Here is a 57,671-nt window from a genome sequence, read left to right as displayed (position 1 = left end):
CTTGAAAAGTTTCCACTATGAAAACCAGCAAAAAATAAAGCCCCTGCCGTTAAACCAGGAATAATTAATTTAACAATCGTAATAAATGAGTTTGCTTTAGCAAAGAGATTTACCGTCCAATAGTTCACAAAAAAGTAAACGAATAATAACAAAGACGCAACTGCCAACCCCTTGGACGTTAAAATGCCATTGTCTACTAATTCATGAGTCCAGCGAGCCCATTTCCACGGCCAAGTACTCATATATTGCACAGATGCAATAGCCTCCACTGTTATCGTTGAAGCGATTGAAATCCAGTTAGCCCAAGCAGCCAAAAAACCAATAAATGATCCGTGTGAATACTGAGGATATTTGACCATCCCCCCTGCTTGTGGAAACATCGCGCCCAGTTCAGCATATGATAGAGCAATGGTCAAAATAACCACCATTCCAATGACCCATGAAAAAATAGCCGCGGGTCCCGCAATTTGAGCTGCTTTCCATGCTCCAAACAGCCATCCTGAACCGATAATCGAACCTATGCCTGTCATGGTTAAAGCAAATGTTCCCATCTTCCTTTGCATATTGCTCATCCAAATCTACTCCTCTTCCCTAGGAAAATAAAAAAACACTTGCGAAATTTTCTCAAGTGTTTGCCCAGGCGCGCGGCTTATACGCTATATGCTCCCCCATGGTCATCCATGTTGCGCCAGTCACATATAGGAATATATTTTTTATCAGTATATAACATTCATTACTATTACTCAATACACAAAATGTTTACATTACTTTTCTAAAAATAATAAATTATTCGTAAAATTCCAAATTAATCTTCTAAAAATCTCTTTTTAATTATAAAAAGAACTAAAATCCTAACTTTTTCTATTATTTGATTCTTTTACTCCACGAGCAGATTACCTTCTAAAAATTATACCAATATACATTATTCGTTTACAAAATAAGAATTAACAGCTATATATCCATAGAATTCTTGCACTAGACCCTTTACTTATATACAATATGAAGAAAAGATACTAAAGTGAACTGCCCACCACTTAGCTACGCTTGAAGTGGGAGACTTCTTTTAGGAAAACGTTAAAACCTACATATCATGCACTTCGCAACAAATGAAGTACTTCGAGCAAACTTCTCTGTTTACGCAAGCAAAAAACAGGGAAAATTACGAAAAAAGATTGTTAGAGGGATGCTTATGAATTATGCAAATGTAAAAGTTCTTTATTTTGATGACGACGGAACCATTCCAAATCACCCTCGTCTTCCAGTTTTGTTGTATGAACACGTATTTATTAGTAAGAAAGAGAAAGTGGAGAGCATTTTTAATTCTCACGACTGGAAAAATAGCTGGGTAGGCGGCATATATGATTTTCACCATTACCACAGCAATTCTCATGAAGCACTAGGTGTAATTAACGGATCTGCACGTTTAAAACTAGGTGGACATATGGGGGAAAATATAGTGGTGCATGCTGGCGATGTGCTCGTACTTCCTGCAGGCACAGGGCATATGCGTCTGCAGTCAACTGCTGATTTTAAAGTGGTTGGAGCTTATCCAGAGGGTATGGATTACAATTTACGAACAGGAAAACAAACTGATCGCCCTCACGTATTTGATGAAATTGCACAAGTACCTATTCCTACAACAGATCCTGTTTATGGCGACAAAGGACCATTGACAGAGTGGTGGAACTAGACAAGCACTTATTGTCTAGTTTTTTTATTTGCTCTGTTTTATTCTTTCCATGAATCTCTATTTGAACATACAAATTCTTTTCTTATGATGCAATAGCAATATACTTTATCTCAGCGAAATAACAAAAACTTCCCGGTCAAAACTAAATTTCTTCTTTTCCGTTGTCCTTTTTGCTTCAAGAGCAACTTCGCTTAGATTATCCCCCTTTTTTCTTTCATAATCATTTCAAATATACTCTCATCATAAGCTCTTTTTTGTTTTTCTAAAAAAATTTCCATAGATTATAACGAAATTTTCAAAAAACTTATTGCTTTACCATGTCAGACTTGCTATCATAGTGAACATTGTTAGATAAATTTTTAGTAGGAGGAGTAAAATTGAACAGAAAATTCATAATTTTTATTTTATTCATCATTCCATTTATTGCTCAATTCGCTTTTTTACCTTTTGTAAATAACATTCATCCAATTATTTTTGGATTACCTCTTTTGCATTTATGGTTATTTTTATGGGTCTTCTTAACGCCTGTGTGTACATTTATTATTTATCGTTTACAAAAATCTTGGGGGGACATTGAATAATGCAAGGAAATTTAACCGCACTTTTAATCACATCAGCAATTGTTCTTGTCGTTATCGCAATTGGCTTTATAGCGGGACGTGACAAATCATCTAGAAGCTCAGTTGAAGAGTGGGCTGTAGGTGGAAGACGTTTTGGAAGCCTGCTCGTCTGGCTTTTAGTAGGAGCAGATTTATATACCGCTTATACATTCCTAGGTCTTACGAGTACAGCTTATCAGGGAGGAAGCATCGCATTTTTTGCCATTCCTTACTCTGTTTTAGCCTTTTTAATTTCATACTTCTTTCTTCCAAAGCTTTGGACTGTTGCTAAAAAGCACAAACTTACTACGCTTGCTGATTATGCCAGAGAACGTTTTAGCAGTAAATTTCTCTCCTCTTTAATTGCCATAGTAGGTGTATTGATGCTCATTCCATATATTGATCTTCAGCTTAGCGGTATTCAAGATACTCTTCGCGTTGCAGGAACTGGCTACATTAACGTAAAAGCTGTCGTTATTCTTTCATTCTTTCTTGTGGCTCTTTATACCTTTTTCAGCGGAATTAAAGGTCCCACATATACGGCAATTATTAAAGATATTTTAGTATGGGCGATTATGTTATTTATGGTTGTTTCTCTGCCAATTATGCATTTTGGAAGCTGGGGTAACATGATCGACAATGTTGCAAAGGATGCACCTCAGCTATTAACGATCCCAACACAAGGACCTAAAGGCATTCCATGGTTTATTACAGCATCACTCGTATCTGCTTTAGCTTTATTCATGTGGGCCCACGCTGCTACAGGTGTTTTCACTGCTAAAAGTGCAGATTCGCTTCGTAAAAATGCTATTTTCTTACCGCTTTATAATATCGTTTTAATTCTAGTCATCTTCTTAGGATTTATTGCTTATCAAGTATTACCTCAAGATACGACGGATCCTAGATTAGCATTATTAACCTTAATTCAATATTCATATGGCGGCATTGGCCAAGGGTTAGCTTATGCAACGATTGCTCTTGCTTCATTAATTCCATGTTCTATCATGGCTATTGGAGCGTCTAACTTATTTGCAAATAATATATTTAGAGATTTAATTAATCCAAATGTACAGGGTAAAACATTAACAATGGTTACTCGTTCTATGGTTTTCGTTGTTATTGGACTGGCACTTTTATTCGGTTTATTATTCCCTCAAGCACTTGTTTCCCTACAGTTACTAGGGGTATCCGGTATGGTACAAATCTTCCCGGCTATCGTTATCAGCCTGTTTTGGAGAAATCAATCGAAAGAAAGTACGATTGCTGGATTAGTAGTAGGGCTGGTTGTAACGTTTACCGTTCATGCCACAGGATATTCATTTGGTCTTTATGAAGGGTTTTGGGGATTATTATCTAACTTACTCGTAGTTGTTATTTTAAATCCAATCTTTGCGGCAAAAACGAAAGCAGCAACTAACGGTGTGAAAGAAACATTATTTTCTAAAGACACTGCGCAATCTGAATTAAAGAAAAACGCATAAAAAAAGTTCAGCCAATTGGCTGAACTTTTTTTAAATAATATTCTCTTTTTCAGAAGAGGATGGAGTAGATTCTCTTTCCCAACATTCAATATTTTGATTGCTTTCTAACGCATCTCTATAAAAGACTGGATTTTTCCCTTCCTTTTTCTGCTGAGTATAGTCATGCAAGGCAGAAAATGCCACTTTCGATAATAGAAAAATAGCAATCAAGTTCACGACTACCATCATCCCCATAAATAAGTCTGCCAAATTCCATACAAGCTGAAGCTGAGCGACCGATCCAAAAATAACCATCGCTAAAACACCTACACGATAAGACCAAAGCCACACCTTATTTGAATTTAAAAATTCAATATTCGTTTCTCCATAATAATAATTCCCAATTAACGTACTAAAAGCAAATAGAAATACCATGATAGCTAAAAAACCTGATGCCCAAGAGCCGATATGGGTACTAAGAGAAGCCTGCGTTAATTCAATACCGCTTAGTCCCTGCTTATAGGCGGGGGATAAGAGAACGATAAATGCTGTGCTTGTACAAATCACGAGTGTATCCGTCAAGACACCAAATGCTTGGATAAGACCTTGTTTAACTGGATGACTCGTCACTGCAGTTGCCGCGGCGTTGGGAGCACTTCCCATTCCTGCTTCATTGGAAAACAGTCCGCGCTTTACTCCGTTGATTAACGTTGCACCAATTGATCCCCCAAGCGCCTGTTCAAACCCAAATGCATTTTTCACAATTAGAGATAGAACCGCAGGCATTTGATCAATATTTTTAAAGATAATGAACAGAGCCATTCCAATGTATAAAACGGCTAATACGACCACGATGTATTCCGATATCTTGGCGATGCGTTTGATTCCGCCAAAAATAATTATCGCAAATATAACTGTCATAATGATCCCAATCAACAAGCGGCTCGTTCCAAAAGAGTTCTCAAATGCTAGGGTAATCGTATTAGACTGCACAGCGTTAAACACCAGGCCAAATGATAGTGTAATGAGTACAGCAAATAGCCCGCCCATCCACCTTTTATTTAACCCTTTTTCCATATAATAAGCGGGTCCTCCTCGAAACCCGTTTGATCCTTTTACTTTATAAATTTGAGCGAGTGTACTTTCTACAAAACTTGATACTGAACCGATAATGGCAATAATCCACATCCAAAATACAGCACCCGGGCCACCAAGTGCAATAGCAATCGCTATCCCTGTAATATTTCCCGTTCCTACTCGAGCTGCCATGCTTATGCAAAAAGCTTGAAACGGGGAGACTCCTCCACCTTTAGCCGCTCGTCCTTCTTTCAAAACAAGTACCATTTCTTTCAACATGCGAAACTGCAAAAAACGAGAGCGAATCGTAAAATAAATACCAATTGATACAAGTAAAATAATTAATAAATTCGACCAAAAAAAATCATTGATGACGCTAATCACACTTTCGACTGCTTGTTGCATGCCTATCACCTCATTAAAAAATTTGGTAGAACAAATGCAAAACATGAAAGTTTTTTCTCTTGGTGTTTATATTATTGAAGCGAATGAAGAGTACGTAAATAGACTAAAAAATACTCAAATCCCATTCTTTTGCGATTTTTTTTAGCAGCGTAACGCCTTTTACGCTATTCCCGTACTCATCAATAGCTGGACTGTATATTCCGATACCGCATCCCTCTGGAAATGGAGACTGCTTTTTCGTATTAGGTGGCACCAATGACATGATTCCTCCCGATACACCGCTTTTAGCTGGCATACCAACAAATGCCGCAAACTTTCCTGAAGCATTATACATACCGCATGTAAGCATGAGCGCTTTTGTTAATTTAGCTACTTCTTTTGGAATTACTTGTTTGTGAAACACTGGATGATATCCGTCTAATGACAGAATTAATCCAATCAGTGCAATATCTTCAGTCGTTACTTCAATTGAGCACTGCTTTAAGTAAACCTCTAGAACCTCTTCTACTTCTCCTTGTAAGTAGTTTGTTTCTTTTAAATAGTAGGCAAGCGCACGATTTCGATGAGACGTTTGCCATTCTGATTCAAAGACCGTTTCATTAATGAGTGGTGTTTTCCCGGTAAGCATTGTTATCACATCAAACAAATAGCTTAATTTTTCTTTTGCCGTCTCCCCAGATAAAAGAGATGAAACCGTTAAAGCACCGGCGTTAATCATAGGATTGAATGGCTTTCCTGGTTTATGCATTTCCAGTCTTATAATAGAATTAAATGCATCTCCAGTTGGTTCTACATCCACTCTCTCTAGCACATAAGGAATGCCGCAGCATAAGCAAGCTGCTATAAAGCTAATGACTTTAGAGATACTTTGAAGAGTAAATACCGATTCATAATCTCCAGACTGGATAACAGTGCCGTCAGCACCAATCAAACAAATACCTAATTGAGACGAGTCCATATCTTTCAGAGCTGGAATGTAATCAGCCGTCTTTCCTTCTGAAGAAAATTCTTTTATTTGCTCTACCCACTCATGTAACTGCTCTTTTGCAGTGACCTGTAAGTAAGACATTTCCTGTTCAATTTCTCTTTTCATTAAAATCACCTCATCACTTAATTAACTTTTTATTTTAAAGCGCTTTCATAAAGCGAGATTTCATTTTCATTTTTAATGTACAATGCAACCTACGAGAGCATACAAAAACCTACAAAACTTTTTGGAATTATATTTTTATCTTTGGCACTCTTCTCCATTGTGCTGGGCGCTGTCACAATGTATACTAATTCACGAATCACTTCAGGAGGTGAAATTATCTGAATTTTAAATCTTTCATTCGAAAAGATCCGTACATTTTATTGCTCATGCTCATTACTGTCCCGCTGGCGGGAGAGTTAAAATTTTATCCGTTAAATGAAACATTTCGAATTACATTTGGAGCTCCTACATTTTTCTTTTTCCTGTTGCTTTTAAAACGGAAAACCGTTTTAGCCGGGGGCTTGTTAACCGCTTTAAGCGTCGTTCTCTTTCGCATCATGCTCGATTGTATCATGCTCGATCATTTTCAATTTGCGGCTTCTGCACATACGCATTACCCTACGTTTTTCTTCTACTTTACGTATGCACTTTTATTTTTTGTTTTTAAGGTAAGCCGCATGAACTATAGTGCTATTGTAATTGGATTGATTGGACTCATCATTGAAATTGCTGCTGATATAGTGGAACTAACTGCGCAGTATATAGTTTTGCACACAACAATCCATGTCGATTCATTATCTGACATGGCCGTTATTGCTTTTGCTCACAGCTTCATTGTACTTAGTTTTTTTAATATGATGACGATTTATGAATCACAGTCACGAGAACGTCAAATTCGCAAACAAAATGAGCACATGCTAATGCTCATCACAAGCCTTTATGAAGAAACCGTTCATTTAAAAAAGACCCTTCATAATACAGAAGCGATTACAAAAGCTTCGTACGATTTATACCGTGTATTAAATCAGCAGGAAAAAGATCATTCTGTGCTAAACCAAACGCTCAGTAAAAAAGCGCTTCGGATTGCAGGAGATATTCACGAAGTAAAAAAAGACAACCAGCGTATTTTTGCGGGCTTATCTAAAACAATTTCAAATGAAAGTTTCCAAAATTATATGAAAGCAGAGGAATTAATCGAGCTGATCGTACGCATCAACAAAAAATATGCCGACTCTCTTCACAAACAAATTACCTTTTTTTCCTCTGTAAACGGGGAACATTTCAGCTACCACGTTTACACCATTTTATCGATCATTAATAACTTGGTAGCAAACGCAGTGGAAGCGATTAAAGATGAGGGAAGGATTGCTTTATCGGTACATAGACAAGCTGAACATGTAGAATTTCATATACAAGACAACGGTCCTGGAGTACCTTTAAAGTACGAAAAAGCTATTTTTGAACCTGGTTTCACCTCAAAATACGATCAATTTGGAAACCCCTCTACTGGCATTGGTCTTTCTTATGTAAAAGATATTGTTCAAGAACTTGAAGGTACGATTAAAGCTACACAAGAAGACAGCGGAATGACGTTTATCATTCAAATCCCCCTTCGTAATCTAATTCAGAAAGGATGAGTTTATGCGATTTTGTATTACAGATGACGATTCAGCTATTCGTTCAACGCTCAGTCAGCTGATTGAAGATGAGGATTTAGGAGAAGTTGTAGAAGAAGTCGTCGACGGAAGCTTTTTAGATGCCTCTACGTTAAATTTAAAACAAATTGATATTTTATTTATCGATTTACTTATGCCAGGACGAGACGGAATCGAAACAATCCGTCATTTAAAAGATTCATTTAACGGAAAAATGATTATGATTTCACAGGTAGAGTCCAAAGAATTGATAGGAGAAGCTTACTCATTAGGAATTGAATACTATATTACAAAACCAATTAATCGAATTGAAATTTTAACGGTTATTCGAAAAGTAATGGAACGAATCTCCCTTGAAAAATCAATCGATGATATTAAAACCTCCTTGAATAGTTTAGCGACAGCTCATCACCCCCTCTCTTCAAGTCAGCCGGTAACGAAACAAGCCCATCTATACGATGTAGGTAAATTCTTATTAGCCGAGTTAGGTATTGTAGGAGAAAATGGTGCAAAAGATTTACTGGATATTTTACAGTTTCTGTACACTTATGACCAAAGAGAAAGTGTCGAAAAACATTTCCCTTCTCTAAAAAATATTTTTGTGAATGTGGCTGAGAAAAAATTAGGAGCTCACGCGTCTTCCATTGAAATTAATCGCGAAACCAAAGCTTGTGAACAGCGAATAAGACGAGCAGTTACTCACTCACTAAATCACTTTGCTTCTATTGGATTAACAGACTTTTCAAATCCGAAATTTGAAAATTATGCTTCTAAGTTTTTTGACTTTACAGCCGTTCGTAAAAAAATGAAAGAATTGCAGGGAGATTCTAAAATTTTGCCGATTCGCATTAACACCAAAAAATTTATTCAAATATTCTTTTTTGAAGCAAAGCGCTTGTTAAGCAAGGAAAAAAGCTGGTATTGACAGAAAAGACGGAAAAGGTGCAAATGCCTCTTCCGTCTTTTATACTAATTGATTCAGTTTTACTAAGGAAGGTCCAAATACAGTACGCAGAAGCAGCATCTTTTCTCCCCTTGCATATTCTACCAGAGAAAATGCTCCTTTTTCTGTTTCTACCTGTACATCTACAGAAACTGGACACTCTTTTAAATGATTAACTATCAGTTGCGCTTTTTCCACCGACAAATAAGAAGAAAGTCGAATAAGTATATCCAAATCACTAGTTGTTGTAACAACTTCGGCACCGCTTGCAAATTCAAATCCCACACTGCCAGTTGGTCCCCACGCAAAATCTTTTAAAATAATAGCGACTTCTTTTAAAGCACCTGTGGCTGGCATATTTCTAAAGTGGCCGTTTTGAAAAATAGAAACGAGATCTTCCGGCCTAATTCTTTGTTTAACACCCTGCTCAGATACAAATGCTCCAAAACGCTGATTTCTTCTTTCTCCTCTTACTCCAACAGGTATCAGGCTATCTCGGTGAACAGCCCGCCTTACAACTACAAACGGAGCCTTCGCTAAAGAATGCTCCACCCACTCGGGGATAGGTGTATAACTGATAAGCTTTGCTTTCTCTGTTAACTGAAGCAAATCATGAGCTATATATTCCATTGTCTTTCCAACTCACCTCTTACTACTAAAGAAGCTTTACGCCCTTCCTTTCTTGCTTGCTCACTGTATAGCCGGCTGCTTAAATCGTACACACCTTCACGGCGTACATCTTCTACCGCTCCAGTCAAAATATCTTGAACCGTTTGAACATCACGATCTGTGGGCTGCTCTGCTTGAATACCGCTAACCAGCTCATATAAAGCGCCAAGTGAGGCAAATGATTCAATATCATAAGCCATGGACGGGACTTTCTTTGAAGCATCTTCAAGTTCTTTTATACTTCTTTTAGTAATGCGCGCTGCCGACTGTTTGGACATGGCGTGAACATTCACTCTTTCGTCTTTTAAAGCCACAATTCGATTTGATTGGTATCCATGAGCCAAAAATGCTCCTGAAATTGCTTTTCCGACAATTAACGTAATAACCGGATGACCTGCTAAGCGCGCTGCTGCATAAGCATCGGCCGCAGCACCGCAAGCATAGTGAATACCTAGAAGTTCTTCATGATAGCCATAAGCTTGACTCGGTACATCCACAATGGCAATTATAGGGCGCGGAGATTGATTTCGATCTTCTTTTATTACTTCACGAACGTGCTTGGCAATTGCCCATCCTTCATCTAGTCCTACTTCCCCTTTTCGTGCACGTAAGAAACGATTATAAGGATTAGGTACAACCGATATATATCGGACCTTTTCTCTTCCTAGCAATGCGTCTTTATAAAGAACGGAAGGAATTTCAAAATCTGCTTCTTCATCATTTATTAAGGCGTTTATCCACACGCGACCGCGGCTGTTGGGCATGTTACCTGGAACTTCATTCAGCGAGTAAGAGACTGTTGAAGGGATATGTTCATTTTTTGTTGCTTTATACAATTCTTGAAACTGATCAGGAGCCATTTTTTCTGAAGGATCAACCTTACTAAGCAAATGTCTGTAAAAATCTACTTGTTCTGTTTTACTAGTTACTTTTCCTTTCTTCTGAAACGTCTCTTGAACCGCTCGTTGAATAGCAGTGACATCATCCTGTGCTAAGGCATCTGCAAACCCGGTTTCATAGCGTTGAATACCGCCAATCGTTTTCCAGATTAAGCTTCGGTCTCTTGCATCAAACTCTTCAACCCCTGCTTCTTGTTCGATCACTTCAGGGCCGTTAAGGCCAAACCTTGCTTCTTTTGTCATAATGAGATAACTAAAGAGTGAAGCAGTGATGGACATTCCTCCAAAGCAGCCTACATTTCCTGAAATAACTCCGACAACAGGCGTATACTCACGCAAAGCAACCACAGCTGAGCCAATTTCAGATATCGATAAAAGTCCATAATTCGCTTCTTGGAGCCTTACCCCTCCTGTATCGAATAGAAAAACAGGTCTAACAGGAACACCTTTTTTGTGATTATTAAGGGCTAGTTCTAAAGCTCCTGCAATTTTAGCTCCCGATACTTCACCAATGCCTCCCCCTTGAAACCCTCCTTCTATTGAAATGACAACGGCTGGCTCTCCTGCTATCAGCCCACCTGCTATAATGACACCATCATCGCTTTGAGGAACAATATTTTGCTTAGGTAAATGAGGCGATTCAATTCCGTCAAAAGGCCCAAGCAGCTCACAGAATGTTCCTTGATCTAAGATTGCCTGCGCTCGTTCTCTTCCATTTAACTCAATAAAGCTTTGATTATTCACTCCCATTTTCACTCACCTCCAAAGCTTGTGCAAGACGCAAGGCGACTACACCAGGCGTAGCACCAAAATCATTAATTACAATTTTCGCTTGAATGGTATGAACACTAAAGAATCGGTCTAATACGGCTTTCCAGGTTTCGCTAAACCCTTCACTTCCTGTTCGTACTGATACGTGAGAATGTTCTTCATCAGAAGGAACCATTAAAATTTCTAAATCCCCTGAACCAACAACGCCTACATGTGCGCGCTGAGTTAACTTTCGATCGGCTTTGTATTTAAACACTAACGTTTCCATTAGCCACTCCTCCCTGCAGACGTTTACGATTCTTTAAAAAGAGATATTCGATCTAAAAATAATACAGCAGCCAGCAAATCTGCACTTCCGCCTGGAGAAGCGTTAGATGATAGAAGTATATGATCTAACGCTTCTAGCCGCTGTTTTCCCATTGATGTAGATACCCCTCCAGCTTCTAACACATTGGATGCCGCCATTTTAACCTCCTCTAACACAACCGGACCAGAACGATGCAAAATACACGTATCATCAAGGTTGGCGATTAGTGTTACTAAAGTATCAATCCTTGCTGATGTTTCATGTATGCCTAGCTTGCGAGCTTTATGTAAAGCAGGCAAGCCTATATGAATTACGTGAGGAAATCCTTGCTTCGCCTCTCCAGCCGCTCCTTTTGCGCCATACTGTTTTTTCACACGAAGTCCATTAGATGAATGCAGAGGACAAAAACGATCTGCATAACGAGCAATTTGTCCTGCAGCTTCTGTGATGGATGCAGGTGATGCTTGAATGCCGCAAACCGCTGTTGCAGACGCAAGTAGGCCTAATGCCCAAATGGCTCCTTTGTGTGTATTAACACCATCCGTAGCCGCGTACATAATTTGTTCGCCCTCGCGTCCAATTTGAGCAATTTCTTCCCTTAGCATCTGACTTGGCTGCTTTCCTTGACTATATAATGCAATCTGTAAAAAGGTCGGTTGTAAAGCATAAGCAGAAGTTAACAGCGTCTCAATATTCATATCTTGATGAGATCCAGTTGTTGCTGCATCCACAAGCCCAGGCTTAGGTGTAAGCACCGCTTCATCAACCAGAGCGGTAACTGCCATTTTAGCTATTAGACATGAGTAAAACACAGCTGGTCTTGGCTCTTCTTGAATACTTTGAATACGCATATTCCTTACCAGCTCCTAAATTTAGCAGGCGGATTATACAAGCCATCCGACCATTCTACTAAATCTTCGACACTTCTTGCTGCCAATAATGAACGCTTTGCTTCTGTACGTCGAATCTGTAAATCTTCCGGAAAAGCCACTAGGCCGTCTCTGCGCATCTTTTCCACTTTATTTTGGTTATGTCGCAGGCCTATAGGTGTTACCCCTGCTACTGCTTCAAGCGCTGCTTTTCTTTCGTCCAAGCTTTGTGCTTTATATAAATAAGCAATTCCTTCTTCCGTCACAACATGCGTCACATCATCCCCGTAAATCATGACAGGAGCAGTAGCTAAGCTTGCTTGTTTCGCTACCTTTATCGCATCCAAAGACTCCACAAAAACAGGCTCATTTCCTGATTGAAAGGTTTCAACCATTTGAACAACTAGCTTTCTGCCTCTAGCTAGTTCATGCTGCCCGTTTATCATATCCAGCCAAGAAGGCGTAGAATGTCGGCGGCCTCTAGGGTCATGCCCCATATTAGGCGCTCCGCCAAACCCTGACAAACGTCCAGATGTGACGGTAGAAGAATTTCCTTCTCCATCTATTTGCAAAGTTGATCCTACAAAAGCATCTACCGCATATTGACCAGCCACTTGACACATCGCACGGTTTGAGCGCAGGCTGCCGTCGCGTCCTGTAAAAAACACATCTGGACGCGCTGCTGTGTATTGTTCCATTCCTACTTCTCCGCCAAAGCAGTGCACGCTCTCAATCCATCCGCTTTCAATAGCCGGAATTAACGTAGGGTGAGGATTCAGAGCCCAGTGCTTGCATATTTTACCTTTCAGTCCTAACTTTTCTCCATAAGTAGGCAGCAAAAGCTCAATTGCAGCGGTATTAAAGCCAATGCCATGATTTAATGATTGTACGCTGTGGCGCTCATAGATACCTCGAATCGTCATCATAGCCATTAAAATTTGGAGTTCTGTAATATGACGAGGATCTCGCGTAAATAAAGCTTCCAATTGATAAGGCTGAGCCGCCACAACGATACAATCAATCCAAGAAGCCGGAATATCAACTCGCGGAAGTTCTTCAACAAGTTCATTTACCTGCACAATAACAATTCCATCCTTAAACGCGGTTGCTTCGATAATGGTTGGTGTTTCTTCCGTATTTGCTCCTGTATATAAATTACCTTGTGCATCCGCTTTGTCAGCAGCCACTAAGGCAATGTTCGGAATTAAATCAATGAAAAGGCGTCCGTAAAGCTCTAAATATGTATGAATTTCTCCCATTTTCAACGTCTCAGCTTCAATCATTTGAGACACCCGAAGGCTTTGAGCACCGGCGTACGAAAAATCAATTTTTTCAGCAATTCCTTTTTCAAATATGTCGAGATGTTCCGGACGTGAAATACTAGACATAATCATATGAAGGCCGTTTATTTTATCAGCGCTTACTTCATTCAGCGCCTTTGATAAAAAAGATGCTTGCTTTTGATTGTCTCCTTCAAGCACTACTTTATCTCCGGGTGATATAAGCAATTCTAACGCTTCAATAATGTGTTCATTACCCAATAACTTTCCTTTAAGAAGATGGTCTATTTTCGCAAGGCGCGCTGCTTTTTGATCTCGGCGAGTTGTCCATGATTTTGAAGTTTTTTTTATGCCACTCATGTTCTAGCTCCTTTCTGACACTTCTAAATTAATGCGCTTACATTTTTTCTTTTTCCATTAAAATTAGCAAAGTTTTCATCGTAGATTCGGCTGCCGAAATAGCCCTTGCTTCAGGGAAGCTCTTAGCAGCCAAATCCGTTAGCACTCTTCCTGGAGCCATTTCAATATATAACCTTGTGCCCATTTCATACATAACTTCCGTGGCATCATGCCAACGAACGGGCAGGGTAACACTCGCTGCCAAATCTTCTTTAATATCAGCAGCTTTCCATAATTTCCGAGCTTTACAATTACCTATAAAAGGAACGGCCGGGTCCTTTCCTTTCACTTCCGTTATGGTTTTTCGTAACTCACTCGAAACTCCTTCCATAAGAGGGCAGTGAGAAGGCACCGTTACATAAAGCATTTTAGTTTTTCTAGCCCCTTTTTTAGATGCTTTTTCAAGAACTTTCTCAATTGCTTTTAAGGTGCCAGAAATCGTTATTTGATCAGGAGAATTTAGATTCGCTACGTACACAGGAGCTGCATCAGTTGATAGTTCATGTACAATAGAGAGAAGCTGATGTTCACGCAGTCCCATCACAACCCCCATACCATAACCATCAGGATAAGCATTTTCCATCAGTTCCCCTCTTTTTTTCACAAGAAGAAGAGCTTCTTTAAAAGATAACACTTCAGATGCAACTGCTGCTCCAAACGCCCCTATAGAATGCCCTCCTACCACGTCTGGCGAGTATCCTTTGTTTTTAAACGCCCTAGCCGTAGCCACTCCTGCAATAAAAAGACATATCTGAACATTTTTATTATATTTCAATTTTTCTGACGAATCTAACGATAATACGTCTTGATTTAATGCCTCACTTGCTTCTTCAAACGTAGTCGCTAATCCCCATTTATTTTTTATATCATGAAGCATACCAGCATATTGTGCGCCTTGTCCTGGAAATAGAAATGCAACACTCATCGTGTTTCTCCTTTCGACTTTATATCATCCAAGGAGATAATGGATAATTTTATTATAAAGAATATAGGAGCAATAACTCTAATACATATTTCTTATATATCCTATAACTTGAAATCTATATAAAAAGAGATTGAGACATAACGAAATCAATGGAATCTAAAGACGAACTAATTGGATAAAGGAGCTCATATGGCTCGCTTGTTCCCTCACGGTTGATTTCCGTGCAAGACTTCGCTTTCCGCAGGCGGCCGGTGAGCCCCCAGGAGTCTTCGTCTTGTCCTCCAATCAACCGCTAGAAGCAACTACATACATAAATGCTACGTTCATCCTACCAATAAAAAAAGCCGAACGAGTTAGATTCTCCATTAAGAATCTCGATTCATCGTTCGGATTTCCCTTTAACTAAACTGCTTTTGTCCCAGCCTCTTTCTGCTACATATGAGACGGAAAATGCGGAAGCACTTCTTCACCAAGCCCATGTATGACTTCTTCAGCCGGACGCTTACTATCAAAAAGAGCAAAAAACAGATGATTAACTCCTATTTCTTTATAAATAGAAAGAAGCTCAACTAATGTATTACGCCTGCTCGAAATCCTAAACGAATCGGCGTTGGCATTTCATTTGGGTCTTCTGCCAAATCTAGATGCATAGGTTGTTTAAAAGGTTTAAAAACGCCTGGATGATAGATTTCAACCAGTTCTCTCCATCGTAGGCGTGGCATATTGATAATTTTCAAGCGGCATATGCAAACCTAACGTTAACTCATGCTCCTTGTATATACGACGATACGCCTTATGATGTTGAAATGTAGTCATTTGCTTCCTCTCCTTTTATAACTAAGAGATCATCGCAAAAAGCGATGATCTCTTGTTTCATTTTGCTTTTGCTTCTATTGAGCGGCTCCATGCTGTCAATAAGACCGCTCCTAAAACCATCACTCCCCCAATCCAAGGAGTATGAACAAGACCAATCGAATCAACAATCAGGCCGCCTACAAAAGAACCAATAGCAATTCCAACGTTAAATGCAGCAATATTAAGCGCAGAGGCTACGTTCACTGCTGAAGGAACATACTTTTCAGCTAAGTTCACGACCAGCACTTGCAGTCCAGGTACGTTCATAAATGCCAATAAGCCCATGGCAAAAATCGTAATTGTTCCCGCTACTTTAAACGATGCAGTAAACGATAAAATAACTAAGATAACTGCTTGAATTAAAAACATCCAAAATAATGCTTTTAACGGATTTTTATTCGCAGCTTTTCCTCCGATCGTATTTCCGATAGCTACTGCTACACCGTATACCAGTAGCAAGATACTAACCGCGCTTGGTGCGTATCCTGTTAGTTTTTCAAGAATAGGTGCTAAATACGTATAAGCTACAAACGTTCCGCCATATCCTAAGGCGGTAATAGCAAACGATAGTAAAAGCGGCCCGTTTTTCAAAATTTTCAATTGATCACTAAACTTTGCCGGCGGCGCTTCTTTTAAGTTTTTAGGCACTAAAAGAGCACTTGCAATAATGGCAATAACCCCAAGTAGCGCTACTCCCCAAAATGTTGCTCTCCAGCCGAAAGCTTGTCCGATAAATGTACCAAGCGGAACACCTGTAACAGTTGCAACTGTTAAACCTGTAAACATTAAAGCAATGGCACTTGCTCGCTTATCTTCCGGCACCAAATCAGCAGCGATAGTCGCACCGATAGAAAAGAAAATCCCGTGTGAAAATGCAGTAATAATTCGTGCTATAAGCAGCAGCCCAAAGCTTGTTGATAAAGCTGCTACTGAGTTTCCTACGATAAAAATAACCATTAATAGCATCAGCAATGATTTTCTGCTCATTTTACTTGTTAATGCTGTTAATACGGGAGCTCCAAATGCAACTCCCATTGCGTATCCTGAAATTAATAACCCTGCTAGTGTAATGGAAATATTTAAATCATCTGCAAGCGATGATAATAAACCTACTGGAACAAACTCTGTAGTCCCGATTCCAAAGGCGCTAATAGCTAGCGCTAATAGCGGCAAAGCACCGCTTTTTTTACTTTGTTGTGTTTGTGAAAGTGTGTTCACTTCTTAACGCCTCCTGTTCGTTATGATAACTTCTTCATAATAGCTTCTCTTACGGCTAATTAGCTTAGGTACCTTTCATATATTCGCTAACTCGCCATCAACAATTGTTATTATGAGCGATGTAAAACCAAAGAAAAAGTACGCACTTTCAAGTGATATAGGCACCTGGAGGTTACAATAAGCGTAAATACTAAAGTCATGAACTATTGGGTATTCTAAAAAAATGCTTACACCTAGAAAATTTTGCTCTATAGTGATATGATAAACATCAGAAAAAATGCGAAAACATGCATTTGACCGTTATCTCTAGAACAAGGAGAGTTGTTAACGTGAAAAAATATAATATTCCAGTGGAAGCGGCACTAGAAGTCATTGGAGGCAAGTGGAAAGTCGTTATTCTTTGCCACTTAATTAAAGGGACAAAGCGCCCTGGAGAATTAAAAAGAATTATGCCGCGCGTTACGCAAAAAGTATTAACGCAGCAGCTTCGCGAACTTGAAGCAGACGGCATCATTGTTAGAAAAATGTACAATGAAATGCCGCCTCGAGTAGAATACTCTTTAACAGATTACGGATGGTCTTTAAAAAGCATTCTTGATTCATTATGCTCTTGGGGAGAACATCATATTGAAAAAACGTATCCTGATAAAGAAGCTGTACTTATGCAGCCTGTAGAAGAAGTCACTGTTTCTAATTAAAAAAAGCTGACTATCTAGTCAGCTTTTTCATTCCCTTACTTTCTTTGTTTTTTCAGATGATGTATATATTCAGGAGGAACCCATATGACAGAACAACTTAAAAAGAAAATTAGTCTTCAAGATGCTATCAAACAGCAGCTTGCTAATAAGAAAAATCAATCTTCAAGTAAAGCTCAAAATAGCAGCACCAATCAAGCAACCAAAAAGCTGACGAGTCAACAAACAAAAAAAACGAATAATCAGCGAAAGAGAACAGGTGTATAATGAACGGACAAAATAGAAAAGACGTAGCTCCTGGAATTGAAGTCGACATTGTTTTAAAAGCAGATCAGCGTTCTGGAAAACTTACACACGGAACGGTCAAAGACATTCTGACCAATTCAAGCTTTCACCCACACGGCATCAAAGTCCGTTTAACAGATGGACAAGTCGGACGCATAAAAGAAATTTACCCAAATTAAAAAAGCATGTATTCTACATGCTTTTTTAATTTACACTTCAAATAAATCTACTTATCATTTCCTACTTTTGTTAAAATAAAGAAGCACTGTCGTCCCCTTTCTTTCCCTTGGGAATTCACGCAAGGAAGAAAAAGGTGGTGGATAGTCTGAGACGGATCCTCAAGTCATTTTTCCTAGATGCTGAGAATGTTCAGCTCCTAACGGCTTACGTAGAGCTTTTAGGAGCCGTAGTCGCTCTTATTTTGCTATTTTTCCAGTAGTAAAATAAGTAATCACCGATAAGTATCGTCTAAAAGGTTCTTCATCCATAAGGCTCGTGTGCTGATTGTCTTTAGGGAATCGTGTTTGGCGGCACTTCCCTATAGTAAAAAGACAGCTTCCTTGCAGAAATGGACAAGGTGTAATCAACTCCGGCCGATTATGGGTGCGGGACCTTTTTCTTTATTAGTCTATGTCTTTTTTAAAATTTCCATACACAAAAATAAAAAAACCTCCGAGTTGGCGGTCTCGAAGGTTTTTTCTAGTGAATCGTTTTCGACAAATCCTCATCCGGGCTAACAAGGTTCAGATCTAATAAGATTATGTGATGAATTTCTTCACCTTACAAGCTAAACTTGTCAAAGCTAAGAATTCATTCGCTTGTTAAGAATAACTGAACGTGCGCTCCAGATTGTCATTTTTCCTAGCCTCAGTATATCATACTTATTGAAAACAGGTAAAAAAAAGTGTTCGACAAAGCTTGTCAGCAGCTCTTCACCTATGTCATATTTTTCAAAACAAAAAACATTTTACAAATATGAAGGAATTTCATACTATTAGATAAAAGATAGAAGTATTCTGACTTGGAGAGGATTTCAATGAAGCAACCTCAGTTAGAAAAAGAAATTCGAGCCTTACAATCAGATATTTACCAATTAGCTAAAAAAACAAGCAGCTATTCTCACGGTGAGATTTTAAAATTAAGTCAAAAGCTAGATCAAAAAATTGTTAGTTACCAAAAGCTTTTTAACCATACCAAATAAGAGCCGCGTAAAACTTTCACTTACTATCCCTCAAGTACCATAAACCTACAAATAAAACAGATATGTTTTATTCGCAATAGGTACATCTCTGCTTCCCTAATTAATAGGGAAGTTTTTTATTTAGAAAATTAAAACCTTCTCCTTTCCTTTGGTTAGTTGTCATACAAATTGGGTATTCAATCAGTAGGCCTTAAAACCTATCTAAGAAACATAAAGGAGAGAATGCATGATGAGTAATGCTGATACTACCGAAACAAAAAAAGGCGCCGACTTACTAGTAGAAAGTTTGGCAGGTCAGAATGTGCCTTATATTTTTGGTATTCCAGGAGCCAAAATTGATGGCGTATTTGATGTTTTGAAAGAAAAAGGACCAGAAGTGATTGTTTGCCGCCATGAACAAAATGCTGCGTTTATGGCAGCTGCTATGGGAAGACTGACAGGTACGCCGGGCGTTTGCCTTGTCACATCAGGTCCAGGTGCCGCTAACTTAGCCACTGGCCTTGTCACTGCTACTTCTGAAGGTGATCCAGTGGTAGCCCTAGCAGGAGCCGTTCCAAGAGCAGATCGATTAAAAAAGACGCATCAATCAATGGATAATGAAGGACTATTTAAATCTATCGCCAAATTCAGCGTTGAGGTAGAAGACGCTACAAACGTTCCAGAAGTGATAACAGACGCCTTTCGCGAAGCTGTTTCTTCTCCTTCAGGAGCATCTTTTGTCAGCTTGCCGCAGGATGTAATGGATAGCGAAACATCAGCTTCCACTCTATCCGTTTTAAAAACTCCTACGATTGGCGCTGCCAATTTAGACGCTGTTGCCCAAGCTATACACACTATTCGCACAGCAAAACTACCTGTTTTACTTTTAGGTATGAGAGCAAGTAAATCTAAAGCAGTGGAATCAATCCGTCAGCTTATAGCAGAACATGACCTTCCTGTGGTGGAAACGTTCCAAGGTGCGGGAGCTGTTTCACGAGAGCTTGAAACTCACTTTTTTGGGCGAGTAGGTCTTTTTCGCAATCAGCCTGGAGACGTGTTATTGAAGCATGCTGACGTCGTCTTAACAATCGGATATGACCCAGTTGAATACCCTCCTTCTCTTTGGAACTCAGAAAGTCAAAGAAGCATTATTCATTTAGATGATTTACAAGCACAAGCTGACCACCATTATCAGCCGGAAATTGAGTTAGTAGGGGATATTCCAAGCACAATTGACATATTAGCTGATAAACTCCCACATTTAATACGTTCAAAAGAAAGTGCTTCTTTTTTAGAAACGCTAAAAAGCAAACTTGAACAACCTGACGATCAGTACGAGTTTTCTAATGACACTCACCTTCATCCCCTACAATTAATTGAAGCTCTGCAGAACTTTGTTGAAAATGATACTACCATCACATGTGACGTTGGTTCGCATTACATATGGATGGCTCGTTATTTTCGTTCCTATGAACCTCAGCATTTACTATTCAGCAACGGCATGCAGACACTAGGTGTTGCTTTGCCTTGGGCTATTTCAGCTGCACTCGTTCGCCCCCATAAAAAAATTTTGTCCATGTCTGGAGACGGCGGGTTTTTATTTTCAGCTATGGAGCTCGAGACAGCCGTTCGGTTAAACTTACCAATTGTTCACATTATCTGGAACGATCAAACCTACGATATGGTTGGCTTTCAACAGCAGATTAAATATGGCCGAAAATCTGCAGTAGAGTTTGGCAGTGTAGACTTTGTTACGCTTGCTGAAAGTTTTGGTGCCAAAGGATTTAGAGTTAACTCACCAGAAGAATTTTCGGACACTCTAGCAAGCGCTTTTCGTGAACAAGGCCCCGTTATCATCGATGTTCCTGTAGATTATAAAGATAATGAAAAATTAAATACACAGCTACTGCCAGATCAAATTAACTGAAAGGACTGAGTAAAGAATGAGCAATAAAGAAAAATTAACGATTCACCAAACTTCCACTATGATCGCTTTATTAGACGGAGTATTTGACGGTGTTGTCACATACAAGGATTTAGCTAAGAAAGGGGATTTCGGCATCGGTACGTTTAATCAATTGGATGGTGAAATGATTGCCTTTGACGGAGAATTTTATCATATTGCTGATGGGAAAGCCGCGCCTATTAGCGAAGATGCAAAAACACCTTTTGCCATTATGACAACCTTTTATGAAGATATCTCTTATCGTGTAGAAAAGGAAATGAATCGTGAACAACTAGAAACCTTAATGAACGAGCTTATTCCTAGCCCAAATTTATTCTATGCAGTTCGAATTGACGGGAAGTTTAAAGAAGTAAAAACTCGCACGGTTGCAAAGCAAGAAAAGCCCTATCCTTTTATGGTAGATGCGGCTGCTGATCAGCCTACATTTACATCTTCAGATGTAAATGGAACACTAGCAGGTTTTTACACGCCAGAATATTCTTCAGGCATCGGTGTTCCCGGCTACCACCTGCACTTTATTGATGAAGATAAAAAAGAAGGGGGACATGTTTTAGATGTCTCTGTTCAGGATGTTACAATTCAAATCTGCAAAAAAACGAAATTAAATCTCAATTTATCGGAAACAAGTGAATTTTTAAGTGCTAATTTAGAAGACCATGATGTAGAAGAAGAAATTGCCACAGCTGAATAAACAACCATACTTTTACTGATAAAAAAACGCTCATCGTCACGCATGACGATGAGCGTTTTTTATTTAATCGTGTTCAGGCTTAATTTCTAGCACAACACAGAAACCTTCCGCCTATACGTAAAAGGAGCCCGTGTCTTTTAAAACATAGAAAAATGGTATTTCAGTCTCTTTTAGACATCTAGCCATTCGATCCTTAAAGTTATCTAATTTAATTATATTTTTTGCTTCTTCTAACGTAAAATATCCCACATCCTGCGTTTCATTGGAGACAGAAATTTTTCCGCTAATCGCTTTTCCCTTTAATAAAATAACAGTAGTAGATCGTTTAACATCTTGTTCTACTCCTAGAAAGTTGGTCACTTCAATAACAATTCCAGATTCTTCTTTAACTTCTCGTATCCCCGCATCTTTTATTGATTCACCTGCTTCTACAAAACCGCCTGGAAATTCCCATCCCCGTCTATGGTTCTTGACTAGAAGCACGTGATGATCTTGATTTACCACCATAACTGCTACAGCTAATTTTTGATTCAACTTTTTCTCACTCTCCTTTTAAAGCTTTAAGATATTGTTCAAGAAGGTGAAGAAATCTTTCTATATCTCTATATGTGATATCACCAATATTTGCTATTCGAAACGTTTCTAATTTATGAATTTTACCAGGATAAATGGTGAATCCTTGTTTATAAAAAAAATCATGCATAATATCAAAATTATACTTTTTATTGGAAGGCTCGATGATAGAGGTAATAATTTTAGAATGATGTGTTTCAGGAACCAAATAGGTTAACCCAAGCCGAGTAATTCCATCCGTTAAAGTAGTCCATGATTTTGAGTAGCGTTCATATCGTTTCTCAATTCCTTCCCACTGAGTTTCTATAATTGCCTGCTTTAAGGCGTACATAGTCTGAACAGGAGGAGTAAAACGCATTTGTTTATTCACTTGGAAATATCGATACTGATCATATAAATGAAGATAAAGGTTACGAGGCTTTATTTGCTCCGTTTTTTCTAACCGGTCTTTATTTGCTATAACAAACGACACGCCTGCCATTCCTTGAAGGTTCTTATTTGCACTTGCGGCCAGATAGCTTATATTCATTTTTTGCATGTCAATTGGAACAGCTGCATACGAACTCATTGCATCCACAATCATTTCGATATTTTTCACTGCACAAAATTCCCCAACTTGTTCAATATCATTAAGAAGCCCCGTGGAAGTTTCACAGTGAACAAGCGCCAGATAAGAAACGTTCGTTGAAATCTTTTTTATAAAAATTTCTAAGTCGTTCATATCAATAGCCTGCTCGGCGGAGCTTTTATATTCTAAATAATTCAGTCCATAAATTTCAGCGATTTTACACATTCTTTCACCGTATGGACCATTATTGATAATAACAACCGTACCGTTATCAATTACTGAACTTAAAATCGATTCCACTGCCGCCGTTCCAGATCCGCCGAATAATACCGTAGTATACTTCTCTAGATTCCCAACAAATTTTGTTAGTTCAGCAGAGATAAATTCCATTGTCTCTCCAAATTCTTTTTCTCTCGGGCAAATGTCCTCCACTATTTGAGCATATTTGACGGTATCTGTTGTAGTTGCCGGTCCGGGGTTTAGGAGTATATTTCTCTTAACTGTATGCGGAATACCTTCTCGAGCTTTAATAATCGGATAAACAATAGTAGTTGCTCTTGCCCAGTGATCTTCATCATCCACTTCACACCATGCCAAATTATTCAGTTTATGAACATACACATTTGCTTTTTCGGAAATTTTAACGAGGCCATATTCATAATCGATCGTTTGATTAAACTGAAACAGCGTATTTGCTTCATCACAAAGTCTCTGAAATGTAGCATAAGAGAGTTTGGTTAAACCAACTAGTTCTGCATAGATACTATTCAACTCTTCTTTTTGTTTTGACATATTCTTAAGGTTATTATTTTCATCAGCTTCAATATAAACTTCATCGCCAGCACCGTTCAATTTACTCGCTAGTATGACATTTGATCTCGAATGGTTTACTAATGTTTCCAATGCATTCTTTTCATAAATTACATCTGATTCCAATAGTAAAAAATCTTCTTTAATATAATTTTTAAATTGATACAGCGTAAACAGACTTCCCGTTGTTTCGTATCTAGAATTATAAACACATTTTATTTGAGGATATCTAACCATTAGCTTTTCATATTCTTCTTTCATATAACCTGTTCCAATAAAAATCGTCTTAACTCCTGCTTCTATTAACTTCGAAATGGAATGTTCAATAATCGATTTTTCATCAATCATCAAAAAACCTTTAGGGCGGTTTCCAGCTCTTTTACGAATCCTGCTCCCCATCCCTGCAGCTAGAATAACAGCTGTTTTAATCATCTAAAAACACCTGCAGTCTTTCTCTGACTTCATAAGGCTTCATTTCAGGACGCCCCAGGTTCTTTTTAGATCCTTTCGCTATTTTAAGATATAAAAACGTTAATTTTTTATCACTTTTCCACTGTTTGATATACGTCTCTAACTGATTTAAGTTATGAACATGAATGGAATTTTGATACCCACAGGAAGAAGCAATATCTACAAAATTAATGTTATGAGAGACCGTATGTTGCCCCCCTGTAGAATCATGGGTTTGATTGTCTAAAAGAATGTGTAATAAATTTGCTGGACAGTAGTATCCGTTGGTTGCTAGATTTCCCATGCGCATAAGCAACGCTCCGTCTCCATCAATTGTAATGATGTTCTTTTCATTTCTGCTCAAAGCTAAGCCTAAACCAATGGAACTAACGCACCCCATAGATCCAACCATATAAAAATTATTTCTTGCGTCTTCTATTTCGTAAAGCTCTCTTCCTGTTTTTCCTGTAGCGGCCAATTGAATAGTATCGTTGTCTTTTAATGAATTAACTACTTGTAATGCCTCATACCTTGAAGGTAACTCGTCGGTTGTTATCTGTTCACTTTTCATTTTAGGAGTAACGTTTTTCATTGATTGCTCTAAAAGCTTGACTGGCTCAAACGTTCCTTTTTTTACAATAAAGAAGTAGCTTTCATTATTTTCAACAGCTTGATTAGCCCGCTGTAATTGTTTTTTAACTTCGGCAAAATCAAAAGATAAATATTCCCATTTTATTTTCATCGTATTTAGCAGGGCAGAAGTAATTTCTCCCATTAATTCATGCTGCGGTTCATCTGGACATCCAGGTTCTCCACGAAAACTGACAAATCCAAGGACAGGAATTTTAAACGGATGAATAAGAGAGGTTAAAGGGGAAACAGCATTTGCTAATCCGGAGTTCTGCATTAAAACAACCGCTTTGTTGCCAGCAATTGATGCCCCAGCAGCAATCGCTACCGCTTCTCCTTCGTTTGCTGCTGCAACATATTCACATTCGTTGATAGCGTAGTTAATAAGATGTTTAAGATAGGAACAAGGAACCCCGCTATAAAATTGAAAACCTAGTTTTTTTAATTGAGTTCCAAATACGGACGTACTAATCATTTTTCCCACCATCTTTTTGAATCTTTGTATACGTTTCGGTATCTATCCATGACCCCATCGTATATTTAACAGCAACCGGGTGAATTAGATTAATATAATTAAAGAAATCAGAAAACGTGAGCTGAGCAAAATCTTTTCTTTGTGCCAATTCTTCCAAAGCTTTTTTTACAACCTCAGTGCCTTTTCCGGAAACTTTCCATAGACCAATGAATTCACCATGAATGTTGTTAGAGATGGAATTACACGACATTTGAATCAAGTCTACTGTTTTGGAATACAGCTGCTTGGAATAGGGAAGTTTAGCAGTTACATAAGATGTTTGATTCCCTTTTAACTCATAATCAGCTCCTGCTACGATAGTGATATCGCCACTTTCATGAATTAACTCCTCAAAAACATATGTTTTATATACGATGTTACTATCGCTTATTAAAGTAGCCGTTCCTAGCTTATCTCTTGCAGCATAGAGATGATATAATTCTCCTTTATGAGGAAACGCCTTATCTTCCATAGCTTTGTTGGAACCTACTTTTATACTATTTGTCACGCCGACTTTTTTTAACTGATTTATCTGCTCAGTTATTAAAGCTTCATTTGCTGATTCTTTTACCAGAATCATAGCGTTCGTGCTATGATTGGCAGAGCTTAAATAAAGTTTCTCTGCCATATCGAGCTCTTCAGCTTTTTGAAGACGGAAAACTTCCTCAAGCGGAGAGACATTTTTTTCTACATTAATCAAACTTTTATCGCAATAAATCTGAGCGGACGTTTTTTGCATAGCTGTAATGGAAGATCTTAAGTTATGGTTGGCCCAAATGCTCAAGCTAATTCCTAAATCACTAAATTTATCAGTTGGAACCGAATAATATTTGGTTGGAACAATAATAACCGGAAGCCTGTTTCCCCACTCTTTCATAAAAGCTTCAATCTCTGTCATATCTGACCTTTTACTATGAATCAAAACGGCGTCGGTTCCCGCTTGGCGATAAGCTTCTGCACGCTTTAAAGCTTCCTTCAGCCCCCACCCTGCAATAAAAGCTTCTACACGCGATACCACTACAAAATCTTCGTCATTTTGGCTATCTTTCATTGCTTTAATTTTGCCGCAAAATTCATTAATATCTGCAAGCGGCTGTGCTTCACCTTTAATAAATGAGTTTGTTTTTGGAAACAATTTATCTTCAATACATACGCCTGGAATGTCTCGCTGCTCCAATTTCTTAACTAATCTTCTTGCATTATTAAAGTTCCCATAGCCTGTATCACCATCAAGAAGAATTGGAACGGACGTTGCGTCACTCATAAACTCTAAGATGTCTAATACCTGTGTCCATGAAGCCTCGTTATTATCTCTTACACCCAGTGCTGCAGATAATGACAGGCCGCTGGCCCATATCCCTTTGAACCCTGCTTCTTCTACAATCTTTGCAGATATTGCACTGTGAGCCTCCATAATAAACTCTAGCTGTTTACTTTCTATCAACTCTCTTAGCTGTTTAGTCTTCTTCATGTCTATCCTCCTTTTACTCTTCGTTGTCTGGAATAAGTTTATTTCTTAATTCTTTAAAAGTAGGTTTTTTCATAACGCGATGCGTTACTTTTAATAAAATTATTGTATTTTCATTTAAATATGGAGCTAGCACATTGTATACTTCATCACCAGTGTTACAAAAATACACTTTGTTAGGATCCATTCCACATTTTAAAGCTCCTGTCCCAATAGCTTTTGCTTCTTCTCCTACTACCACTAAAATATCAATCTTTGATTCCGCTGCTTTTTTTCCCATATCTTCATATTGTTTAATTGCATAAGGTCCTTCTCCTAGCTGAGGCATGTAACCTAATAAAGCGATAGACTGTTTCTCTTTTGACATATCACTAAGAACTCCGAGAGCTGTAGCCATCGATAAAGGTGAAGAGTTCCATGTGTCGTTAATTACCGTACATTCATTCATTCCTCTTTTAAATTCCAAATGTTCTTCTACTTGTTCAAATAAGCTAAGTCTTTGTATGGCAACGGAAATATCAACGCCAACATAAAATACAGCAGCAATGGCAGCCAGTGCATTATACACATTATGTTCACCATATCCAGGGATAAAAGCATCGTACTCTTTGTTTTGGTACTTTAAAGTAAAAGCCATTCCTCCATTAGTATATTTAATATCTTTTGCTTGAAATTGGGAATCATCACCTTTACCTATATATACAACACCTTGAAGATGACTAACATCAAGCACTCTCTTAATATTTTCATCATCTGCGTTTAAAATCAAAATGCCGCTATTTGGATCTAAGCCTTCTACAATTTCGGCTTTTGCTTTCATATATTCTTCAGGTGTTTCACAATCAGCGAGATGGTGCACGCCTATATTTAATAGAATTCGTATTTGTGGCTGAAAGTAGCGACACGCAACTTTTAAATATCCCGGATAAGCGACCGGCATTTCAAAAACAGCTACTTCTGTCGTATCATCAATACCTGTTAAATAACGTAGATTTACAGACATAGAATTCATACTCATCCACGTAGCTTTCACTTTATAATCTTCAATTAATATTTGTCGGATCATCTCTTTCGTGGTCGTTTTTCCACAAGTACCTGTAACACCAATAACAGGAAGATCAAAAAGCCCTCGGTAGTATTCGATAAATTTCCAATAAGCCTCTTCTAATTGATCTGTTTTAACAAGAATAATATTTTCCTCTAAGTTCGTGCACAGCTCAGGGTGATCTGTTATAACGACAATTGAATGATTTTCTTTCCAATACTCCCCTCTAATCGGTTCTCTATCTAAATGAAAGATGAGTGTATAATCCTCTATATCCTTTTTAGCGTAGTTTATAGCATGTTTAATAACAGGATTTCCTGATCCATAACAAAGGTCTCCCCCCGTTTGTTTAAGGATTTCATTTAATGTGAAGTGCTTCATGTTAAATCCTCCTTTTCTTCTTCGTAACCAGCCAGTGAAGACGCATAATTGAGCAGACGAATCCCCGCCAAAGTACGCAGCTTGTAGGCTCTAATTTGTGAGAATAGACTATCTGGTTTTGCATTTATTTCAAGTAACTTTATGGAACCGTACTGATCTATACATAAATCTACCGCCAGCTCCCCAAAAGGACCCACTTTCTCCTCTACTGTTGCAACAATATTTTTAGATATTTTAGCTAATTGGTTTATAATGAGCCTTCTGTCTGTTGGATCAGGATATAAACTGTTTAATATTTTACTGAGGCGCATATTCGTTTCAGAATCTTCCGTTAGCACATCTTCACCGGTGAGACGCGCAATCATACCCGTTCGAAGCCAAATTTGCTTTTCATTTTTTTGCATATAAACCCGTATTTCTAAATTTTTATCTTTATGCTGTTTTCTGCGAATTCCTTCTTGAACAAGATAAGGATTGTTTTTCATCAAAGGAGAGAGCAAAGTAAATAATTCTTCCATATTACTGAATTGATGCAGCTCTTTTTTATTAAGATCAAACCAAAAGATGCCTGTTGGTCGGCGAACGATACGCATGACTCCTTTACTTAAGGCCCCGCCAAGCGGTTTTAAATAGACTTCTCCGTAGCTATCAAGCATTTCTGCAATGTCAGCAGAATTTTGTACGAGACGTGACTCTGGAAGAAATTCTTCATATTCTTTCATAAGAAGTTCATATGTTGCCCACTTATCTCCCGTGAGCTGAAACAAATTTGAAGAATTAACAAAAGGAATTTTATAAATCGCCTGAAGTTTTGCCCTTACTTCATCTATTAAGATATTTTTTCTGCCATCTATGAAATAACGGTCATAAATAACAGCAGGAAAAGGAAAAAGCCCTTCACCGTTAATGGTTGTTCCTTTAACCAATTTTTTCTCCCAATCAATATCTTCGGGTTCAAACACATATACAAGCATTCGCTTTTCATTTGCTAAGCGACATAGATGATGGAAATAGGTTGTTTGTCTTTCAAAAGGACGGTTAGCAAGAATGCCAATGACAGGACCTAAAGTTATGATGCCTTCTGAAGCTGATAGCTTGGGGCACCAATCTTTCGGGAGAGATAGTTTATCACGGAGGGATTTAGAGAGTTGAACCATATTTGGATGGCGAAATGAAAAGGGATAAGAATGAACAGTTGCAGTTGATATTGCCTTTCCTGCACTAACAATCGTAGACTGCCCCTCTTTGAGGCCGTATTTTAAACGGAGCTTTTTGGGGATTTGAATAATATGTCCGCGGTCATAGATTTCTTTAGAAATCTTTACATTCCAATTCCGGCGAATATCATTTGATTCATCACAAGGAATTTCTTTTTCTATCATTTCAAATAGAAAAGATAGTTCATTTTGATAGTGTGGATAGCTGGATGTTTTCATAAGATTGGCTTTGATATCTTTCCACATTCGTTTAAGAAAGATTTTATTCCCTTGATAGTAGGCACGCTGCGTAAGTGGATGAAATAAAAATTCGCTTTTTAATTCATGATGATGGGTAGCAACTAGCTGAGCAAGAGCTAAAGTGGAGAGAGTAATTCTAGGGTCGATAATCCAAGAGCTTAAAGTTAAATACTCAAATCCATACGATTTCTCACGATAGCGTCCAAGACCTCCATGGTTCGTTTTCCGTCTGAGTTTAGCGGTCTTAGATTCTTCTATCAGCGCTACTGGAATAGCAAGGTAGTGGTCAAGAGCTCTTAATAAGGATAAAGAAAGCGGAATACCAAAATGAATATGTCCTCCACATTGATACCCTGAAAACGGCATGCTGCCTGCCCGAAAATGAATATTTTCATATGGTACCTGTACAGATGCTTTTTCTATTAACTTTTGGATATTCTCAAATAGTTCTGTTGATGAATTCGCTTTTTCAGGCCTAACTTCTACTAATGCATACTCACCGCTATCTTGCTCTATTTGTCTTTCATCACAGCCTACCGGACCTTCAACAGAAAAAAAAGTAGAAGCTGGTAGAAGCTCTCCATCACAACTTAACATAAACTCAACGTCAGCACCCATGCTAAAAGGAACACTAGGCTTTAATGGATTTTCTATCCATTCACTTTCTGATGAGTTAATATCTGTGACGATACACTCTCCATTTTCTAATACCCCCATTTTGACAAAGCCGCTTTTAGCTCCCGTTACGTAGAGCGCTCGAATGGCTACGTTCATCAGCATTTCCGGTACATCTATGCCGTTTACCTGTTCTAATTTCCAGCCGAAGGCTTGCGTTCGAATGGGTATTTCATTAAATACAACATGTTCACTGGTCACTACTTGTACTGTTTTTACGCTCAGTCCTTCTACTTCTAGACAATATTCTTTGTCTATTACATATATTTTCGTAAAATAATCATATCCTTCATATATTGCTTGGTCCTTTGTATTTACGATAACAATATCTCTTCCGCTATGGTGACCATACTTCCTCCCTATCACTGGATATGAACAGGTTTTGGGGTCAACTAATTCAACAGACGGTATATTATTCAGATTAAGAGTTTGCAACGTCATTTCTTTATCAGATAATATCCCTAACTCTTCTCTCATTGGATCCATTTTAAAGCCTCCTAATTAGAACTTTCTATCGTATTTTGCTACTTCAATGCCCTATAACAATAATCAGCTACTCATATAGTATGTAACTATACAAAATAATCCTGTACATTTATCTATTTATCTCCACCATCTCTAAAAACTTTTTATGTATGCATTTAACACGTGTAATAATTCACCGATTTTATTTTTACTGCATTTATTATAGAAAGGATAGATTTCAAACGATATAAAAGGAGAAATAGTTAATGACATTAAAATTCATTCATGAAAACTACTTAAAATACAACAAAGGAACTGGTTTTATAAGCTGTCATGTGGATGCACTTCATGCAGAACCACCTGCTGCTGATTTATTTACGGATAAAGTTGTAGAAAATTTAGTCAAGAAAACAGGATGTGCAGGAATCGTTAGTACGGTTTCCAGAACCATAGCAGATTTAAATAGAAATCTAAATGAAACAAACCATGAGGGGATACATGAATATAGAAGAACAATCCAAGAAATTGTTAAATATTTAAAAATAGTAGATAGTAATAATCGCCTTCTAACGCCCTATTTGCATTTATCTTTTCATGGAATGAAGGATACACATTACGGACCTTATGCAATTGAAGTGGGGACTTTATATGGACAATCTTGCTCAAAGGAAGTTAAAGATTGGTTTCAACAGGCGCTGACTAAAAAATCTGAAGATTCGTTCCCGAAAATCCATGTACTATTTGATAATAAATTTGTTGGAAACGAATCAATTGCCTTTCACAGACAAGGTGACAATAGCGGCTATCTAGGTTACAGTCATAATTTTAATACATTTCAAATTGAATTATCCCGGACCCTGCGCAGCAAACACAGAACTACTATAACAAATATATTTTCCGAGATTATTGATGACTTTCAACAAACATTCGTCGCTACTTAGTTTTTAGGAATCTTTTCCGTCTACTATTTCTTTTATATATTTAGGTAAAACAAATGATGCACGGAAAATTTCAGGATCAATATATTGAGTATCTGTATGCTGTAGCTTCGTCAAATCGGCCTGAAGAGGATCCATTTTTTTAGAAGCAATCGTAAAACTCCAAATGCCGCAAGGGAAAAGAGGTATAGTCACTAAATATGTGCGGACAATTGGAAATAGCTCCTTTAAATTTTTAATTGTGCCTTGTAATGTAGAAGTATTGTAGTAAGGGGATCCTGATTGAAAAACAACCACGCCCTCATCCTTAAGGCTGTTGTAGACATATTGATAAAAATCAGGTTGAAATAGTTTTTTTCCCGGTCCAACAGGGTCAGGCCGATCAATTATGAGAACATCATAAACTCCCTTTTGTTCTTGAATCCAATCTATTCCATCGCGATGTATCATATTGAGCCTGGTTTCACCATCATAACAAGAAGCCGGAGTTAGCCATGTGCGGCAGATTTCTGTCACTTTTGGATCGATTTCGACTACATCAATTTGTTGAATTCCGTCATACTTCATGGCCTCCCGTGCAGGACCGCAGTCTCCTCCGCCAATCATCGCAACTTTTTTGGGATTTGAATGCGTTATAATTGGCACATGGCTAATCATTTCATTATAAATAAACCCTTCTCCTGTTGAAATTTGTGGAGTACCATCTAGCACCAACATTTTCCCATACCATTTTGTATCCACAATACTGATTTGTTGATAGGAAGATTGCTCATAGTGAAGCAGACTTTTTACTTTATACCCCATTTTCACTCTAGCCTGTCCAACGTAACTCCATATCCAGAGAACTCCGTTATCATCCTTTTTATAACCTGAAAGAGGATGCTTTTCTGTCACTTTTTCCACCTTCTATTTCAAAAATTTGTGTTCTATATAAAATATGAATTATTTTTTATTTCGCTATAATTCGATAGCACAAATTTATAGATGCTTACTCTATTAACCTCTTCTAATTTCAATTTTTCTTCCATTCTTTCGACAATATTTCTACTTACTGTTCTTTCAAAGCTTTTTAGCCGTTTCTTCATCAGCACTTAGATAGAGTGTAAGTTATCTCTCCACCTTTATCTGCATCCGTTCCTCAGCAAAAGTACGGAAGAAAACCTAACATAGAATGATACATAAGAAAGAAAGCGTAGTATCATAATTACCATATTGCAACAGCTTTACGCTGCATATAAAAAAGGAGGTTTTTAAGCAATGTTTTCTAAACGGCCCTTATCTGTACTTCTTATCTCGACTTTATCTATGATTATTGCTTTTTCAGTATGGTCGGTCTTCGCGCCTATCGCTGCAGATATTCAAGTGATGTATTCATTAACCAATGCTGAAAAAAGTATCTTAATTGCCTCTCCCGTCTTATTAGGTTCCCTCATGCGAATTCCGATGGGGATTTTAACAGATCGCTTCGGGGGAAGAAAAGTCTATTCTTTGACTATGCTGGCTCTTTTACTCCCTACCATTTGTGCAGGCTTTACTCATTCTTATTCCATGCTGCTCTTTTGGGCATTTTTTATCGGCATGGCTGGAACAACATTTGCTATTTCCATTACGTATGTCTCTAAATGGTATTCACCTCAAAAGCAAGGTTTTATTTTAGGAATTGCCGGGATGGGCAACTTAGGATCGGCGGTAGCAAGCTTTAGTATTCCACTTATCTTTTCTTCTTTTGGCTTGCCTTGGGTATTTTGGATTTTAGCAATTGCGGTAGCCTTAATGGCTCTTTTATTATGGGTAGGAACTTCAGACCACCCTTCTGCTGCTTCCCCCAAAACGCTGCAGGAATCTTTATCGGTATTAAAATTTAAAGAAACGTGGTTTTTATCCATTTTCTATTTTTTAACATTTGGGGGATTTGTAACGTTCAGCATCTATCTCCCTACCATTTTGCATGATCAATTTAATGCTTCAACTGTAGACAGTGGGCTGAAAACAGCTGGATTTGTCGTACTAGCAACGTTTGTACGGCCTCTTGGAGGATATTTATCGGATGTCTTCGGAGCAAAAAAAGTACTCACCTTCGTCTTTACCGGAATGCTACTAATAGGGTTATTTATTGCATTTACCATCACTGCCTTCTCCTTATTTAGCGTAGGTTGTTTACTTGCAGCCATTACTCTTGGTATCGGAAATGGAGCTGTTTTTAAAATGGTTCCATCTGTTTCAATAGGAAATATTGGAGCTGTTACCGGGATCGTAGGCGCATTCGGAGGAGTAGGCGGATTCTTTCCCCCTATTGTGTTAGGCTTTATAAAAGATACAAGCGGAGATTACGTTGTCGGTTTTTCCTTACTAGCGCTTTTTGCCCTATTCTGTCTCTTACTGAATTATTCTGGATTCAAAAAACAAGATGTACGTATTAACCAAAAGCACCTTGCCTGATTCCATGTAAAAAGCCTCTTTTTTCAAGAGGCTTTTTGCATCAGCATTTTTAATAGCTACTCCTTTTTACAAAAGGGCTAATATTCACAGCACTTACTTTAAACCCTGGCATCTTACAGGCAGGATCTAATTTCTCAGAGACAAGGTTATTAACATTTTGAGAATCCGCCCAGTGAAAAGGAACAAATACGGTATCTGGCCGAATGCCCTCTGAAAATTTGCTTCTTACCACAATCCTTCCATATGAAGATTCAATTTGTACTAATTCTTGATTCGAAATTTCATATTTTTTCGCTGTTGAAGGGTGGATTTCCATAAAAGATTCGAAATTTCTAGCAGATAAAGACGCACTTTTTCGCGTTTGTACACCCGTTAAATAGTGCGACATCACTCTCCCCGTTGTTAAATAGAGAGGATATTTTTCGGTTATTTTTGCTTTAGGAACAATAGCTTGATTCGAGACAGGGACCATCATCGCTTTCCCATCACTATGAGCAAAACGCGTCTCAAACAGGCGCTCGGTTCCTTTATCTGTTAAGCTTCTGCATGGCCATAAAATTCCTTTTTCCTCTCGTAATCGTTCGTACGTAATACCGGAGTAATCGGCGATCCCTCCTTTACTTGCTATTCGCAGTTCATTAAATATTTCTTCAGCTGATGAAAACGAAAAATGTTCCTCTTTCCCTAAAGCTTTAGCAATTTCACATAGTATTTCCCAGTCGTGTTTGATTTCGCCACGGCATGGAAAGCTAGCTTCGCGTAATGTAACTCTTCCCTCTATATTTGTCATGGTTCCTTCATCTTCCAAGTAGGAAGATGCTGGTAAGATCAAGTTTGCTAATTTTGCTGTTTCTGATTCAAACATATCTGCTACTACTAGAAATTCAAGCTTTTCAAAAGCCTTCTTAACAAAATTAGCGTTTGGATTTGAAACTGTTGGATTTGAACACATCAAAAACAACCCTTTAATTTCACCGTCATGAATTTTTTCAATCATCTCATATGCAGAAACACCTTTTCTAGGAAGATCTTTCTCCTCTATGTTCCACACATCCGCTATATACATCCGGTGCTCATGATTTTCGATTGAACGGTAGCCTGGAAGCTGATCCGCTTTTTGACCATGCTCTCGGGCTCCTTGCCCATTTCCTTGACCGGTAATGGCCCCATATCCGCAGCGAGGTTTACCAATTTTCCCAACGGAAAGTAGAATATTCAAAAAATTTTGCACCGCAGCACTTCCGTCTGTTTGCTGCTCTACTCCTCTAGCAGTAAAAATCATTCCCGTTTTTCTTTGGCCAAACATACGGGCAGCTTGGTACATCTCTTCAAGTGGCACTCCCGTTATTTCTTCAATGATATTAAATTCTAGAGACGCCACATATTGAATTACTTCTTCAAATCCATTGACACGTTCTTGTAGAAATCGTTCATCTAGATAATTTTCTTCGATAAGGACCTTCAAGATTCCATTGGCTAATGCCGCGTCGCTACCCGGCTTAAGTTTCAAGTGTAAATCAGCTATTTTAGTTGTAGCTGTTTCCCTTGGATCAATTGCAATAATAAAAGCTCCGTTTTCTTTTGCTTTCTCAAAATAAGGCATAATCGTTGGCTGACATTCCGCAATATTTGTTCCAGCTAACATAATACATTCAGTAAACGGAATCTCTTGCAAGCTATTCGTAAATCCTCTGTCCATGCCAAATGTTTTACTAGCAGCAGAAGCAGCAGCCGACATACATAAGCGTCCATTGTAATCCATATACTTTGTTTTTAACGCAACTCGAGCAAATTTCCCTAATAAATAAGCTTCTTCATTTGTAATAGAGGCACTTCCATAAACACCTAGCGCATCTGTTCCATTCTTCTCTTGAATCTCTGTAACGTTTTCTTTAATATAGTGAAGAGCTTCTTTCCAAGAAATCTTTACAAACTCTCCGTTTACTTTTAATAAAGGATATTGAATCCGATCTTTATGCAAAGGATGCTGATGCGCATTCATTCCTTTGATACACAACCTTCCTTGAGAAGTAGGGTTGTCTGTTCCAATTGTTTTATACGTTTTCCTTTTCACATGTGTTTGTTCAACTAACTGCATTTTGCACTGCATGCTGCAGTAAGGACACTGAGTATTATAGATACGCTCGGTTTCAACTTGCTTTTGCTGCTCACGAAAATATTTCAATAGCATCTCAGTCATCGTAGGTCACCCTTCTTTCCTATAATAAATATGTGATTGCACGAGAGCGCTCTGAACTGAGCTGCTTCATTAAATACTCTCGATTGTCTATCTCAAACAAAACTTCTCTGACATGAACAATTCCTACTCGCTCGATCCAGCTCCCGACGGTTTCTAAATAGTTCCCCGTTTCACGGTAATATTGAATCAAAGAACAGCTGATTTCTACTGCTTCTTCGTTCGTTTCGGCCACATAAAACAGCTCCCCGCTTCTGGCTTCTGCGCTGCTTCCGCCAGCATATATTTCCCATCCTCTGTCTATTCTTCTTAATCCTATATCACTTGTTGTTACACTCTCTGCAATGTGAGAACACGAAGCAATACTGATTTTGATATCACATGGGGTCTTTACATATTCAAGCTGTTTATCTAATTCATTTGATAAAGCAAGAGCAGGTTCATACTGACAAATACACGTTCCTTTTCCTATATAAACAGATACATTTTTAACTGTACGTTCATATAGCTGCTGAAGTCCTCTATCTATTTCCTCACTTATCAACGGAAGATATTCTTTTTTCACTCCAATAAGTTGAATGCGCTGATCACTTGTTAAACGAATATTAGAGATGTTGTACCTTTCAGCTACATTTGCTATGTTCCTTAATTCCTGTACATTTGTCAGACCACCATGAATTTGCGGTACCACTGCATATGTCCCATCGTGAAGCAAAACGGCCTGTTCATTCTCCGTAGTAAATAAAGAATGTCGATTGTTTTCATAATGAGGATTCATCATATCTAAATAGTAATGAAGACCGCCTTCACATAACGAACAGCCTTTCATGTCTTTAAACTTTAATATTTCTCTTACTTGCTGAACCGTCTCAAATTGATATTGCTGCATTTCTCTTACCAGCTCATCTTCTGATAAATGTGTACATGTACAAAAGGTTTTTTGTTCAATGATTTCATCAAACTCATCGCTTTGAATATATGTTAAAAGATCTGTTACAAGAGGTTTGCATCCTCCGCATGAACCAGAAGCTTTCGTGCAATTTTTTATTTCATCTACTGTCGTTAAATCATTTTTCTGTACTGCTTCAATAATGGCTCCCTTTGTTACACCGTTACAGTTGCATACGATATTTGTAAGTGGCATAGAAGTTACTGCATTTTCTTTTTCATGTTGAGAAGGAAATAATTGTACTTTTTCCGCTTGCGACAAATCCTTTTTTTCATTAATCATTTGTGATAGCTTTATAGCCTCACTGGTATCTCCAAAAAGAACAGCTCCCACTATTTTCCCTTCGCGAAAAACGACTTTTTTGTATATACCATCTAACATATTCGAAATCGTAATGGCTTTTGCACCTTGATTTTCCTTGAACTCTCCGACTGAGTAAACGTCTATTCCTGATATTTTTAATTGAGTGGAAAGAACGGACCCGCGATAACCATCGTTTTTTATTTGGCAAAGATGTCGCGCTAAGACTTTTCCTTGTTCGTAAAGAGGAGCAACAAGGCCGTATGTCATCCCTCGATGTTCCGCGCATTCACCTACTGCATAGATATCCGGGATGCTCGTTTCTAAATAATCATTTACGATGATTGCTCTATTTGTTTCTATTCCGCTTTTTTTAGCTAGATTAACATTTGGCCTCACTCCTGTAGCCATTACAACTAAATCAGCTGCAATTTTGCTGCTATCATTAAATCGGACGCCTTCTGCTCGATTTTCCCCTATAATCTCATCCGTATGTTTATTTAATAGAAAACTCATGCCTTGCTTTTCTAATTCTTCTCTTAACATTGCAGATGCTGCTCTGTCTAACTGTCGCTCCATTAAGAAACTCGAATGATGAATGACTTGAACATCCATTCCCAAATTTAATAGTCCCCTAGCAGCTTCCAGCCCTAACAGACCTCCTCCAATAACCGCTGCTTTTTTATACTGTTTAGAAATTTTAATCATTTCCTGACAGTCTTCGATGGTACGAAAACCGAGTACACCTTCTTTGTCAGACCCTTTAACGGGGAGCATATACGGGCTCGAGCCAGTAGCAATAATAAGCTTGTCGTACCTCGTCTCTCTGTTTTTATCTGTTTTTATTATTTTTCTCTTGGTGTCTATGTGTGTAACGCTTTCTCCTTTAAATAAAGTGATATTATTTTCTTTATACCATGCCAAAGAATGAATATTGATATCTTCAAGCTTTGTACTGCCTTGTAAAACGGTTGATAATAAAATTCGATTATAGTTAACGTGAGGCTCACTTCCAAAAACAGTAATATCAAAATAACCTGGAGAATGAATAAGAATTTCTTCAATACAGCGCATTCCCGCCATTCCATTTCCGATTAATATCAGCTTTTGTTTTGTCATATAAAAACCTCCAACACATAGATTCAGACCGTAAAATATACAGTTTTTATTATTTCATAAACTTCTCTAAAAGAAATGAACCTTGTTATAACTTCTAACATTAAAATCTGTTTAAAGCGTATGAATACGCCGATACCATTCGTTGAAAGCAAGCTTTTATATAGAAGATTAATATACTTTAAAAAGGGGTAGAAAAAAGGATGCTATGCTTATATCACCTTTCCCTACGCCTTATAAGTAATCTATATAAAATTTTGTTATCTTCTTTTTGCCTACTATTTATTTATTTTGAAATCAATTATGATAAAAGAAAGAGTCTGAATTGGAGGTTTAAAACATGTCAATAACCGTTCACGCCACTCAGTGGATTCATTTTCAAATTAAATTGTATAACCTTCATTCCAAAACGAGATCGCTTAAAGATCAAAAACTAGAATTACCTCTGCCAGAATTCCATCAAAACCTAATCATATTTACATCAGCAGCTCATCATGGCCTTACGTTTGGATATCAAGCCATTCAATGGGATACACCCTATACTTCCTGTCCGATTTACATAGAGCATCAGTCTATTCCATGGTCCACTTTAGAACGACGTTCCCATAAGCACATAACTGAACATATTACAGCTATTTTCTTAGAGACAATGTTTTATAGACAAAGTCAATTCAAACAATGTCAATTTTGTTTTGAATTTATCATTCCTGAAAGTCTTTTTGACCATACAACCTGTCAAAACTGCGCATCACGACATTTTGGAGTGGTGTATTAATTAACAAACAAAAGCCTGAAGGAGTCAGAAAATCTCTGACTCCTTCAGGCTTTTGTTACATGACTAGCTGAACAAAAAGTGGAATAACGGCAACTGTGACGACGCCTACAATAACAACTGCAATACTTGCCATGGCTGCCTCTACTTCTCCCATTTCAATCCCTACGGCTACTCCTAGCGCATGTCCAGAAGTTCCAAGAGCTAATCCTTTTGAAATTGGATTCTTCACCTTGAATACTTTTAAAAATAAAGCGCCCAGCGCATATACGATGACTGCATTAAAAATAACAGCAAAGGAAGTAATAGCAGGAATCCCTCCAATATCTTGAGACAATGGCAGCGCAATCGCTGTTGTAGCTGCTTGTGGAAGCATTGATTTCATCACAACTTCATCCATATGAATACCTTTGGCAATCGCAAAAATAATCGCTACCGAACAAACTGACCCTACCGCAATAGAAGAAAGAATTTGCCACCAGTACTTTTTTAATTTATCGGCTTGCTTATATAAAGGGATGGCAAAAGCAATTGTTGCCGGTTCTAAAAAGAAGCTGATAATCTTCCCGCCGCTGCTATATTCCTCATAAGAAAAATGACCAATTTTCAAAAAAGCAATTCCGAGTACCATTGCCACAAATAAAGGAGTAAATAAGAAAAAACCTTTTGACTTTTTAAATAAATACGTTCCAATGCCGTACGCAGCTAAAGAAACCACGATTCCAAAATACGGATTCATCTTTCCAACCACCTTGTCTCTTTATAATTGATGTTAAGCAATACCTTGTTTTTTCGTTTTTTCACTCATATCTACATCTTTTATTTCTTCTTTTGCTTTATTATCTTTTGTCATGCCAAGTATAAGCTGTGAAAATAAGCCTGTAACGCCTAACAAAATAATCGTTGCCACGATGATAACTAAACAAATTTGAATGCCGTACTGCTGCATAACACCTAATGAATTCATAACAGAAATACCTGCTGGTACAAATAAAAATCCGATCAAAGAAGTTAAAGCCGTTCCCAGTGATTCAACTTGCTCTAGTTTAATAATCTTCAAGCAGAGTGCAAGAAATAACAGCACAAGTCCAATGACTGAAGCAGGCATTGGAAAAGGCAAATGCTCTGCAATAAAATCTGAAATCAACATAATTACGGAAAAAATAAATGCTTGTGTTAAAAAGCCATACACTTTTTTAGCACTCATTTCTTTCACCTCTCTCTGTTTGTTGACTTCATTATATAAAATGAAAATTAACAAGAAAGCGTTTTCAAATTAAAGAGTCAAATATTTGTGCTCACTTACAAAAATCGAGCCTTGAAATGCAAAAAACAGCTTGCCAAAATGCATACGCAAGCTGCTTTTTCCTTAAATTCCTAAACGTTTCTTCAATTCTTTAGCATATGTACGGCTGACAGGAACTCGCTCATCGTTTTTCATTACTAAATTATACGTAGAATTAAACCAAGGCTGTACTTCGGAAATATGATTTACGTTGACGATATACCCCCTGTGCACACGACTAAACGACTGAGAAGGGAGCTTTTTTTCTAGCATAGCAAGCGTATCAGCAGTATGGTAGGATTCTGTTATAGTCTGAATGGTGACTTCTCCTTCTATTAATCCTACAAACAAGATGTCCTTTATATTCACCAACACAATCGAATCGTCTACAGAAATCGCTAACTTTCCAGTTTGAGAAGAAGACTCTCCTATCGATTCTTCTTCTTTCACAGCGGGATGAGGAACACGCATTTTTTTATATTTATGAATGGCCTGCACCACTCTTTCTTCATCAAAAGGCTTCAAAATGTAATCAATTGCATCTACTTCAAAGGCTTGTAAAGCGTACTGATCGTACGCGGTTGCAAATATAATAGCTGGCGGATTTTTCATTTTTTTAAGCCTTTTAGCAATATCAAAACCGCTGTCATCCGACAGTTGTATATCTAAAAATAATAAATCCGGCTTTTCATCCATCATTTTATCCAACGCCTCTTCGATACTTTCAGCTTCTTCAATGAAGTCTACTTCTTTCGTTCGATGTAATAAATATTTTAATTCATCTCGCGCTAACATTTCATCATCTACTATTAGTACTCGCAGCATATTACATACCCTCGCTTTTTAATTCAATTGGTATAACAAACGAAACCGCTGTTCCTTCTGTTACGTCCAACTCCAGTGTTGTTTCTTTTCCAAACAATCCATGCAAACGTTGTTTAATATTGTAAAGAGCCGTCCCCGTTCCTTTTTCTGAAAAAACGGGCTGATTGCCAAGCATTTGCAATCGTTTTGTGTCTATACCTTGTCCATTGTCTTTTACCTTTACGTATACATATTTATCTTTTGTCTCAATATAAACTTCTACGCGACAGTGCTTTTGTTTACGCGGAAACGCGTGCCGAATGGTATTTTCCACCAGCACTTGAAGAATAAATGGCGGAAGCAAGACATCATCTAGCCCTTCTTCAATATACATGTCAATTTCGTATTTATTAGGGAATCTGGCTTGTTCAAGCGATAAGTACGCGTGGACATGATCAAGCTCTTTTGATAACGGAATCAACAGCTGCCTTGCACCTTGCAAATTGGAACGAAAATAAATGCTTAACTGCAAAAGCAGCTTTCTGGCTTTTTCTACGTCCTGTCTGCACAGCGCCGATATCGTATTAATAGCATTAAATAAAAAGTGAGGATTCACCTGTGCCTGTAAAGCTTTAATCTCCGCATCTTTTAGCAATTTACTTCGAAGCTCTGCTTCGCCGAGCTCTAGCTGAGTTGAAAAAAGTTTAGCCAATCCTTCTGCCAGCTCTTCCTCCACCCGGCTTAACCCGCTCGCATCTTTAAAGTACATTTTTAGTGTTCCAATGATAGTACCGTGAGAAGTAAGCGGCATCACAATAGCGGCATGAAGCGGGCAGTCTTTATGCTGACAATCAATTTGTTCTCTCGATTTTGCTTTCATAATTTTTCCTGTCTTCAGCACTTCGTGAGACAGCCCGGTAATTAAACTATGCGAAGGAACGTGATGATCAATTCCTTCCCCTACATGAGCTAAAATTTTGTGCGTATCAGTTAGCGAAACAGCATCCGTACCTGTGAAGCGATGAATAATATTTGCAACATTTTCACATGATTCACTAGTAAGACCCTGACGAAAATGTGGAAGAGTTTGATCCGCGATTAATAATACTTTGTGTGTCTGAAGCGCTCTCATTTGTTCCTCTTGCCGTAAAATGGACTGAATAATAGATAAGAAAATATAGCTTCCCGTGCCATTTACAATAATCATTGGAATAGCAATAATACTCACTAGCGTCCATGCCGAATCAAACGGTTTAGCAAATAATAAAATAATCAGCATCTGAAGCGTTTCCATCGCTATGCCTACAAGTGCAGCAAAGCGCGGTGTAATCGTTCGATGTTTTTTCCGGTAGGCATAGCCGATATATCCAGTTAACACCCCTGCTAAAACGGATGAGACTGCACAGCTAAACGCCGTACTCCCTCCTAATATAAAGCGATGAACGCCAGCAAGTAGTCCTACTCCTAAACCAACAAAAGGACCGCCAAGCAGACCGCCCATTTCCACCCCCATAATTCGCGTATTGGCAATCGAGCTTGATGGATCTACTTTTAATAATAAGTCTTCATTTCGAATAATTGTTCCTTGAATTTCAATTCCCGTGTAGTTACTAATAATGCTAAAAAGAGAAAAAATAAAAATAAGTACAGCTTTTCCTTTATAACCTTGCTGTTTGCGGAGAAATTGCCGAAAAACTTTTGTATGTGCCAGCAAAAAACCTAAGATGACAATAACTCCGACTCGTTCTACCATCATAATTAATAAATGAATCATTTCTAGCCACCCTTTGCTGTCTGGTTCTATTTTATATTGTTACATTGATGGTGGCAGAAATCTAGCTTTACAAATAGAAAAAAAGCTGTTCGAATACGTACTGTATTCGAACAGCTTGACTTTAAGCTTGAACAGGTTTAAAAAATTGAGGCAAGTAATCTTTATGAGCTTCTAACATCTCATCGACAATTTGCTTAGCTAGCTTATCAGAAGCTACAAGAGGATTAATGGTTAGTGCTAAAATAGCTTTGTCATAATCTCCTGTCACTGCTGCTTCAGCTGCAATCCGCTCAAATGACTTAATTGTTTGAACAAGACCGCGGACAGGTACAGGAAGGTCACCAACTGAAATTGGCTTTGGACCATCTTTTGTAATAATACAGCTTACTTCTACGGCGGAATCAGCAGGAATGCTTGCTATGGCACCATTATTGATAGTATTTACAGGCTGAATATCGCCTTTATCCGTATAAATGGATGTAATCAATCGAACGGCTGCATCACTATAATAGGCTCCGCCGCGCTGTTCTAATTGAGGCGGTTTAATGTCTAGATTAGGATCTTTATACAGTTCGAACAGCTCTTTTTCCAACTGTTTTACGACTTCTGCTCTCGTTTCACCTTTTTCATAATTAACAAGCTCTTTTTCTACCATTTCACGCGTTTTATAATAGTACATGTGATATGGACACGTTAACGCATTTAGGGCTTTTGTAAATTCTGGCTCCCATCCAAGTCCCGCTACATTTTTCACAAAGCTGCTGTTAGTTGGATCACTCAATAAATCAATAACTTGATCTTTAACGCTTACACCATCTACATATACATCTAATCCGTAGACCATGTGATTTAAACCAGCAAAATCAATTCGAATGCGAGAGTGATCTACATCAAGCAGCTTAGCAATCCCCATTTCCATTCCGATTGGTACATTACAAAGTCCTACAATCTTTTTAATGTTACTATAGCGGAGCACAGCTTCTGTTACCATGCCTGCAGGATTTGTGAAGTTAATCAGCCAAGCTTCTGGACATAACTCTTCAATGTCACGGCAGATATCTAAAATAACGGGAATCGTGCGAAGTCCTTTAAATAATCCGCCCGGTCCATTTGTTTCTTGACCAAGCACCCCGTATTTAAGCGGTATTCTTTCATCTTTCGCTCGTGCATCTAACAAACCAACGCGAAATTGAGTCGTTACAAAATCCGCATCTTTTAGTGCTTCTCTTCGATCTAACGTTAAATGAACATTAATTGGCAAACCTGATTTTTTCACCATTCGTTTCGCTAAATTACCAACAATCTCTAGCTTTTCTTTGCCTTCTTCAACGTCTACTAGCCACAATTCTCGAACTGGAAGTTCATCGTATCGTTTAATAAATCCTTCTATTAGTTCAGGCGTATAGCTTGAACCTCCGCCAATCGTTACAATCTTAATACCTTTTGTCATAGTGTAATCCCCCCAGAAATTTTGATTGCTTCATATAAATCTACAAATTCAGTAGCCATTTCTTTTACCGTCATCGCATTCATTAAATGATCTTGAGCATGAATCATGAGCAGAGAAATTTCTGTGCTTTCCCCTCTAATTTCACCTTGAATTAACGACGTTTGGATATGATGAGCAGCATTTAATTCTTCTGCAGCTTGTGTAAGCTTTTCACGTGCTTCTGAAAAATTTCCGCTTTTGGCAGCTGCTATCGCTTCCATTGCTGAACTTCTGCCGTTTCCACCGTGTAAGATTAATTTAAAAATATATTCTTGAATGCTTTCCATCCTTTATCCCTCCTCACACAATATCTTTCTTTGTATCACTTGGTACCCCTTCAGCTGCAGGCTGTATACCATTTTCTTCAGTGAATTTTTGTTTATCCCACATTCTAAAGAAAGGATAATAAATGCAAACAGAGATTCCGATATTAATAGCTTGCATAACTGCACCTGATAATTTTCCTCCTGTTGCCAAATAGCCAGAAATAATCGGAGGCATGGTCCAAGGAACCGCAATACCTGCTGGTTTTGCTACCAGTCCTGTCGACATGGCAATATAGGTTGCTACTACCGTCACAAGAGGGGTAATAATAAACGGAATAAGCATCATTGGATTCATCACCATCGGAAGTCCAAAGATGATTGGCTCATTGATATTAAAAAGAGCTGGTCCTATCCCTAACTTACCAAGCTGCTTCATTTGTTGACTGCGTGCTTTTAAAATCATAGCTACAACTAGAGCTAACGTTGCTCCGCTGCCTCCGATATTGATCCAAATATCAAAGAACTGCTGTGTGAAAATATTTGGTAATGCTTCATGATTAGCAAATGCAATTCGGTTTTCATCCATAGCTCCATACCAAATGGGAGCCATAATTCCACCGACAATATTCGCTCCATGAAGTCCACAAGACCACATGAGCATAATAACAAGCTCGGCAACTAGCGTACCGCCTAAACTGCCGCCTAACACACCTAAAGGCTTTCCAAGCAATTCTCCAACGATATTATGCAGACTTCCAAAATGCGTTTGTTCTACTAACAAACGTAAAATCCAAATAAATGCTATTACCGTAAAGCCAGGAATAAGAGCAGCAAACGATTTTCCAACAGCGGGAGGAACTCCATCAGGCATCTTGATGACAATGTCTTTTTGAATAAACCATCTGTAAATTTCCGTAGAGAGAATCGCGACAATCATTGCTACAAAGAGTCCTTTACTTCCCATTAAAGCGGTTGGAATTCCGCCGTCTACTAAAATAGCTTCTTTGGCTCCACTTGGGAGAAAGGACACTTTATACGGAGTAGCAAGTAAAAAAGCAGCAAGTGAAATAGCCCCTGCGGACAAAGCATCTACTCCGTATTTTTCAGCTAACCGATAGGCTATTCCGAAACAAGCAAGCAGCGCCATAATATCGAATGTAGCTCCAACTGGATAGGCCATTTTCGTTGCCCATTCTTTTCCGAAAATCCCTGCCATAAAGTCGTTGTAACCTGGTATCGGTAAATTCGACAGTATTAAAAATACTGAACCGATAATAATGAGCGGCATTGTCAGAACAATACCGTCTCGAAGTGCTTGTAAATGACGTTGACCCGCCATTTTCCCCGCGATAGGCATTACTTTGCTTTCAAGCATACTATTAAATTTGCTCATGTAGTCCACACTCCTATTTTGAAACTAGTTGAACTGCAAATTTTAACACTTGTTCTCCATTACACGTTCCGTAGTGAACAGGATTTATAACGTCAACTGGCACTCCTTTTTCTTCACCTAGCTTCTTAAGCTGCGGCAATAAGTAGCGCACTTGAGGTCCTAATAAAAGTACATCCGCTTGATCAATATGGTTGCGAACAGAGTCGCCAGGAACCGCCCAAATTTTATACTCCGTGCTTTGCTCCTGAGCGCTTTTTTCCATTTTAGTTACTAGTAAACTTGTGGACATTCCAGCTGCACAACATAATAGAATATTCATTTGCCATTCCCCCGTTTTTTATTTTGCTATCTGTTTTGTTGATAGTTTTATCTTAAAATAAAAGCGCTTACATTTATACACAACCTTTTTCCGCTACTAACGGAAAAATTATGTTTGAACATTCAGATAAAAAAAGAACCCCCTCTCTTAGACTTTTTTTTATCTAATATTTTTCATAAACACCTCTATAAATTCCTCATAATCCTTGCACTTTACTAAGCGCTGCACGACCTGCTTATCATCCACAACGCGGACTAACAAACTGTACATCTTCTGCAAATCGCCTTGATTATTCGCTTTTACACTTAAAAGGCAAATAAATTGTACGAGGTTTCCTTCCCACATAATCGGTTTTTTTAACGTACAAATGGCCCAAAACGTCGTATCCGTTTGAGGAACCATAGGATGAGGAATCGCAACGAGATTGCCAAAACTTGTTGGTGATGCAGCTTCTCTTTCAAAAACAGATTCTATAAATTGAGAAGGAACTAGTCCTAGATGAGTTAATTTCTCTCCTAAAAAATGAAGCACTTCTTCTCTCGTTTGAAATTCTTGCTGTAAATATACTAGTTCTTTTTTTGTGTATTCTAAGGAAGGCTGCTGTTTGTTCTTCATTAAACAATCAATTTTTTTAAAATCACTGTTTCCTAGAATCGTACTTACTTGTACTACAGGAACAGGAAGATGATCTGGAATTGGAATGGTACTAACAATAAAATCTAAAGAGTGCAGCGACATTTGGTGAAGCTTATAATACTGCGTTGTTCCTAAAATAGTCAGATTTAATCCAAAAGTAGCCTGCAGCTTATATGATAATAGCTTGGCACTCCCTACTCCCGATGCGCATACAATCAAACAGCGCTTAGGCTGATTGATAATTTTCCGACGTTCAATGGCCCCTCCAATATGTAAAGCTAAATAGCCAATTTCCGTTTCATGCATGTCGATTTCAAGGCGATTTTTCAAAACCTTCCCAGCTATAATCCCAGCTTCAAAAGCCAGAGGGTAATGACTCTTAATTCCTTCAAGCATCGGGTTTCGCAGATTCATTCCATATTTATAGCGATTGATAGCCGGTTTCAAATGCAAGCTCATGCCAAGGATCAGCTCTGAATCTTCACTAATTTCTAAATGAAGCTCTTTTTCAATTGCTTCTAATATAGCTGCTGTTAATTCATAGATATTTGTGTCAATAAACTGCTTCACTTCTTTTTCTTCATGATTGCTATTGTTGAGCATTTTTGTACCTAACAAATGAATGGCGATATATGCCGTTTCTGACTTCGGAAAACGAATCTTGAATGCATTTTCAATCTCTCGCACAATTTCAGCTGCCACTTCATATTCTTTATGCTCCATAATCTCAAGCAGATCTTCTGAATACAAAGAGATAAAATTTTCTTCTTGTATTCGCTTACAAGCTATAGCTAAATGAATGATTAAATTGTTTAATCCAATGTCTGAAACCATAATATTGTATCGTTTTATTTGATTTAAAATGTGGGCTTTAATCGTTAAGATTGATTCTTGGGGCAGGATAGATATTTTATTGTATACCATATCTATTTCTTTATCTTTTCGGTTGAATATGTACTCAGACATACAGAATCTCATTTTCATTTCGTCCCCTTTAGCTTTCAAGCCATAGTTAGGACGTTTTTCTAAAAGAATATCATACTTACACAGCTGTTTTTTAACATCCCTTAAATCGTTTTGAACCGTTGACTTGCTAATATACAACTCGTCTGCTAAATCTTCGAGCTTCAAATATTCGTCTGCTAGCAGCAATCTTTTGATTAAATAATGCACGCGGTCATCAGGAACGGTTGGAATAGAAGTTGCATCAAATAATTGATTAGCCGAAAGTTCTTTTAATAGGTGATGGAACTGTTTTTCATCTAAAACGCTAAGTTCATATCCTGTCCCACGAGCTGATTTAATTTTAGCTCCGTACTGAGACAAAATGTCATCTAGCTGTTTTATATCCGTTCGAATAGTTCGAGAAGATACTTGATTTACTGTTGCTAAATATTCACTCGTAACGGTTGATAATGTAGACTGTACGGACATTAGTTCTCTTAATATGACGATCATTCTTGAATTAAGCATGTTTGCTTCTCTCCATTCTCAGAAGATTTCTCCCTTATAAAACAAATGAAAAGGGCTGGTTATTTTAAACAAAAACAAAAAATACCTAAACAGCAACAAACAGAAACTACCTTTTTCTGTCCTTGCAGCTTAGGTTTTGCCTGCTTCATCAGTAACAACCCTAAAACAATAGGAATAAATGTCTTTATTTGTAATCTATCATTCTTTCTCTTTTTTTTCAATTTCAACTAAAGCATTAGGCTTAGTGGCATTAATGAAATTTATGTGGTCTGTTTATATCGGTGTAGCCCCAATGCAAACGTACGGATTAAAAAGTCTAGAGTCTCATCAGTGCTTAACGACATTCCAAATCCCCCTTTATGCTCCAAAGAAGAAAACCCATGTAAAATGCTGCGAAGACTTCTAACAGCATGAAGGGCTTCATTTTCCGGAAGCTGATACAGTTTTAACACATCTAGCACTAAAAACACAATGTTATCAGATGCTTTTTGTACTTCTTCATCTTTTATCCTTGGTGCTACCGTTGCCGTTGCTTCGTATATTCCCGGAGACTTTCTTACAAATGAAACGTACGCTTTACTTAGCTGATAAACAGCGTCTTCTCCAGAAGCATGTTCAACAGCACTTTTTAAAAGATGATATAGCTGCTGCAGTCCACTTAAAGCCAGTTCTTTGCGCAGCTCTTCTAACCCTTTTATATGGTTATATAAAGACGGTGGACGAACATTTAATTCTTTGGCTAATGAAGCAATTGTAACAGTATAAAACCCTTCACGATTGGCCAAATTTTCACCTGTTTGAATAACCTTTTTGAAATCTAGTCCTTGTCGTGGCGACATCCCTTCATCTCCTTTTTTCTATTTTTACTTTTGCTTGTTGTATTGCTTTTCCCATCAATTTTAGCGGCTGAGAAAGAATTCTTCCGTGTCCAACAGCAAGAAGTGACGGGTTTAGTTCATGTAGCTTTTCTGCACTTTTAAGCGCTAGCTCTTTGCTCCACGTTCCAAAGGCAGGAAACGGAAACAGCGGTTTTAACTGACCTGATACCGCAATTCCCCCTCGCACTTGGAAAGAATCTCCGGCAATTAATGCGTTCGTTCTCTGGTCTAAAAAAGACATAGACCCAGGTGTATGTCCAGGTGTAAAAATAGGAGCAAGTGAGCCTATATAAGACTCTTCTTCGATGAAATGATCAATTTCAGTTGAAATCTTTCCTAGTTTTGGTATTCCCCCACGGATTGGGTTTTGAGGTTCTTCAGAATCGAGTGTGAAATCTCCTGAAAATAATCGATAATCTCTTTGCGACATATAAACAGAAGCATTCGGCAAACTTTTCTTCAAATTATCAATCGCTCCGATGTGATCTTCATGAGTATGTGTAAAAACAATTCGAGTAATCGGTTTTCCAATTTGATCTGCAGCTTTCAGTATACCTGACGCGCTGTAAGGAAGAGCTGCATCAATTAACGTAAGACTGTCTTTTTCTTCGACTAAATAACAATTCACTGGAAAAAAGCGAGGCAAAAACGTCAGTTGATACAACATTTTCTCACGAACTATTCTCATTTCCTCATCCCCTATTATCAAAATAAAAACTAATGGTATTAGTTTTTATTTTAACTAATACCATTAGTTTTATCAATCATATATTGGAAAAAACAAAAAAAGTGTGAGACATAACGAAATCAATTGAATCTAAAGACGAACAAATGGGATAAAGAAGCTCGTATAGATCACTTGTTACACCGTCCCCACAAAAAGATCCGAACGCGTTTGATTCTCCATCAAGAATCAAACGCGTTCGGATCTTCCTTTAACTAAACTACTTTTTCCATAGCCTCTATTAAATTTAAACGTCTTTTCTTTCTCCTGTAGCAGCTACTACGATCACACTGCCTTTCTTTAACTCTTCTTCATATTTTTTTGTTTCGTCTTTTGATAAGCCTAGTGAAGCCATTTTTGTTCGAAGCTCATCTTCTCTTGTTAAAAATAAACTCGCTGCTGAATGTAAAGGACCTTCTTCAGACAGTCGAATAATATTTGTGTCCGTTACTTCTGTTAAATTTTTAGAATTTTCCTTGTCATACGTAAACACGTATACTTCATCTTTCTCAAAACCTTTGTCTGCAAATTGATTAACTGCTTCTTTAATGTTTGCTCCTTTTTCTACTACTTCAACATGTTTCATTATTTATAACCTCCTGTTTCTATCGCACATCTTTCTTTTATACTTAACAAAAGAATAAACTTCTTACTACTATATATACCCGCTTTCAGAAAGGAAAACCCGCATTTAGAGCTTTGCAGAGAGTTTGAAAATCATTCTATATTATCTTTTAATTGGATATATACCTCTTTTGATTAACGCATCTAAAACGATTATTCAGCTTATTTTCAGCTAACATTCATAAGAAATTCATCTGCATTGCTTATCATAATAAAGAAAAAAGACGCTAATCAGGTACTTTATACGCATAATGAATGTCTGTGTCAGAGTAAGCCGGGTATGAATGCAACCATTCATATCCGGTTTTTTACATGAAAGAACTTCTAACAATATCCTGTCCTTGCCCCTTATAACATACTATAATTCTTCATATTAACTAAAAATTCAGGTTATATAGGAGGTCACAAATGAACATCCATCCACAGCCACAGTTAAAAAAAGAGTTAAAGATCCGGCACATCACCATGATTTCTCTTGGAGGAATTATCGGGGCAGGATTGTTTATCGGAAGCGGATCACTTATTAACACCGCTGGACCCGGATCTATTTTTTCGTACGCATTTGCTGGTTTGCTCGTTATTTTAGTCATGCGAATGCTTGGCGAAATGTCTACTGCAAATCCTTCCAGCGGTTCTTTTTCCACTTATGCAAAAGAGACATTAGGCCCTTGGGCCGGCTACACGATTGGCTGGCTCTATTGGTTTTTCTGGGTTATCGTTATTGCTGTTGAAGCCATTGCAGGTGCAAATATTATTCAATACTGGTTCCCGTCTTTGCCGTCTTGGGGAGTAAGCCTGGCTCTTACTTTTTTATTAACGATGACCAATCTGTACTCTGTTAAATCTTTCGGAGAATTTGAATATTGGTTTTCCCTCATTAAAGTCGTCAGTATCGTTCTTTTTTTACTTTTAGGTATAGCTATTATTTGTGGATTCATTCCAGGAATTGATTCTCCCGGCACTTCCAACCTTTTGCACAAAGGCGGCTTTTTACCGAATGGAATTAGCTCTGTATTTTTAGGAATTGCCCTTGTCATGTTCTCCTTTATGGGAACAGAAATTGTCGCAACCGCAGCAGGTGAATCGTCTCAGCCTGAAAAAGCCATTACCATCGCGACCAATACCGTTATTTATCGCATTTTGTTTTTCTATTTAGGCTCTATTTTTATTTTAGTAACGGTTCTTCCGTGGAATTCGTCAAGCCTAATGAAAAGCCCATTTGTATCTATTCTTGAATTAGTGAATGTACCGGCCGCAGCTCAAATTATGAACTTTATTATTTTAACAGCCGTTCTTTCCTGTCTGAATTCTGGTCTGTATACAAGTTCTCGCATGCTGTTTTCCATGTCTCAAAACGGCGATGCGCCAAAAAGTTTTTCAAAATTAAATAAAAAAGGCGTGCCGGTTAGCGCGATATTAGCATGTACAGTTATCTCGTACATTAGCGTTATCTTTAACTACATTTCACCGGACAAAATCTTTTTGTTTTTAGTGAATGCATCAGGCGGCGTAGCGCTTCTTGTATATCTTGTTATTGCATTTTCACAGATTAAAATGAGAAAAAAATATGAAAAAGAAAATCCCGAAGCATTAAAAATTAAAATGTGGTTATTTCCTTACTTAACTTACGCTACAATCCTTGCCATCACTAGTATTTTTATTGCCATGGCATTTATTGATTCATTACGTTCTCAGTTTTTCTTAACTCTTTTAATTGCTGTACTCGTCGTAGGTTCTTTTTTCTTTCAGCGTACCAAAATGACGAGCGACTTAGCAGCAAAAGGAAATACATCAAAATAAAAGAGGTTGAGACATAACTAAATGAATCCAACCTAAAGATGAACAAATGAGATAGATGAGCTTGACTGCTTATTACACCGCAGTTGATTTCCGTGCAAGGCTTCGCTTTCCGCGGGCGGCCGCTGAGCCTCCTCGTCGCTTGTGCTCCTGCGGGGTCTCATCTGTTCCGCTGTTCCCGCAGGAGTCTTCGCCTTGCCCTCCAATCACCTGCTAGAAGGAACGAAACAGATGAAACTATATTCACCATCAAAAAAACGAACCACGAATCAAACATATTGATTAATGGTTCGTTTTTCACTTGGACTAAAATGCTTTTGTCCCAGCCTCTTTTTATTTAAGGAGATAAATCTCCTACAATTTTTGTTCCGTGTAATTCAGCTGCTTTTGTTTCTTTCATAACCCGCTCTGCGTTGCCTTCATGAATTCCTCCGCCGGGCAAAATAATAATACGTTCATTAGCATATGTGATCAATTCTCGGATCATATGAAGATTTTGCAAAGCAGATCCTTTCCCTCCTTTGGTCAAAATACGGTCTGCTCCCAATTCACTAAGTATATCGATGGCTTTGTATTTATCTTTAATCTCATCAAATGCCATATGAAACGTAACGCTTAAAGGATGAGCTTCTGCTATTAACTCTTTAGTGCGTCCATAATCGATTTCAGCTTCTTCTGTTAAAATGCCAAATACTACTCCGTTTACTCCAAGGTCTTTACATGCTTTAACGTCTTTTTTCATAATTTGAAATTCTGCTTCGGAATATATAAAATCACCGCTTCTTGGGCGAATAATCACGTTGATATCTGTATCAAGATGTTCGCTTGCATATTGAATGGTGCCGTAACTTGGCGTAGTGCCTCCTTGACTGAGATTGTCACACAATTCAATGCGGTCTGCTCCTAGCTTCTCTGCTTTTTTTGCCTGCTCATACCCTTCTGCACACGCTTCTTTTATGTACTTCATACTCTCAACTCCTTTATTGGCTGTATAAATAAAGCCCATCTTTAAAAAGATGGACTTCCTTCTGCTATTTAATCGCTTTATGAACTTTTAATTTCTTTCCTTTAATTGTTTTGTTCTTCATTGCTTGTAACACTTTGGTACCTTTTCCATTCAGAATCTCCACATAAGAAACGTTTTCTTGAATCGTAATAATTCCAATATCGTCCGCGGTTACTCCGTCTAATTTCGCAATTGTTCCTACAAAATCGACCGCTCGAATTTTCTTTTTCTTTCCTCCGTTAAAATACAGCTTCATAATGTCTTTATTTAATGACTCGCTTTTATCTTTTTTAACTTCTGGACGCTCATTAATTTTTTCAGTAAAAGCGGATGCTGCCTGCTGTACTTCTTCTTTAGAAGGAGGAGTAGATGTTGGAATTGAAAAGCCGATATATTCTTCAATTTCCGATAGCATTCTCTCTTCATAAGGCGTTACAAATGTGATAGCCTTTCCTTTTTTACCGGCACGTCCCGTTCTTCCTGTACGGTGAACGTAGCTTTCTTTTTCTAACGGAAGGTCGTAGTTAATAACGTGTGTGATATTATCAATATCAATTCCTCTCGCAGCTACATCTGTCGCCACTAAATAGCGGAATTTACCTTTTTTGAAATCATTCATAACCTCAAAACGGTCTTCTTGCACCATTGCCCCGTGAATTTTATCACAAGGATACCCAAGATCATCTAAATCATCTAACAGCGTATTTACCTGCTCTTGTGTGCGGCAAAAAATGATGCAGCTGTCTGGGTTTTCTACTGTGGTTACGTCTTTCAGCAGTTCAAATTTACGTTCGTTTTCTACTGATATAACAGAATGGTCAATCGTACTTGTCGTTAATCCATTTGCTTTGATTTCAACATCAACCGGCTTTTTCATATACTTGCGAGAAAGCTCTTCAATATCTTCAGGAAGCGTAGCGGAGAAAAGCATCGTTACACGCTCACTAGGAAGATGTTGAATAATTGCTTCTACTTGGTCAATAAAACCCATATTTAGCATTTCATCTGCTTCATCAATAACCAAATAACGAATTTTCTCTAATGCAAGCGTTTCTTTTTCTATATGATCAAGCACTCGTCCAGGCGTACCTACAACAATATGTGTTTTTTGCTTTAATTCTACTTTTTGCTTGGCAAATGGTGATTTTCCGTAGACAGCTGCTGCTTTAATTCGCTTAAAACGGCCGATATTTGTAATATCTTCTTTTACCTGCGCGGCCAGCTCTCGTGTAGGTGTTAACACTAAGGCCTGTGGCTTATTTTCTTCCCAGTTAACTAATTCACACAGTGGAATGCCAAAGGAAGCCGTTTTTCCACTTCCTGTTTGAGACTTCACGACAACATCTCTTTCTTCTAGCGCGATGGGAAGCACCTTGCTTTGTACTTCCGTGGGATGATTGTATTGCAGGCTAGAAAGCGCCTTAGCTACCTTGTCACTAAGATCATATTGACTAAAACTTCTTTGATTCATTTTGTACCCTCATTTATTTTAAATTAGTGATTATCTTTATCATGTCCTGATGCACTATGTTTCATTATACTTTAATTCTTCTATACGCGCTCAAGATTTAAAATCACATCAGCGGCTTTTGGATATACACTCATTTTGAAAGTCAAACTTACTTTCAGTTCATATACCTGCAATATAAAAAGTCAGTAAACTATCTAAGAAATAATAAGATAATAGCGGGCACTATGAATGGTTTGTTTTGGATATGTAGCATAACACGTGTAATCTATCCACTTGTATCTATCTAATTTCCTTTCTAACTTTTCACTGATTTCATCTTCAATTTCGTGCATTAAAGCAACCGTTTCGTAAATAGTCATCCCAAAACGATTAGCTGCTTGGTGATGGGGTGACTTTTCTTTAAGAAGCTTTAAAAATTGTTCTTTCGTCTCAGCCTGCTGTGCTAAATGATCTTCTACTCCCTCAATGAATTGATATAGCATGCGTTTGTTAATGGGAAGAGAAGCAATTATATCTCTTGCAAAAACCTCCATCATCTTTTCATTCACGGTCACTCCACCCTTCATCTTTACAACAAATCATCGTTTCATTTAGTTTAAACGTAATGATTACGATTTTCAACATAAATTTCTTCCTTTCATCTTGTACGCCGACGAAAGGAAGAGAAAAGCCGTTTTCTTATTAATAAGAAAACGGCTTTGGTATGAGCGATGAGGGATTCGAACCCCCGACCCCATCCCTGTCAAGGATGTATTCTCCCACTGAACTAATCGCTCGTGATATGTATTGACTATATTATAGAAAGAGTTATCCAATTTTGTCAACTATTTTTCCACAGTTCTGAAGTTGGAAGAATCATCTTTACTTTTGATAAAATAAAAACATGCCATAAAGGAGCGTGACGGGATGAAAGCGCATATTGAATTTTATTTTGATTTTGTCTGTCCACTATGTTTTCTAGCCACTAAGTCTTTAAGAGAAGTCATTAAAGAACAAAAAGCTGAGATTGAATGGAAGCCTTTTGAACTTTGTCCTGAGCCAGCTGAACAGATGGAGCAAATAGAAGATTTTTTAGAGAAACCTTGGAATCAATCGATAGCTCCCTTAGCACAACAGCTGCACGTGGAAATAAATATGCCGGACATGCCTCCAGTCCCGCGCACTCATTTAGCACATGAAGGCTTTCATTTTGCTAAAAAATATGGTCAAGAAATTGCCTATGTAGATGCTGTTTTTAAAGCTTATTGGGAAGAGGAAAAAGATATTAGCCAGATTGAAGTCTTAGCAGAAATCGCTGATTCCTTGCATTTAGATAAAGAAATATTTACACGTATCTTAAAAGACCGGACGTTCGAACAAGTTCATAAAGATAGCTTAGTTCATGCGTATGAAGATGCTCATGTAACGAAAGTACCAACTTTAAAAATTGGCAGCCGTGTACTTCAAGGATTCGCTTCCACAGAGACAATCGAAAAAGCGCTGTTCCATGAACATTCTGCTAAAGACAGAGAGAAATGATTTACTAAGAGGTGCATTTGATGAATATTAATTATTATTTTAGTCGGTTTTTAGCTAAGAAACCGGATAGCCCAACGTATGAAAGCTTAGCTGCTTTACAGAACAAACACATGCTTCATGTTCCTTTTGAGAACTTAGATGTTATGTCTCAAACCCCTATTATAATTGATTTAGAACGAATTTTTCAAAAAGTAATTGTAAATTTGCGTGGAGGATTTTGCTACGAATTAAATGGTCTATTTGGCTGGCTGTTAAAAGAAAGCGGATATGAAGTCTCTTACGTTTCAGCTACCGTCAAAAAACCCGATGGCACGTGGACCATTGAAGGAAGTCACGCTACAAACCTTGTGACAGTTGAAAATCAGTCTTACATCGTAGACGTTGGATTTGGAGATTCTGTGCGCAAACCAATGCCTCTAAATGGCGAAGTAGTAAGAGATGTAAGCGGCTCTTATCGTATGACAAACGTTGCTGAGCATATGTATGATTTGCAACGATGGGAAGATGATGTATGGAAAACGCTGTACCGTGTGTCTACGCTTCCTAAGAAACTGACTGACTTTACTCCCATGTGTGAGTTCAATCAAACGTCAGCCGATTCTCCGTTTGTACACAAACGTCTTGTTACGATCGCAACCCCTACAGGGCGCATTACC

53 protein-coding genes, 1 tRNA gene, 1 pseudogene and 1 riboswitch (2 of these 56 running past the window's edge) are annotated in these 57,671 nt (G+C 38.0%); of the genes and pseudogenes, 17 read left to right on the top strand and 38 right to left on the bottom strand.

All coding sequences use genetic code 11. The annotated features are described in order from the left end of the window. Positions 1–572 carry the 5' end (the start) of an APC family permease gene (locus ACN6NE_RS15060; RefSeq protein WP_129706377.1) on the bottom strand. The gene continues 1,024 nt to the left of window position 1, outside the view, so the window shows 572 of its 1,596 coding nt (coding positions 1–572); the start codon lies at positions 570–572; the stop codon falls past the left edge of the window. Positions 573–627: 55 nt separating this feature from the next. Further along, a riboswitch (ZMP/ZTP riboswitch) is annotated at positions 628–706 on the bottom strand. A gap of 384 nt (positions 707–1,090) precedes the next feature. Between ACN6NE_RS15060 and ACN6NE_RS15055 the strand changes: the two genes are divergently transcribed. The 3 genes from ACN6NE_RS15055 to ACN6NE_RS15045 all read left to right on the top strand — a co-directional run bounded on the left by ACN6NE_RS15055 (position 1,091) and on the right by ACN6NE_RS15045 (position 3,770). Then, positions 1,091–1,690, top strand: a complete 600-nt coding sequence (locus ACN6NE_RS15055; protein ID WP_474325805.1) for a cupin domain-containing protein — start codon at positions 1,091–1,093, stop codon at positions 1,688–1,690. Between the two features lie 377 nt (positions 1,691–2,067). Then, complete coding sequence (locus tag ACN6NE_RS15050) at positions 2,068–2,271, top strand: DUF3311 domain-containing protein (RefSeq protein WP_013055514.1); 204 nt, start codon at positions 2,068–2,070, stop codon at positions 2,269–2,271. Further along, complete coding sequence (locus tag ACN6NE_RS15045; protein ID WP_129706373.1) at positions 2,271–3,770, top strand: sodium:solute symporter family protein; 1,500 nt, start codon at positions 2,271–2,273, stop codon at positions 3,768–3,770. The genes ACN6NE_RS15050 and ACN6NE_RS15045 overlap by 1 nt, the downstream gene beginning before the upstream one ends. Positions 3,771–3,800: 30 nt before the next feature. On the opposite strand, the gene ACN6NE_RS15040 is transcribed toward ACN6NE_RS15045, so the two are convergent. Together ACN6NE_RS15040 and ACN6NE_RS15035 are read right to left on the bottom strand one after the other, a co-directional pair. Further along, positions 3,801–5,231: an alanine/glycine:cation symporter family protein gene (locus ACN6NE_RS15040; protein ID WP_474325803.1), complete on the bottom strand. Its 1,431-nt coding sequence runs from the start codon at positions 5,229–5,231 to the stop codon at positions 3,801–3,803. Between the two features lie 103 nt (positions 5,232–5,334). Continuing rightward, on the bottom strand, positions 5,335–6,324 hold the full coding sequence (locus tag ACN6NE_RS15035) for a glutaminase (RefSeq protein WP_129706371.1): 990 nt from the start codon (positions 6,322–6,324) through the stop codon (positions 5,335–5,337). A 266-nt stretch (positions 6,325–6,590) separates the two neighbouring features. Here ACN6NE_RS15035 and ACN6NE_RS15030 point away from each other — a divergent pair, with 266 nt between their 5' ends. Both ACN6NE_RS15030 and ACN6NE_RS15025 read left to right on the top strand, forming a co-directional pair. Continuing rightward, positions 6,591–7,841: an ATP-binding protein gene (locus ACN6NE_RS15030; protein WP_129706902.1), complete on the top strand. Its 1,251-nt coding sequence runs from the start codon at positions 6,591–6,593 to the stop codon at positions 7,839–7,841. Between the two features lie 4 nt (positions 7,842–7,845). Beyond that, positions 7,846–8,784, top strand: a complete 939-nt coding sequence (locus ACN6NE_RS15025; RefSeq protein WP_129706369.1) for a response regulator — start codon at positions 7,846–7,848, stop codon at positions 8,782–8,784. Between the two features lie 39 nt (positions 8,785–8,823). On the opposite strand, the gene ACN6NE_RS15020 is transcribed toward ACN6NE_RS15025, so the two are convergent. The 9 genes and pseudogenes from ACN6NE_RS15020 to ACN6NE_RS14980 form a co-directional block, all read right to left on the bottom strand. Beyond that, complete coding sequence (locus ACN6NE_RS15020; RefSeq protein WP_474325801.1) at positions 8,824–9,432, bottom strand: malonate decarboxylase holo-ACP synthase; 609 nt, start codon at positions 9,430–9,432, stop codon at positions 8,824–8,826. Continuing rightward, a complete protein-coding gene (mdcD, locus tag ACN6NE_RS15015; RefSeq protein ID WP_474325800.1) occupies positions 9,420–11,120 on the bottom strand; it encodes a biotin-independent malonate decarboxylase subunit beta in 1,701 nt (566 codons plus the stop codon). Before mdcD ends, ACN6NE_RS15020 begins: the two co-directional genes overlap by 13 nt. After that, positions 11,107–11,409, bottom strand: a complete 303-nt coding sequence (locus tag ACN6NE_RS15010; protein WP_129706363.1) for a malonate decarboxylase subunit delta — start codon at positions 11,407–11,409, stop codon at positions 11,107–11,109. Before ACN6NE_RS15010 ends, mdcD begins: the two co-directional genes overlap by 14 nt. Positions 11,410–11,432: 23 nt before the next feature. Continuing rightward, on the bottom strand, positions 11,433–12,299 hold the full coding sequence (locus ACN6NE_RS15005; RefSeq protein WP_129706360.1) for a triphosphoribosyl-dephospho-CoA synthase: 867 nt from the start codon (positions 12,297–12,299) through the stop codon (positions 11,433–11,435). Between the two features lie 5 nt (positions 12,300–12,304). Then, positions 12,305–13,957, bottom strand: coding sequence for a malonate decarboxylase subunit alpha (mdcA, locus tag ACN6NE_RS15000; RefSeq protein ID WP_474325797.1), 1,653 nt, complete (start codon positions 13,955–13,957; stop codon positions 12,305–12,307). Positions 13,958–13,994: 37 nt separating this feature from the next. Beyond that, positions 13,995–14,921, bottom strand: a complete 927-nt coding sequence (locus tag ACN6NE_RS14995) for an ACP S-malonyltransferase (RefSeq protein ID WP_474325796.1) — start codon at positions 14,919–14,921, stop codon at positions 13,995–13,997. Positions 14,922–15,353: 432 nt separating this feature from the next. After that, positions 15,354–15,631: pseudogene (locus tag ACN6NE_RS14990) on the bottom strand (LLM class flavin-dependent oxidoreductase); the annotation flags it as partial. Beyond that, positions 15,612–15,737, bottom strand: a complete 126-nt coding sequence (locus tag ACN6NE_RS14985; RefSeq protein ID WP_474325795.1) for a hypothetical protein — start codon at positions 15,735–15,737, stop codon at positions 15,612–15,614. The gene ACN6NE_RS14985 and the pseudogene ACN6NE_RS14990, both read right to left, overlap by 20 nt. 57 nt (positions 15,738–15,794) lie before the next feature. After that, positions 15,795–16,994 (bottom strand): MFS transporter, encoded by a 1,200-nt coding sequence (locus ACN6NE_RS14980; protein WP_014461498.1) that lies wholly within the window; start codon positions 16,992–16,994, stop codon positions 15,795–15,797. Positions 16,995–17,323: 329 nt separating this feature from the next. On the opposite strand from ACN6NE_RS14980, the gene ACN6NE_RS14975 reads away from it, so the two are divergent. The 6 genes from ACN6NE_RS14975 to budA all read left to right on the top strand — a co-directional run bounded on the left by ACN6NE_RS14975 (position 17,324) and on the right by budA (position 21,811). Further along, entirely contained in the window at positions 17,324–17,692 is a 369-nt protein-coding gene (locus tag ACN6NE_RS14975; protein ID WP_013055500.1) for a winged helix-turn-helix transcriptional regulator, read from the top strand. Between the two features lie 84 nt (positions 17,693–17,776). Further along, positions 17,777–17,956 carry a hypothetical protein gene (locus tag ACN6NE_RS14970; RefSeq protein WP_013055499.1) on the top strand — a complete coding sequence of 60 codons (180 nt, stop codon included), beginning with the start codon at positions 17,777–17,779 and terminating at the stop codon, positions 17,954–17,956. Further along, the gene (locus tag ACN6NE_RS14965; protein ID WP_013055498.1) at positions 17,956–18,153 is read left to right on the top strand and encodes a YwbE family protein; all 198 of its coding nucleotides are present in this window, start codon (positions 17,956–17,958) and stop codon (positions 18,151–18,153) included. The genes ACN6NE_RS14970 and ACN6NE_RS14965 overlap by 1 nt, the downstream gene beginning before the upstream one ends. An 857-nt stretch (positions 18,154–19,010) precedes the next feature. Next, positions 19,011–19,175, top strand: coding sequence for an aspartyl-phosphate phosphatase Spo0E family protein (locus tag ACN6NE_RS14960; RefSeq protein WP_014461503.1), 165 nt, complete (start codon positions 19,011–19,013; stop codon positions 19,173–19,175). A gap of 226 nt (positions 19,176–19,401) precedes the next feature. Next, complete coding sequence (gene alsS, locus ACN6NE_RS14955) at positions 19,402–21,081, top strand: acetolactate synthase AlsS (protein WP_474325793.1); 1,680 nt, start codon at positions 19,402–19,404, stop codon at positions 21,079–21,081. A 16-nt stretch (positions 21,082–21,097) separates the two neighbouring features. Beyond that, positions 21,098–21,811 (top strand): acetolactate decarboxylase, encoded by a 714-nt coding sequence (budA, locus tag ACN6NE_RS14950; protein WP_474325791.1) that lies wholly within the window; start codon positions 21,098–21,100, stop codon positions 21,809–21,811. Positions 21,812–21,922: 111 nt separating this feature from the next. Here the strand turns inward: budA and ACN6NE_RS14945 are convergent, their stop codons facing one another. Genes ACN6NE_RS14945 through ACN6NE_RS14920 form a run of 6 tightly spaced genes read right to left on the bottom strand, consistent with a single transcriptional unit; the run spans position 21,923 to position 30,868 of the window. Further along, complete coding sequence (locus ACN6NE_RS14945) at positions 21,923–22,345, bottom strand: NUDIX hydrolase (protein WP_013055495.1); 423 nt, start codon at positions 22,343–22,345, stop codon at positions 21,923–21,925. 7 nt (positions 22,346–22,352) lie between these two features. Next, positions 22,353–24,194 carry a 2-aminoethylphosphonate aminotransferase gene (locus ACN6NE_RS14940; protein WP_474325790.1) on the bottom strand — a complete coding sequence of 614 codons (1,842 nt, stop codon included), beginning with the start codon at positions 24,192–24,194 and terminating at the stop codon, positions 22,353–22,355. Further along, positions 24,187–25,317 carry a phosphonopyruvate decarboxylase gene (gene aepY / locus ACN6NE_RS14935; protein WP_129706348.1) on the bottom strand — a complete coding sequence of 377 codons (1,131 nt, stop codon included), beginning with the start codon at positions 25,315–25,317 and terminating at the stop codon, positions 24,187–24,189. Before aepY ends, ACN6NE_RS14940 begins: the two co-directional genes overlap by 8 nt. After that, positions 25,310–26,827, bottom strand: coding sequence for a phosphoenolpyruvate mutase (gene aepX, locus ACN6NE_RS14930; RefSeq protein ID WP_474325788.1), 1,518 nt, complete (start codon positions 26,825–26,827; stop codon positions 25,310–25,312). The genes aepY and aepX overlap by 8 nt, the downstream gene beginning before the upstream one ends. Before the next feature lie 13 nt (positions 26,828–26,840). Then, positions 26,841–28,250 carry a Mur ligase family protein gene (locus ACN6NE_RS14925; RefSeq protein WP_474325787.1) on the bottom strand — a complete coding sequence of 470 codons (1,410 nt, stop codon included), beginning with the start codon at positions 28,248–28,250 and terminating at the stop codon, positions 26,841–26,843. Next, on the bottom strand, positions 28,247–30,868 hold the full coding sequence (locus tag ACN6NE_RS14920) for a putative amidoligase domain-containing protein (RefSeq protein WP_474325785.1): 2,622 nt from the start codon (positions 30,866–30,868) through the stop codon (positions 28,247–28,249). Before ACN6NE_RS14920 ends, ACN6NE_RS14925 begins: the two co-directional genes overlap by 4 nt. Positions 30,869–31,113: 245 nt before the next feature. Between ACN6NE_RS14920 and ACN6NE_RS14915 the strand changes: the two genes are divergently transcribed. After that, positions 31,114–31,788: a hypothetical protein gene (locus ACN6NE_RS14915; protein ID WP_129706340.1), complete on the top strand. Its 675-nt coding sequence runs from the start codon at positions 31,114–31,116 to the stop codon at positions 31,786–31,788. 3 nt (positions 31,789–31,791) lie between these two features. Here ACN6NE_RS14915 and speE read toward each other — a convergent pair whose 3' ends face one another. Further along, a complete protein-coding gene (gene speE, locus ACN6NE_RS14910) occupies positions 31,792–32,679 on the bottom strand; it encodes a polyamine aminopropyltransferase (RefSeq protein WP_129706338.1) in 888 nt (295 codons plus the stop codon). Between the two features lie 363 nt (positions 32,680–33,042). Between speE and ACN6NE_RS14905 the strand changes: the two genes are divergently transcribed. Beyond that, positions 33,043–34,224, top strand: coding sequence for an MFS transporter (locus ACN6NE_RS14905; RefSeq protein ID WP_474325783.1), 1,182 nt, complete (start codon positions 33,043–33,045; stop codon positions 34,222–34,224). A 49-nt stretch (positions 34,225–34,273) separates the two neighbouring features. On the opposite strand, the gene nasC is transcribed toward ACN6NE_RS14905, so the two are convergent. Both nasC and nirB read right to left on the bottom strand, forming a co-directional pair. Further along, a complete protein-coding gene (gene nasC / locus ACN6NE_RS14900; RefSeq protein ID WP_129706335.1) occupies positions 34,274–36,424 on the bottom strand; it encodes an assimilatory nitrate reductase catalytic subunit NasC in 2,151 nt (716 codons plus the stop codon). A gap of 19 nt (positions 36,425–36,443) precedes the next feature. Further along, positions 36,444–38,789: a nitrite reductase large subunit NirB gene (gene nirB / locus ACN6NE_RS14895; protein ID WP_129706333.1), complete on the bottom strand. Its 2,346-nt coding sequence runs from the start codon at positions 38,787–38,789 to the stop codon at positions 36,444–36,446. A gap of 337 nt (positions 38,790–39,126) precedes the next feature. Here nirB and ACN6NE_RS14890 point away from each other — a divergent pair, with 337 nt between their 5' ends. Continuing rightward, a complete protein-coding gene (locus tag ACN6NE_RS14890) occupies positions 39,127–39,561 on the top strand; it encodes a hypothetical protein (protein ID WP_025749838.1) in 435 nt (144 codons plus the stop codon). 55 nt (positions 39,562–39,616) lie between these two features. Here ACN6NE_RS14890 and lrgB read toward each other — a convergent pair whose 3' ends face one another. From lrgB to ACN6NE_RS14830, 12 genes are all read right to left on the bottom strand, one after another. Beyond that, the gene (gene lrgB, locus ACN6NE_RS14885) at positions 39,617–40,297 is read right to left on the bottom strand and encodes an antiholin-like protein LrgB (protein WP_013055484.1); all 681 of its coding nucleotides are present in this window, start codon (positions 40,295–40,297) and stop codon (positions 39,617–39,619) included. 33 nt (positions 40,298–40,330) lie between these two features. Continuing rightward, positions 40,331–40,765, bottom strand: a complete 435-nt coding sequence (gene lrgA, locus ACN6NE_RS14880) for an antiholin-like murein hydrolase modulator LrgA (protein WP_028412310.1) — start codon at positions 40,763–40,765, stop codon at positions 40,331–40,333. Between the two features lie 162 nt (positions 40,766–40,927). Further along, positions 40,928–41,668, bottom strand: coding sequence for a LytR/AlgR family response regulator transcription factor (locus tag ACN6NE_RS14875; RefSeq protein WP_057239404.1), 741 nt, complete (start codon positions 41,666–41,668; stop codon positions 40,928–40,930). Between the two features lies 1 nt (position 41,669). Further along, positions 41,670–43,421 (bottom strand): LytS/YhcK type 5TM receptor domain-containing protein, encoded by a 1,752-nt coding sequence (locus ACN6NE_RS14870; RefSeq protein WP_474325781.1) that lies wholly within the window; start codon positions 43,419–43,421, stop codon positions 41,670–41,672. A gap of 121 nt (positions 43,422–43,542) precedes the next feature. Beyond that, complete coding sequence (locus ACN6NE_RS14865) at positions 43,543–44,871, bottom strand: 6-phospho-beta-glucosidase (protein WP_025749844.1); 1,329 nt, start codon at positions 44,869–44,871, stop codon at positions 43,543–43,545. Next, positions 44,868–45,197: a PTS lactose/cellobiose transporter subunit IIA gene (locus tag ACN6NE_RS14860; RefSeq protein ID WP_013081807.1), complete on the bottom strand. Its 330-nt coding sequence runs from the start codon at positions 45,195–45,197 to the stop codon at positions 44,868–44,870. The genes ACN6NE_RS14865 and ACN6NE_RS14860 overlap by 4 nt, the downstream gene beginning before the upstream one ends. Before the next feature lie 13 nt (positions 45,198–45,210). Continuing rightward, positions 45,211–46,569, bottom strand: a complete 1,359-nt coding sequence (gene celB, locus ACN6NE_RS14855) for a PTS cellobiose transporter subunit IIC (RefSeq protein WP_013081806.1) — start codon at positions 46,567–46,569, stop codon at positions 45,211–45,213. A gap of 13 nt (positions 46,570–46,582) precedes the next feature. Then, on the bottom strand, positions 46,583–46,888 hold the full coding sequence (locus tag ACN6NE_RS14850) for a PTS sugar transporter subunit IIB (protein ID WP_013055477.1): 306 nt from the start codon (positions 46,886–46,888) through the stop codon (positions 46,583–46,585). A gap of 159 nt (positions 46,889–47,047) precedes the next feature. Continuing rightward, positions 47,048–48,997: a BglG family transcription antiterminator gene (locus tag ACN6NE_RS14845; RefSeq protein WP_129706329.1), complete on the bottom strand. Its 1,950-nt coding sequence runs from the start codon at positions 48,995–48,997 to the stop codon at positions 47,048–47,050. A 260-nt stretch (positions 48,998–49,257) separates the two neighbouring features. Continuing rightward, positions 49,258–49,836 (bottom strand): TetR/AcrR family transcriptional regulator, encoded by a 579-nt coding sequence (locus ACN6NE_RS14840; RefSeq protein WP_129706328.1) that lies wholly within the window; start codon positions 49,834–49,836, stop codon positions 49,258–49,260. Positions 49,837–49,840: 4 nt separating this feature from the next. Then, entirely contained in the window at positions 49,841–50,563 is a 723-nt protein-coding gene (locus tag ACN6NE_RS14835; protein ID WP_474325779.1) for an MBL fold metallo-hydrolase, read from the bottom strand. A gap of 283 nt (positions 50,564–50,846) precedes the next feature. Further along, entirely contained in the window at positions 50,847–51,185 is a 339-nt protein-coding gene (locus ACN6NE_RS14830; protein WP_129706326.1) for a YflT domain-containing protein, read from the bottom strand. A gap of 446 nt (positions 51,186–51,631) precedes the next feature. Between ACN6NE_RS14830 and ACN6NE_RS14825 the strand changes: the two genes are divergently transcribed. Then, positions 51,632–53,023 (top strand): amino acid permease, encoded by a 1,392-nt coding sequence (locus tag ACN6NE_RS14825; RefSeq protein WP_474325777.1) that lies wholly within the window; start codon positions 51,632–51,634, stop codon positions 53,021–53,023. Between the two features lie 72 nt (positions 53,024–53,095). On the opposite strand, the gene ACN6NE_RS14820 is transcribed toward ACN6NE_RS14825, so the two are convergent. The 5 genes from ACN6NE_RS14820 to ACN6NE_RS14800 all read right to left on the bottom strand — a co-directional run bounded on the left by ACN6NE_RS14820 (position 53,096) and on the right by ACN6NE_RS14800 (position 56,273). Then, the gene (locus ACN6NE_RS14820; protein WP_014461531.1) at positions 53,096–53,230 is read right to left on the bottom strand and encodes a hypothetical protein; all 135 of its coding nucleotides are present in this window, start codon (positions 53,228–53,230) and stop codon (positions 53,096–53,098) included. A 127-nt stretch (positions 53,231–53,357) separates the two neighbouring features. After that, positions 53,358–53,987: a copper homeostasis protein CutC gene (locus tag ACN6NE_RS14815; RefSeq protein ID WP_474325776.1), complete on the bottom strand. Its 630-nt coding sequence runs from the start codon at positions 53,985–53,987 to the stop codon at positions 53,358–53,360. A gap of 64 nt (positions 53,988–54,051) precedes the next feature. Continuing rightward, a complete protein-coding gene (locus tag ACN6NE_RS14810) occupies positions 54,052–55,497 on the bottom strand; it encodes a DEAD/DEAH box helicase (RefSeq protein ID WP_129706320.1) in 1,446 nt (481 codons plus the stop codon). A gap of 194 nt (positions 55,498–55,691) precedes the next feature. Continuing rightward, entirely contained in the window at positions 55,692–56,045 is a 354-nt protein-coding gene (locus tag ACN6NE_RS14805; RefSeq protein ID WP_057241365.1) for a hypothetical protein, read from the bottom strand. Positions 56,046–56,201: 156 nt separating this feature from the next. After that, a tRNA-Val gene (locus ACN6NE_RS14800) sits at positions 56,202–56,273 on the bottom strand. A 130-nt stretch (positions 56,274–56,403) separates the two neighbouring features. Here ACN6NE_RS14800 and ACN6NE_RS14795 point away from each other — a divergent pair. Then, positions 56,404–57,015: a DsbA family oxidoreductase gene (locus ACN6NE_RS14795; RefSeq protein WP_474325775.1), complete on the top strand. Its 612-nt coding sequence runs from the start codon at positions 56,404–56,406 to the stop codon at positions 57,013–57,015. Positions 57,016–57,035: 20 nt separating this feature from the next. Further along, positions 57,036–57,671 carry the 5' portion of an arylamine N-acetyltransferase family protein gene (locus ACN6NE_RS14790; RefSeq protein WP_474325773.1) on the top strand. The gene runs 120 nt beyond the window's last position, so the window shows 636 of its 756 coding nt (coding positions 1–636); it begins with the start codon at positions 57,036–57,038; its stop codon lies off the right edge, out of view.

The sequence above is a fragment of the Priestia sp. 53B2 genome (assembly GCF_056099005.1).
The sequence above is the reverse complement of the archived record's forward strand: the minus strand, read 5'-3'. Positions and strand labels throughout refer to the sequence as shown.

Excerpts from the sequence above, each read along its gene's own strand:
- ACN6NE_RS15055 (WP_474325805.1), top strand. The coding sequence starts at position 1,091 with ATGCACTTCGCAACAAATGAAGTACTTCGAGCAAACTTCTCTGTTTAC.
- ACN6NE_RS15045 (WP_129706373.1), top strand. The coding sequence starts at position 2,271 with ATGCAAGGAAATTTAACCGCACTTTTAATCACATCAGCAATTGTTCTT.
- ACN6NE_RS15040 (WP_474325803.1), bottom strand. The coding sequence starts at position 5,231 with ATGCAACAAGCAGTCGAAAGTGTGATTAGCGTCATCAATGATTTTTTT.
- ACN6NE_RS15035 (WP_129706371.1), bottom strand. The coding sequence starts at position 6,324 with ATGAAAAGAGAAATTGAACAGGAAATGTCTTACTTACAGGTCACTGCA.
- ACN6NE_RS15030 (WP_129706902.1), top strand. The coding sequence starts at position 6,591 with ATGCTCATTACTGTCCCGCTGGCGGGAGAGTTAAAATTTTATCCGTTA.
- ACN6NE_RS15025 (WP_129706369.1), top strand. The coding sequence starts at position 7,846 with ATGCGATTTTGTATTACAGATGACGATTCAGCTATTCGTTCAACGCTC.
- ACN6NE_RS15020 (WP_474325801.1), bottom strand. The coding sequence starts at position 9,432 with ATGGAATATATAGCTCATGATTTGCTTCAGTTAACAGAGAAAGCAAAG.
- mdcD (WP_474325800.1), bottom strand. The coding sequence starts at position 11,120 with ATGGGAGTGAATAATCAAAGCTTTATTGAGTTAAATGGAAGAGAACGA.
- ACN6NE_RS15010 (WP_129706363.1), bottom strand. The coding sequence starts at position 11,409 with ATGGAAACGTTAGTGTTTAAATACAAAGCCGATCGAAAGTTAACTCAG.
- ACN6NE_RS15005 (WP_129706360.1), bottom strand. The coding sequence starts at position 12,299 with ATGCGTATTCAAAGTATTCAAGAAGAGCCAAGACCAGCTGTGTTTTAC.
- mdcA (WP_474325797.1), bottom strand. The coding sequence starts at position 13,957 with ATGAGTGGCATAAAAAAAACTTCAAAATCATGGACAACTCGCCGAGAT.
- ACN6NE_RS14995 (WP_474325796.1), bottom strand. The coding sequence starts at position 14,921 with ATGAGTGTTGCATTTCTATTTCCAGGACAAGGCGCACAATATGCTGGT.
- ACN6NE_RS14985 (WP_474325795.1), bottom strand. The coding sequence starts at position 15,737 with ATGACTACATTTCAACATCATAAGGCGTATCGTCGTATATACAAGGAG.
- ACN6NE_RS14970 (WP_013055499.1), top strand. The coding sequence starts at position 17,777 with ATGACAGAACAACTTAAAAAGAAAATTAGTCTTCAAGATGCTATCAAA.
- ACN6NE_RS14965 (WP_013055498.1), top strand. The coding sequence starts at position 17,956 with ATGAACGGACAAAATAGAAAAGACGTAGCTCCTGGAATTGAAGTCGAC.
- ACN6NE_RS14960 (WP_014461503.1), top strand. The coding sequence starts at position 19,011 with ATGAAGCAACCTCAGTTAGAAAAAGAAATTCGAGCCTTACAATCAGAT.
- alsS (WP_474325793.1), top strand. The coding sequence starts at position 19,402 with ATGATGAGTAATGCTGATACTACCGAAACAAAAAAAGGCGCCGACTTA.
- budA (WP_474325791.1), top strand. The coding sequence starts at position 21,098 with ATGAGCAATAAAGAAAAATTAACGATTCACCAAACTTCCACTATGATC.
- ACN6NE_RS14940 (WP_474325790.1), bottom strand. The coding sequence starts at position 24,194 with ATGATTAAAACAGCTGTTATTCTAGCTGCAGGGATGGGGAGCAGGATT.
- aepY (WP_129706348.1), bottom strand. The coding sequence starts at position 25,317 with ATGATTAGTACGTCCGTATTTGGAACTCAATTAAAAAAACTAGGTTTT.
- aepX (WP_474325788.1), bottom strand. The coding sequence starts at position 26,827 with ATGAAGAAGACTAAACAGCTAAGAGAGTTGATAGAAAGTAAACAGCTA.
- ACN6NE_RS14925 (WP_474325787.1), bottom strand. The coding sequence starts at position 28,250 with ATGAAGCACTTCACATTAAATGAAATCCTTAAACAAACGGGGGGAGAC.
- ACN6NE_RS14920 (WP_474325785.1), bottom strand. The coding sequence starts at position 30,868 with ATGGATCCAATGAGAGAAGAGTTAGGGATATTATCTGATAAAGAAATG.
- ACN6NE_RS14915 (WP_129706340.1), top strand. The coding sequence starts at position 31,114 with ATGACATTAAAATTCATTCATGAAAACTACTTAAAATACAACAAAGGA.
- ACN6NE_RS14905 (WP_474325783.1), top strand. The coding sequence starts at position 33,043 with ATGTTTTCTAAACGGCCCTTATCTGTACTTCTTATCTCGACTTTATCT.
- nasC (WP_129706335.1), bottom strand. The coding sequence starts at position 36,424 with ATGACTGAGATGCTATTGAAATATTTTCGTGAGCAGCAAAAGCAAGTT.
- nirB (WP_129706333.1), bottom strand. The coding sequence starts at position 38,789 with ATGACAAAACAAAAGCTGATATTAATCGGAAATGGAATGGCGGGAATG.
- ACN6NE_RS14890 (WP_025749838.1), top strand. The coding sequence starts at position 39,127 with ATGTCAATAACCGTTCACGCCACTCAGTGGATTCATTTTCAAATTAAA.
- lrgB (WP_013055484.1), bottom strand. The coding sequence starts at position 40,297 with ATGAATCCGTATTTTGGAATCGTGGTTTCTTTAGCTGCGTACGGCATT.
- lrgA (WP_028412310.1), bottom strand. The coding sequence starts at position 40,765 with ATGAGTGCTAAAAAAGTGTATGGCTTTTTAACACAAGCATTTATTTTT.
- ACN6NE_RS14875 (WP_057239404.1), bottom strand. The coding sequence starts at position 41,668 with ATGCTGCGAGTACTAATAGTAGATGATGAAATGTTAGCGCGAGATGAA.
- ACN6NE_RS14870 (WP_474325781.1), bottom strand. The coding sequence starts at position 43,421 with ATGATTCATTTATTAATTATGATGGTAGAACGAGTCGGAGTTATTGTC.
- ACN6NE_RS14865 (WP_025749844.1), bottom strand. The coding sequence starts at position 44,871 with ATGACAAAAGGTATTAAGATTGTAACGATTGGCGGAGGTTCAAGCTAT.
- ACN6NE_RS14860 (WP_013081807.1), bottom strand. The coding sequence starts at position 45,197 with ATGGAAAGCATTCAAGAATATATTTTTAAATTAATCTTACACGGTGGA.
- celB (WP_013081806.1), bottom strand. The coding sequence starts at position 46,569 with ATGAGCAAATTTAATAGTATGCTTGAAAGCAAAGTAATGCCTATCGCG.
- ACN6NE_RS14850 (WP_013055477.1), bottom strand. The coding sequence starts at position 46,888 with ATGAATATTCTATTATGTTGTGCAGCTGGAATGTCCACAAGTTTACTA.
- ACN6NE_RS14845 (WP_129706329.1), bottom strand. The coding sequence starts at position 48,997 with ATGCTTAATTCAAGAATGATCGTCATATTAAGAGAACTAATGTCCGTA.
- ACN6NE_RS14840 (WP_129706328.1), bottom strand. The coding sequence starts at position 49,836 with ATGTCGCCACGACAAGGACTAGATTTCAAAAAGGTTATTCAAACAGGT.
- ACN6NE_RS14835 (WP_474325779.1), bottom strand. The coding sequence starts at position 50,563 with ATGAGAATAGTTCGTGAGAAAATGTTGTATCAACTGACGTTTTTGCCT.
- ACN6NE_RS14830 (WP_129706326.1), bottom strand. The coding sequence starts at position 51,185 with ATGAAACATGTTGAAGTAGTAGAAAAAGGAGCAAACATTAAAGAAGCA.
- ACN6NE_RS14825 (WP_474325777.1), top strand. The coding sequence starts at position 51,632 with ATGAACATCCATCCACAGCCACAGTTAAAAAAAGAGTTAAAGATCCGG.
- ACN6NE_RS14815 (WP_474325776.1), bottom strand. The coding sequence starts at position 53,987 with ATGAAGTACATAAAAGAAGCGTGTGCAGAAGGGTATGAGCAGGCAAAA.
- ACN6NE_RS14810 (WP_129706320.1), bottom strand. The coding sequence starts at position 55,497 with ATGAATCAAAGAAGTTTTAGTCAATATGATCTTAGTGACAAGGTAGCT.
- ACN6NE_RS14795 (WP_474325775.1), top strand. The coding sequence starts at position 56,404 with ATGAAAGCGCATATTGAATTTTATTTTGATTTTGTCTGTCCACTATGT.